The sequence below is a fragment of the Burkholderia latens genome, assembly GCF_001718795.1.
GTDB classification, from domain to species: domain Bacteria; phylum Pseudomonadota; class Gammaproteobacteria; order Burkholderiales; family Burkholderiaceae; genus Burkholderia; species Burkholderia latens_A.
The window spans coordinates 1,671,398-1,728,639 of sequence record NZ_CP013438.1 but is presented as its reverse complement, the minus strand read 5'-3'; the positions used below and the strand labels follow the sequence as shown (position 1 = coordinate 1,728,639).

Here is a 57,242-nt window from a genome sequence, read left to right as displayed (position 1 = left end):
ATCGTCGCAGCACTTCGGCAACGTCCGCTGGGTCGAGGTGCGCGCCAGCCACGCCGGAGACATCGTAGGCGAGCCCCAGCTGCATCAGGCGGCTGGTATCGCCCCTGAACTGGTTCATGTCCCATGTATGAAGCGCGATGTTGTCCCAAACCTTCTGCGCCCGATCCTCCGATAGCCCCCGCTCGACGAGGAACGTGCGCGCCGCCGTTGCCCCTTCGATCTCGAACCGATGCGGGCCCGCCGCGTGGTCGGTAAGGCCAAGGTCGTGCAGCACGGCTGACATGAACATCAACTCGCTGTCGACCTTCGCTCCCTCCTGTTGCGCGAACAGTTCCCCGAACCAGTAGCACCGCATCACGTGGTTGAAGAGCGTCTCGTTCGAAACCGAGCGTGCAAGTGCTTCGACCGCACGAGCAAGGCTGCTGTCCGGTACCTTGATATCCGATATCACGATAATGTCCTGTCGATATTGCCATTGAGAACGGCTGAATCAGTATAGGAAAACTGACAATTTGTCGACTGACATTCACGCCTCGCTTTCTGCCGGCACGCTCGTCCTTGCGCTGAGCAGCGCGCCGCTTTTCGTGCACCGCGACGTCGAAGCAGGACGCGCGCTGTCCCCGCTCGCTGCGTGCTGCAGCCCGGTGTTGGCAGAAAAAGAGGTATGGTTGTCATTGCGTGCCTGTGCCCAATACCTGTAGCTTGTCTTGTCGTCCACGGTTGGTCGCCATGGGCCAGTCCTGTTACGCGAGTGCCGGCGGACGTGACTGAGCTTGGCATCCCGCAAATGCCCGCACTTCGATACGTCAGCCTATGTCTAGAACCGACAGTCCGGATGGGCCCGCGCCGCGCAAGATTGTCATCGTCGCCTACGAGGGCGCCAAGCTCCTGGACATATCAGGCCCGCTGCAGGCCTTTAGCGACGCCTGTCTTGAAGACGGTCGTCCCGCGTATGAGATCGTTCTGACTTCCGAGGCGGGTGGCCCGGTGCCCACGGACACGCGCGTGAAGCTGGAAACAGTGCGCCTCGACGACGCGGCGATGGACTCCGTGGACACGCTGTTGGTCGCTGGCGCCGACTTGTTTATGCCAGCGGCTGCGACTGCATCGCTGCGCGCGAGGCTCGTGAGCTATCTCGACCGGCCGCGTCGGCTTGGCTCGATTTGCACCGGCGCATTCATCCTGGCGCAGCTCGGCGTGCTCGATCACCGCGATGCAACCACGCACTGGGCTGCCTGCAGCCGGCTCGAGCAGCAGCATCCGTCGGTCAACGTCAAGGGCGACGCGATTTTTGTGACGTCCGACCATATCTGGACATCGGCCGGCGTCTCCGCCGGAATCGACATGGCGCTCGCCATGATCGAGGACGATCTGGACCATCTGACAGCGCTCAACGTGGCCCGCGGCATGGTTCTCTTTCTCAAGCGACCCGGTGGCCAATCCCAGTTCAGCATCGAACTGCGTCAGCAGATGCGCGACGCGCGCGGCCGGTTCGACGATCTGCATGACTGGATGCGCGCCCATCTCCACGCGGACCTGTCGATTGCCGCATTGGCCGACGCGGCACGGATGAGCCCACGCAACTTCGCGCGGGTCTATCTTCGCGAAACGGGGGAAAGCCCCGGGAAAGCCGTCGAGCGGCTGCGCATAGAGGCAGCCAGACGTCTGCTTGAATCCGGGCAAGAGCCTATTCAGGTCATCGCACAGCGAACGGGTTTCGGCGATGACGAACGCATGCGCCGGGCCTTCTCGAAGGTGTATGGCATATCTCCGCACGACTATCGCCGCCGCTTTGGCCGGAAGGCATGATGCATATCGCGCCGGAAGCGTTCGCGACCGACGATAAAGAAACGTCCCGAAACGAGGGGTGATTGTCGTTGTCGACAATGACGCGTTGCACTATTTTTTCCGGATAGAGCAATAAAGGAGCGTCTATGAACCCGCCTATCACCGTCGCAGGCGTGACTGCGCCAGATTCGGAGCTTGCGCGCAAAGCAGCCGCGCTCGCCGAACGAGCCCATGCGAAGCCGCTTTTGAATCACGTGCACCGGACATGGTGGTTCGCGGAGTTCATCGGCAAAAGGCGGCAAATGAAATACGACCGCGAACTGGTTTATGTCGCGTCGCTCCTTCACGATCTGGGGTTGTCGAAGGACCACGGCGCGGATAAACGCTTCGAGGTCGATGGCGCGGACGCTGCAAGCAGGTTTCTGCAGGCGCACGGCTATCCGAAGACGAAAGTGGATCTTGTATGGGACGCGATTGCGCTGCACTCGGCTGCTGATATCGCCGATCGCAGGGAGCCGGAAGTCGCGCTCGTTCATTTTGGTGCTCACGTAGATGTGATGGGGCTCAGAATGAACGAGATCTCTCCGCAACTGATCGACGACACGCTCGCGCTTTATCCGCGGCTTGGCTTCAAAAAGGCATTCACCCAGGCGCTCGCCGAGGTCGCGAGACAGAAACCGCATACCGCCATCGGAACGGGCCTTGCCGACATTGGACGTCGCCTTGCGCCGGCAATCGAGATTCCGGACGTTTGCGATCTGCTCCTTGGAGCGCCTTTCGAAAGCTGATGTCACGCAGCCATGGTTACCCGTTCGGAGCGTCGTCTTTGCGAACAGGTTCATCTCGACTTCGAATATCGCTGGTTCTGTCGACTCGGACGTGCAGACTCAGTGCCGACTGGTTTGACGGTCCCCACAAACCCCCAGGGATGCCTCCGGGACAGAGAGGCTTTGCGGCACGTCTTCGAATCCGTTTTACGCCGCTGCATGAGCAAAGGATTCGTTGAAGGCAAAGGGTTCGCCGCAGACGCCGGCGCGGTCAAGACCGATGCGAATCGTGTGCGCGACGCACCTGGAGAAGAAATGAAGGTCCAACGTTGACCGGTGAACCGATGTTCGACCGAGGGGCCGGGAAGGCAGCTTCGGGTCGGGAGTACGCACTGCCAAGTGGCCGCTTACGGGCTGCGGAATTCAAGCGACCGCTTTCAAGCGATGAGTTTGAAAGGAGAACTGAAGCAGCTCGACCCGCTCCGGTCATACGATCCTCTCCACCGAACAGCAGTGCGTAGAGTGTGACCAACGCGTGCTAGCGCGGCCAAAAAGCGACTGTTTCCCCTGAGGTGCTATGCACGCCTCATGTACAAAGGTCCAGAAACTTGACGATTTCGGGCCGCCTGAAGAATAGCTGTCTGAAGGCGGCGAAGCCGACCCACCGGCAAACACGGCCGGGAGCGGCCCTTGTCGCGTGAAAGTCGCCTTTGGGTTCACCCGGAACCGAAGGACCGTTGTGGGCCGATTGCTGCCGATCGCCGAATTCCCCCGTCGAGCGTACCGGTGCGCGCCCGTATAAATCTGCCGCCGTCGCGCCGGACGAGGCGCGGCCGACTTTGACGCGTCAAAAAATCGACCGGCCGGAATACGTCGTCAACCACTCCAGCGCCAACGTCCCCGCCAGCGAATTCCCGTTCGCGTCGAGCCCCGGCGCCCACACGCACACGGCCATCTCGCCCGGCAGCACCGCGACGATCCCGCCGCCGACGCCGCTCTTGGCCGGCAGCCCGACGCGATAGACGAAGTCCCCGGCCGCATCGTAGGTGCCGCAAGTCAGCATCAGCGCCGACAGCCGCTTCGCCGAACTCCCGTCGACGATCCGCTCGCCGGTGACGGACGCGACGCCGCCGTTCGCGAGGAACAGTGCGGCCTGCGCGAGCTCGACGCAATTCATCTCGATCGCGCACTGGCGGCAATACGCGTCAACCACCGTGTCGGGCGGCATCTGCATGTTGCCGAAGCTCGCCATGAAATGCGCCATCGCGCGGTTACGCTCCGCGTGCTGAAGCTCCGACAGCGCGACGCGCGAATCGTAGTCGACGTCGTTCGAGCCGATCAGCCGCCGCACGAACTCGACGAGCGCGGTCTCGGCCTTCACGAAGCGGCGGCACAGCACGTCGGTGACGACGAGCGCGCCGGCGTTGATGAACGGGTTGCGCGGCTTGCCGCGCTCGCTTTCGAGCTGAACGAGCGAGTTGAACGCGGTGCCGGACGGCTCGCGGCCGACCCGCTCCCACAGCGCATCGCCGAGCAGCTGGAACGCGAGGGTGCACGCGAACAGCTTCGAGATGCTCTGGATCGAGAACCGCTCGCGCGCGTCGCCGACCGTGTAAACGTTTCCGTCGAGCGTCACGACGGCCATGCCGAACTTGTCGGCGGGCACTTTCGCGAGTTCGGGGATGTAGTCGGCGACGCGCCCCTGGCCAATCCAGGGGGCAAGTTCGGTGTGGATCCGCTCGAGGATCGGCTGATAGTTCATCACGTCATGCAGGGCGGGCGCGCCGCCCGGATTCCAGGGAGCCCGTATGGAACCGTTTTGCCGCCGGTTCGTCAAGCGCAACCCGAATCGCGCCCTTATTTTCGAGATAGGCAAACAGGCGAGCGACGGGCGCAGTATCATGCGGTACGTTTCGGCCGATGGCCGGCAGCCGGCGCGGGCCGGCCGCCGCCGCGGTCTCCCCGTATGTTTCGACCGTTGCCCATGTCTTTTCGCATCTTGCTCGTCGAAGACGACACCCGCCTTTCCACGCTGATTGCCGGCTATCTGCGCAAGAACGACTATGAAGTCGACACCGTGCTGCACGGCGACGCCGCCGTGCCGGCGATCCTGTCCACCCGTCCGGATCTCGTCATTCTCGACGTGAACCTGCCGGGCAAGGACGGCTTCGAGATCTGCCGCGAGGCGCGCAAGCAGTACGACGGCGTGATCATCATGGTGACGGCGCGCGACGAGCCGTTCGACGAACTGCTCGGCCTCGAATTCGGCGCGGACGACTACGTGCACAAGCCGGTCGAGCCGCGCATCCTGCTCGCGCGGATCAAGGCGCAACTGCGCCGCGCGCCCGCACGCTCGGCCGAAGGCGCCGCACCGCAGCCGGAGCGCTACACGTTCGGGCAGTTCTCGATCGACCGCACCGACCGCTCGGTCGTGCTGCCCGGCGGCGACTCGCCCGACCTGACTTCGGCCGAGTTCGACCTGCTGTGGGTGCTCGTTTGCCATGCCGGTGAAGTCGTCAGCCGCGACGACCTGATGCTGCAGTTGCGCGGCGTCGAATTCGACGGCCTCGACCGGACGATCGACGGCCGCATCTCGAAGCTGCGCCGCAAGCTGCACGACGATGCGGGCAACCCGCAGCGGATCAAGACGATCCGGAGCAAGGGTTACCAATTCAGCAAGCATGCGTGGGAATGACGCCGCACCGGCGCAGCGACGCCGCCCGCGGCCGCCCCGCATTGCACGATAGCCGGAAGCCGCGATGATCCGACACACCCGTTCGCACCCCGATGCACCGCCGCTGTCGACGCTGCGCTACGTCAGATGGCGCTGGCTGCATTTCCGCCGCGCGTGGACCGACACGCGCGCCGACCGCATTCCAAGCTGGTCGCGCCTGTACGTGCGCACCTATCTGCATCTGCTCGGCCTCGTGCTGCTGACCGCGCTCGTGCCGGCGCTCGCGCTGTGCGTCGTGTTGTCGCCGGAAGTCGTGTGGCATGCATTCGATGCGCTGCCGGGCGACATCTGGATTGTGCTCGCGTTCGTGTTCACCGCACCGGCGCTCGCGGCATACCGGTGGATGCGGCCGGTCTGGTCCGATCTCGTAATGGTGCGCGAGCGCGCGATCGACTTCACCGGCGGGCGTTTCAACACGCGCGCGCGCGAGTCGCACAGCGTGATCATCGGGCCGCTCGCGCGCACGCTCAATGCGCTCGCGATGCGCATGGAGCGGCTGATCGCCGCGCAGCGCGACCTGACGAACGGAATCTCGCACGAGTTGCGTACGCCGCTCGCGCGCGTGCGCTTCGCTCTCGAGATGTTGCGCGAGCCGGGTTCCTCGGCCGAATATCACGGCGCGCTCGAAAGCATCGCGCAGGACGTGACCGAGCTCGAGGAGCTGATCGACATGAGCCTCACGTATGCGCGGCTCGAATACAGCTCGCTGCAGTCGAACCTGGAGCTGACCGCGCCCGTCGCGTGGTTCGAGCACCAGATCAGCGACGCCCAACTGCTGTATCCGGAACGCGCGATCGAGTCGCGCATCGCGATCGAGTCGGACTTGCGCGTGAAGATGGATCGGCGGCTGATGTCGTACGCAATGCGCAACCTGTTGCGCAACGCGAGCAAATACGCGGCGTCGCGGATCGTCGTCGGGATCGCGGTCGAGCACGGCAACATCGCGATCTCCGTCGAGGACGACGGCCCCGGCGTGCCGGAGAGCGAACGCGAACGGATCTTCGATGCGTTCGTGCGGCTCGATCGCCGCACCGGCGGCTACGGGCTCGGCCTCGCGATCACGCGGCAGGTGCTGCACGCGCACAACGGCCGGATCGCGGTCGTCGATCCGGTCGAGCTCGGCGGCGCGCGCTTCGAGATCAGCTGGCCGATCTGAACGCCGTCAGTACGTACGGCCGAGCTGCAGGTAGATGTTGCGCCGCCCGCCCGGTGCGAGCGCGACACCCATGTACACCGGCCCGAATGCGGTCGACAGGCTCGTGAAGAACGTATAGCTCTGCTTGAGCGTGCCGCCGCCGACCTTCTCGCCGCTCGACCACACGTTGCCGAGTTCCGCGCTGGCGCCGATGGACAGCGCCTTGACCGGCGACGCGTTGAACGTCATCAACTGGTTCATGTACGTCACGTTGCCGTACGCGAGTTCGTTGCCGTTCAGCTGGTCGGCCGCATACGCGGCCAGATGCTGGAAGCCGCCGAGCGTGAAGTTGAACGCGTTGATCAGGTTGGTGCCGCCGATGCTCTTGCCGCCTTCGATCGTCGCGCTAATGCTGTGCCGGCCGAACCGCTGCGCGATCATCGCCTTGCCGTAGATGTCGGTAAACGGCGTATTCGAGATCGCGTCGTCGAATTGCTGCGCCGACTGGCTGTTGTGCGACAGCAGCGAGCGTTCGACGCGGAACTCGGTGTAATAGCCGCGGCGCGGGAACGTCGGATCGTCGAGCTGGTCGATGACGAGCCGCGCGCGCGCGGTCAGCGCCTGCGACGAGAAGCTCGGCCACAGCAGCGTCGAGCCGCTGCCGTCGTCGGTCGGGAACGGCAGGTTGTAGTTCGGCGAGCCGTGCCCGGTCGCATAGCCGATGCCGACCCGGAAGTCGCCGAGGCGTCCGATCGGCAAGCCGAAGTCGAGCCCGGCGCGCGCCGTCTGCATCAGGTACTGGTTCAGCTTCACGTCGCCGCTGTTGTCGTACAGATTCGCGTAGCGGCGCTGGTACTCGGCGTACGGCGCGATGTAGAAACCGTATGCGGACGCGAACGGCTGGCGCAATTCGACGCGGGCCGACTGCAGATCGCTGCCGATCGTCGTATCCGCGCGGAACTCCAGCCCCGACTCGGTGAGCCACGGCCGCCGGTAGCCCACGTGCAGGCGGAAGCCGCCTTCGTCGGTCGAACTGCTCGACATCCCGACGCCGAACAGCAGGAAATTCGGCCCCCAGTACTTTTCCCGCGCGTCGATCTCCAGCACGTTGTCGTCGCCGCGGCTCACGATCTGCTGCGTCACGCTCTCGAAGTTGCCGCCGGTCGTCAGCGCGAGCAGATCCTGACTGACGGTCGCGGGATCGTAGATGTCGCCCGGCTTCACGTGCAGCGCATTGCTGACGACACGCTTCGGCACACCGCCCGTCGTCTTGATTTCGATCCGCGTGATGCGGATCGGCGGCGGCAGCGGCTGCGCATGCGCGGACCGGTACGCCGCGTACTGTTCGGGCGTCAGTGCGAGGTGCCGCAGGCGCGGCAGCGCTGCGGTCGCGGCCGCAGCGCCGGCGGCGATCGCCTGCTTCGCGTTCTGGAAGTCGGTGAACGCGAGCGAGCCGAGGTCGGGCGTGAGCAGCACGTCCTGCGCGGCGAGCTGCTTGCGCTGCGCCGTCACGTTCTGGCGGATCAGGATGCCGACCATCTGCTGCATCACGTCGGCGGGCGACGCGAGCGCGTCGAGCGGGCGCAACTGCGAGCCGATGTCGACGGCGATCACGACTTTCGCGCCCATCTGCCGCGCGGTATCGACGGGCAGGTTGCTGACGAGCCCGCCGTCGACGAGCGCGCGGCCGTTGATCTCCGCCGGCGCGAACAGGCCGGGCATCGCCATGCTCGCGCGGATGGCGAGCGGCAGCGAGCCGTGGTCCAGCACGACCATCTGCCCGGTCTGCAGGTCGGTCGCGACCGCGCGATACGGAATCGGCAACTGGTCGAACGGCTGGTTGGTCGGCACGGCGGCCGTCCAGTCCGCGAGCAGCGCCTGCAGCCGGTTGCCCTGCACGAGGCCGACCGGCGCCTTCACGCCTTTCTTGCCGAAGCCGAGCGTCAGGCCGCCGATGTAAGAGCGTTCGTCCTCGCGGCTGCTTTGCGGCAGGTCCGCGCGGTCGGTCACGTCGAATGCGATGTCGGCGAGGTTCACTTCGGACAGCCGTTTCTGCATCTCGTCGGCGGCCATCCCGCTCGCATACAGGCCGCCGACCACGGCGCCCATGCTCGTGCCGGCGATGCAGTCGATCGGAATGCGGTTCGCCTCGAGCACCTTCAGCACGCCGAGATGCGCGTATCCGCGCGCACCGCCGCCGGACAGCACGAGGCCGACCGACGGTCGCCCCGCAGGGCCGCCGTCGGCGATGCACGTCGGTACGGCGGCCGCGGCGGAGGCCCCGCGAGTCGTCGCGGCATCAGTGGCGGCAGCGGCCGTCGTGGCGGAGCGGGTGGCGGTGTCGGTGGCCGGCAACGGCTGCGCGGCGACGGTGCAGCACCAGAGCGCAATGAGCGTTGCGCCGAGCTGGCGCACCGCGGGCCAGCAGAGAAAAGCGGGCGCTGTCATGGTGGAATACCTGGCGTGATCGGGCATCGGACGCCTGCCGGGAGCAGGCAAGACCGAGAGATTACCGTGTTTTACAAGCGCAACGCGAGCGGCCGACGCGTAGGCGCGTGGCGGCGAAAACGGGTTTTCGGCAATTTCGTCGCGAAAAAATCATCAGAATTGCCTAAAGTATCGGAACGATTTGCCGCTAAGCCCGTGATGGGGCGGCGAGGGCGCGTCCCGGGGGATGCGGCCCGGCCGTTTCGGCTTGTTTGTCAAAAGAAGGCTTGATATGTCGACACCGCTGTTCGGAAAGTTGTTTGCGCAACCCGTTGCGATCGACCCTGGAACGGCGAGTACGCGGATTTACACGCACGAGCGCGGCGTGGTGCTGAACGAGCCGTCGGTCGTCTGCTTTCGCAAGGGCGGCGCGTCCGACGCGCGGCCCATCCTCGAGGCGGTCGGCGAACTCGCGAAGGCACTGCTCGGGCGCGAACCGGGGCATCTGGAGTCCGTGCGGCCGATGCGGCACGGCGTGATTGCCGATGCGCACGCCGCCGAGCAGATGATTCGCCGCTTCATCGACATGTCGCGGACGCGCTCGCGCTTCGGCCGCCGCGTCGAGGTCACGCTGTGCGTGCCGTCGGATGCGACGCCGGTCGAGCGCCGCGCACTCCGCGACGCCGCGTTCGCGGCAGGCGTATCGGAGGTCGAACTGATCGAGGAGGCGCTGGCCGCCGGGCTCGGCGCCGGCTTGCCTGTGACCGAGCCGGTCGGCTCGATGGTGATCGATATCGGCGGCGGGACGACCGAAGTCGCGGTGATCGCGCTTGGCGGCATCGTCTACCGGGAGGCGATTCGCGTCGGCGGCAACCAGTTCGATGCGGCGATCGTCAACCATGTGCGCAATCTGTACGGGGTCCTGCTCGGCGAGCAGACGGCCGAGCGCGTGAAGAAGACGATCGGCTCGGCCACCCGCGCCGTGCCCCGGACATCGACGCGCGCGATCGGACGCGGCGTCGAGGATGGGCTGCCGCGCTCGATCGAACTGTCGAACCACGACGTGGCGGACGCGCTGGCCGCACCGCTCAAGCAGGTGATCGGCGCGGTGAAGTCCGTGCTGGAAAACGCGCCGGCCGAGCTCGTGACCGACATTGCGCATCGCGGCGTGGTGCTGACGGGCGGCGGCGCGCTGCTCGCCGACCTCCCGCGGCTGCTGCGCGACGAAACCGGGCTGAGCGCGCGCGTCGCGGACGAGCCGGCCACCTGCGCGGTGCGCGGCGCCGGCGAGGCGATGGGGCGGCTCGCGATGTGTCCGGCGGATTGAAGCCCCTGCCGGGCATGCCCGGCTCCATGCGTTGAAAGTCTTCGCTTGGGCCCGCTGCGCGCTCAAGCGCGCCGGTCTCGAACCGGCGAATATCCTTGCTGCGTACTCACGCGGCCTCCCGTTCCGCGATCACTGCTCGCGCCGCGCGACCGTGCCGGCGGACGCGTCGATGCGCTGTGCCGCTCGCGACATCCCGCTGCGCTATCCAGTCAGCGTGTTTTCATCACGCGACGTGCCGGCTCGCAACGGAACTGCGTTGCAACCTGTATTGCCAGGGTGGACGCGGTTTCGCATTTTCGCGATTCGAAAATATCCGGTGAACTGTTAAATATTCCGATTTTAAAATCGGATCCGGCGGAGTGGTTCTGCATTGTCCGGACCTGCAATTACTTTTGCTTCCCATATTGCGACGCAATAAATTCGGCCGCCCGGATCGGCATCGGGCGCCGTGTTTTGCGATCGGACCGTAACCATGGATTCAGTCGGCTTCTGCAGGGGGTGCGCGGAATGCGGGTGCGCACGTCCGTCGGGCAGGCGTGTGCAAGTAAAAAATGCGCATTCGATTAACGTTGATCAAATAACCACACATCGGCTGGAAAACGGCGCCCTTTTGATATAGCCTTGTCTGACAAAAAAGCAGCACGATATTTCAAACCAACCAGAAAATCACTGCAGAAAAACAAGGGGGCCGCCATCATGTCATTCGGCTAGTTTTGCGTTCGCAAACGAGAATCGACTAATCGCAGTTCATCCACAAATAAACCGACGTCGTGCCGCGACCGCCGGAAGGCATATTTTTGCCCGCGATTTTCTGCTGTCGCCGGTCCGATTCAGCGGCCATGCCGATGGAGAGGGGAAGCATGAACATTACGCAGCCGAATTCGAAGAAGAGCGGAGAGCCGTTTCCGAAATTCCTGTTGCCGACCGGCATTTTTCTGGCATTGTCCGGCGCGGGCATCGTTCCCGCGTACGCGAGCTGCAGCACGGCAGGCACCACGGTGACCTGCTCGGGCGTCGCGAATCCGCTGGCGCCCAGCTACGCGAACGGCGCCAACAACCTGAACGTCACCGTCAATCCGGGCGCGGCCATCGGCGTGCTGCTGGGCATCGGCGGCACGGCGCTGTCGCTGCCCGGCAGCAACAACACGCTGACCAACAACGGCACGATCGACCCGTCCTTGCTGGGCTCGGGGCTCGGCATACTTTCAAGCGGCGCGGTGGTCGGCAATGGGTCGGCGAGCACCACGACCGTCACCAACAACGGCACGATCAACGGCACGACCGGCGTGGCGATCAGTGGCTTGACCGGCATGGCGTTGTCGGTCGAGAACGGTACGGGCGGCGTCTCCACCATCACCAACACCGGGACGATCGGCTCGACTGCGCTGTCCGGCGCGGCGCTCGTCGGCGCCGACGCGCCCGTGGTTGCCGCGTACGGTGGCGGCCAGGTCAACATGACGAACAGCGGCACGATCACAGGCCGCGTGTCGCTCGGCGCGAACGGTACGTTCGGGCAAGGCAACACGTTCACCAACTCCGGCACGATCAACGGCGGCGTGTCGATGGGCGCGAACAGCAACAACACGTTCAACGCGGTGACGGGCTCGTCGGTCAACGCGGCGGGCGGTATCGGCGGCGCGTTCAACATCACCGTCGGTCCGCTTACGCTGGGCGTTGCGGCCACCGGCGTCGTCGACGGCGGCGCAGGCGGCGACAACACGCTCAACCTGCAGCAGGGCGCCTCGGCGAACGGGACGATCGCCGTCAACAACTACATCAACTTCAATCATCTCGACGTCGCGAGCGGCACCTGGACGATCAACGGTGCATCGACCGCGCAGGACGCGACGCTGTCGGGCGGGGTCGCGATCATCAACGACAACGCGTCGCTCGGCACGGGCACCATTACCGGCAACGGCGGCGCGCTGCAGGCGGGCACGGCCGGCCTCGACGTTTCCGGCAATGTGACGCTCGGTGCGGGCGGACTGGCGGTGCAGGGCGCAACCGGGCTCACGCTGTCGGGCACGGTGTCCGGCGGCGGCACGCTGACGAAGAACGACGGCGGCACGCTGACGCTGTCGGGCGCGAACAGCTACACGGGCGGCACGAACCTGAACGGCGGCGGGCTCGTGGTCGGCAACAATACGGCGCTGGGGCTGGGCGCGCTGAACGTCAATGCGGCGGCGTCGCTCGACACGAGTGCGAACGTGGTGCTCGGCAATACCGTCAACCTTGCCACCGGCACGACGCTGACCATCGGCGGCAGCAACAATCTCGAGCTGACCGGCGCGATCAACGGCGCCGGCGGTCTCGTGAAGAACGGCGTGGCGACCACGACGCTGAACGGCGTGAACACGTACACGGGCGACACGACGATCAACAGCGGCACGCTCGCGCTGAGCGGCGCGGGGAGCCTGTCGGCGAGCGGCACGGTCAACCTGACGGGCGCGGGTGCGACGTTCGACCTGAGCGGCGCCGCCGGAACGCGCACGATCGGCGCGCTGACCGGCGCGGCCGGCACGAACGTGAACCTGGGCGCGAATTCGCTGACGCTCGGCGGCACCGTCAATGCCACCTACGCCGGCACGATCGGCGGCTCGGGCAGCGTGACGCTGACGGGCACCGGCACGCAGTCGCTGACCGGCAACAACATCTATACGGGCGGGACGAACCTTAGCGGCGGCAATCTCGTCGTCGGCAGCAACGGGTCGCTGGGCCTGGGCGCCGTCAATGTGAACGGGTCGTCCACGCTCGACGCCAGCGCGAACGTATCGCTCGCGAACGCCGTCAACATCGCGACCGGCACGACGCTCACGATAGGCGGCAGTACGGATCTCGGGCTGGGCGGCACGGTCTCCGGCGGCGGCGGGCTCGTGAAGGACGGCGCGGCGGCGCTGACGTTGAGCGGTGCAAACAATTTCGCGGGCGGCACGACGCTGAACGCGGGCAGCCTCGTGCTCGGCAATGCCGCAGCGCTCGGCACGGGCGCACTGACCGTCGCGGGCGCGGCGACGCTCGACGCGAATACGAACCTGGCGATCGGCAACGCGATCGATGTCGGCGCGGGGACGGCGCTCACGCTTGGCGGCAGCAACGGGCTCGGGCTCGGCGGCGCGATCTCGGGCGCGGGCTCGCTGGTGAAGGACGGCGCGGCGACCACGACGCTGACGGGCGCGAACACGTACACCGGCGGCACGACGATCAACGCGGGCACGCTGGCGATCGGGGCGGGCGGCAGCCTCGCCGCAACCGGCACGATGAATCTCGCGAATGCCGGTGCGACGCTCGACGTGAGCGGCGCGACGGGGGCGCAGTCGATCGGCGCGCTGAACGGCGCGAGCGGCACGAACGTGAACCTTGGCGCCAATGCGCTGACGCTCGGCGGGGCAGGCAGCGGCACGTTCAGCGGCGCGATTGGCGGCACCGGCAGTCTGACGCTCGCCGGCACCGGTACGCAGACGCTGAACGGCGCGAGCACGTATTCGGGCGGCACGAACCTCAACAGTGGCACGTTGGTGCTGGGCAACGCGGCGGCTTTGGGCACCGGCGCGGTGACCGTCGGCGGCGCGGCCACACTCGATACCAATGCTGCGCTGTCGGTCGGCAATGCGATCGATGTCGGCACGGGCGCGACGCTCACGCTCGGCGGCAGCAATACGCTCGGGCTCGGCGGCGCGATTTCCGGTGCGGGTGCGCTGGTGAAGAACGGCACGGGGACCACGACGCTGACGGGCGCGAACACGTACACCGGCGGCACGACGATCAACGCGGGCACGCTGGCGATCGGCGCGGGCGGCAGCCTCGCCGGGACCGGCGCGATGAATCTCGCGAATGCCGGTGCGACACTCGACCTGAGCGGCGCGTCGGGCGCGCAGACGTTCGGCGCGCTGTCGGGCGTGGCCGGCAGCAACGTGAATCTCGGCGCCAACGCGCTGACATTGGGCGGAACCGCCAGCGGCACGTTCGACGGCGTCATCGGCGGCACCGGCAGCGTGACGCTGGCGGGCGCCGGTACGCAGACGCTCAACGGTGCGAACACCTACTCGGGCGGCACGACGCTGAACGGCGGTGCGGTGGTGCTGGGCAACGCGGCGGCTTTGGGCACCGGCGCGGTGACCGTCGGCGGCGCGGCCACACTCGATACGAATGCGGCGCTATCGGTCGGCAATGCGATCGATCTCGGCACGGGCGCGACGCTCACGCTCGGCGGCAGCAATGCGCTCGGGCTCGGCGGCGCGATTTCCGGCGCGGGCGCGCTCGTGAAGGACGGCGCGGCGACCACGACGCTGACGGGCGCGAACACCTATTCCGGCGGCACGACGATCAACGCCGGCACGCTTGCGCTGGGCGCCGGCGGCAGTCTCTCGTCGACCGGCACGGTGAATCTCGCCGGCACCGGCTCGACGCTCGACCTGAGCGGCGCGTCGGGCGCGCAGACGCTCGGCGCGCTGTCGGGCGTGGCCGGCAGCAACGTGAATCTCGGCGCCAACGCGCTGACATTGGGCGGAACCGCCAGCGGTATGTTCGGCGGCGTCATCGGCGGCACCGGCGGCCTGACCGTCGCCGGCACCGGCACACAGACGCTGACCGGCAGCAACACGTACACCGGCGGCACCACGATCGCGTCGGGCGGCACGCTGCAGCTCGGCAACGGCGGCACGTCGGGCAGCGTCGTCGGCAACATCGTCGACAACGGCGCGCTGATCTTCAACCAGTCGAGCAACGTGACGCTCGCAAACGTGCTGTCGGGTACCGGCTCGCTGACCCAGGCCGGCAGCGGGCAGCTGACGGTGACAGGCGTCAATACGCTGAGCGGCCCGACCAGCGTCGCCGCGGGCACGCTCGCGGTCGACGGCTCGCTTGGCCAGTCGGCCGTGACCGTGCAGAACGGCGCGACGCTGACGGGTACGGGCACGGTCGGCGGCGTCGTGGTCCAGGGCGGCGCATTCGCCGCCGCGTCGCAGCCGGGCGCGGCGTTGAACGTGGCCGGCAACGTCACGTTCCAGCCGGGTTCGACGCTGCAGGTCGCGGTCACGCCGCAGCAAAGCGGCAGTATCGCGGCCGGCGGCACGGCCACGCTGAACGGCGGCGCCGTGCAGGTGATCGCGAACCAGGCCAGCTACCAGCCGACCACGACGTACACGATCCTCAGCGCATCGGCCGGCGTGCAGGGCACGTTCAGCCAGGTGACGTCGAACTACGCGTTCCTGATGCCGACGCTCAGCTACGATCCGAACCACGTGTATCTGCAACTGGTTGCGAACGGGACGGCGCTGCCCGATGTCGCGACGACGCCGAACCAGCGCGCGGTCGCAACCGCGATCGGTGCGCTCGGCGCGGGCAATCCGCTGTATGACACGGTGCTGACGACCGATGCGGCCACCGCGCGCCGCGCTTACGGGCTGCTGGACGGAGAGCTGCACGCGAGCCTGAAGAGCATGCTGCTGCTCGACAGCCGCTACGTGCGCGACGCGGTGACCGACCGCGTGCGCCAGGGCCTCGCGCCCGGATCGGGGCCGCTTGCCGCGCTGTCGTCGGGCGGCGCCGCGCTGTGCGGCGACAACACGGCCGGCGCGACCGATCGGGCGCTGCCGCCGGAGCGCCGCCTCGGTTCGCGAGAAGGCTGCTACGGCGGCACGCCTTACCAGCCGGTGGTGTGGGGCCAGGCGTTCGGCGGCCGCAGCCGGCTTGCGGGCGACGACAACGCATCGACGATCAACCGCAGCATGACGGGCTTCATCGCCGGCGCCGACATGGCGTTCAACGACAACTGGCGCGGCGGCCTTGCGGCGGGTGTCACGCACAGCTCGCTCGACAACGACCAGAGCGCGTCGGCGGCGGTCAACAGCTATTACCTGTCGCTGTACGGCGGCGCGCAGTACGGTGCGCTCGGCGTGCGCGGCGGCGCGTCGTACACGTGGTACCGGATCAACAGCGACCGCAATCCGGGCTTCGCCGGCTTCTCCGATCACGATTCGGCCGGCTACAACGCGCATTCGGCGCAGGTGTTCGGCGAAGTCGGCTACGCGGCGCCGGTCGGTCCGGTCGCGCTCGAACCATTCGCCGGTCTCGCCTATGTGAACCTGCATACCGACGGCTATACGGAAACCGGCGGCGCGGCCGCGCTGCGAGCCGGCGGCCAGACCACGCACGTCGGCTTCTCGACGCTCGGGCTGCGCGCCGCATCGCAGCTCGGCGCGATCGCGAGCGGCACGTTCACCGCGCGCGGGACGGTCGGCTGGCGGCATGCGTTCGGCAACGTGCGGCCGTCGTCGGCATTCACGTTCGCAAACGGCGGCACGTCGTTCCAGGTGTCGGGCGTGCCGATTGCTCGCGACAGCGCGGTGCTCGAGGCCGGCATCGACGCGAACGTCACGAAACGCCTGACGCTCGGCGTCACGTTCAGCGGCCAGTACGGCAGCGGCGTGCGCGACAACGCGGTGCTGGGCAACATCCTGTGGAAGTTCTGACCGGCGCATGACCGGCGCGCAAGCGCTGCCCCGCGACGCCTGCCGTCGCGGGGCAGCGTTTCGTCGCTGCGCACGCTTCCCGTTCTGGCCTATCCTGTGCGAAACACGCGACGCGCGCCGCGCGTCGCGCGTCGACACAGGAGGATCGATGCCGAATCACGCCGAAGCCACCACGACGCAGGCGCCGCAAGTCGCGCCTGTCCCTCCCGCTCAAGCGTCGGGTCCCGCATTCATCGCGCCCGAAGCCGATCCGCAGGCGCTTGCGCGCAACAATCAGTACGTGCTGAAGTCCGGCGACGCGTTCGTGGTCAGCGACGCGCTCGGCGACATCGGCGGCCATGACGACGGCCTGTTCGTCGACGACATGCGCGTGCTGTCGACCTGGCGCCTGACGTTCGGCGGCCGCGCGCCGTCGCTGCTGTCCGGCGCGACGAGCGCCGACAACGCGTCGTTTACCGCGCACCTGACGAACCGCCCGCTGCCGCCGCTCGGCGGCCACGAGACGCCCGAGGGCGTGATCCACATCGAACGGACGCGCGTGCTCGCGGGCGACGTGCTGTACGAAGCGCTGACGCTGACGAACTACGGCGCGAGCGAGGCCGAAGTGCCGCTGTCGCTTTCCTTCGCGGCGGATTTCAAGGACATGTTCGAAGTGCGCGGCACGCAGCGGCCCAAGCGCGGCACGGTCGTTGCGCCGCGCGTCGACGCAGGCGCGGTGCGGCTGCGCTACGACGGCCTCGACAAGGTCGAGCGCAACGTGACCGTGCACTTCTCGCCGGCGCCCGACGCGCTGTCCGTCGATCGGGCCGACTACACGCTGACGATCGCTGCGCAGGCGTGCGTGTCGATCTACCTGACCGTCGATGCGACGCTCGGTGCCGCGCACGACGGCGAACGGCCGGGATGCGGCCGTGTCGCACTGCGCACCGCGCTCGTCGGCGTGCATCGCGAAATGCGTTCGCGGCGCGAGTCGATGGCGCGCGTGAAGACCGGCAATCCGCTGTTCGACGCGTGGCTCGACCGGTCGCTCGCGGATCTCGGCCTGCTCACGACGCAGCTCGAAACCGGCCCGTATCCGTACGCGGGCATTCCGTGGTTTTCGACGCCGTTCGGCCGCGACGCGATCATCACGTCGCTGCAGATGCTGTGGCTGCAACCGTCGCTCGCGCGCGGCGTGCTGCGTTTTCTCGCGGCGCACCAGGCGCGCGAGACGTCCGCGTTCCGCGATGCGGAGCCCGGCAAGATCATGCACGAATTCCGCCGCAGCGAGATGGCTGCGACCGGCGAGGTGCCGTTTGCGCTGTATTACGGCGGCGTCGACACGACGCCGCTGTTCATCGTGCTGGCCGGCGCATACGTCGAACATACCGGCGACGATGCGCTGGTCGACGAGCTGTGGCCCGCGCTCGAGCGGGCCGCGCAATGGGTGATCGGCAAGTGCGACCGCAACCCGTACGGGCTGCTCGATTACCAGCGGACGTCGGAGCGCGGCCTCGCGAACCAGGGCTGGAAGGACAGCCACGATTCGGTGTTCCACGCGGACGGCACGTTCCCCGACGGGCCGATCGCGCTCGTCGAAGTGCAAGCGTACGCGTGCGCGGCGTTCGAGGCGATGGCGACGTGCTCGCAACGGCGCGGCCACCCGGCCGATGCGGCGCGCTATGCGCTGCGCGCGAGGACGCTGCGCGACCAGGTCGAAGCGCTGTTCTGGATGCCCGACGGGCAGTTCTACGGGATCGCGCTCGACGGGCACGGCGATCTGTGCCGCGTGCTGGCATCGAATGCGGGCCATCTGCTCGCATTCGGGCTGCCCGACGCGCAGCGCGGCGCGGCCGTCGCCGGGGTGCTCGGCTCGACGCTGTTCCAGACCGGCTGGGGCGTGCGCACGCTCGCGGCCGGGCAGCCGCGCTTCAACCCGATGGCGTATCACAATGGCTCGGTGTGGCCGCACGACAACGCGCTGATCGCGCGCGGGCTCGCGCGCTACGGCGACAAGACGGCCGCGGTGAATCTGCTGAGCGCGTTGTTCGAGGCCGCGGTCAGCTTCGAAATGCGGCTGCCGGAGCTGTTCTGCGGCTTCCCGCGCCGGCGCGGCGAACCGCCGACCGCTTATCCGGTCGCGTGCCTGCCGCAGGCGTGGGCGGCCGGTGCGCCGTTCATGATGCTGCAGGCATGTCTCGGCGTGAGCATCGATGCGGCGTACCACGAAGTGCGCGTCGAGCGCCCGACACTCCCGGAGGGCGTCGACTGGCTTCGGGTCGAGGAACTGCGGGTGGGCGACGATACCGTCACGCTGACGTTCCGGCGCGTCGACGGCCAGGTCATCGCGGCGGCGGAGCAGCCGGGGCGCGTGAAGGTCGTCGCCGTGTTGTGACGCATTCGGCATGCGGCGCGCGCGGAGGTTGCGCGATGTCGCGCCACGTCCGCGCACGGCGGCATAGAATCGTGACATGACCCCTCGAACGATGGCGGAGGCACCTACGATGACGACCGACAACCGGCCCGACGACGGCGAGCACAAGCTCGAGAATCTCGAAGCGGCGGTCGACCACCTGCACAAGTCGATCGAATCGCAGAGCATCGCGGTTGGCGCGGCGAAGGGCATCCTGTTCAGCCTGATCGAAACACTCGGCGCGCTGATCGGCGATCCCGATCTGCCCGAACATGCACGCTCGGGCTACGAGGCGCTTCGCGACAAGGCGAGCGAACTGCGCGGCGGCCTCGACCGCCATTGACGCAGCCGCTTTGCCGGCGCGGCCGCCTCGCGTGCGCCGGCGCTGCCCGATTCTGCGCGGTGCGCGGAAAAGCCCGTGCGATCAACCACTTGGCAGCGTGGTGCGCAGGATATCCACACGCTTGCCAACACAATCTGTGGAGAACCGGCTCGCCACGCTGCGGCATGGCGCGCCGGGCGGCAATGCCGTCAATCGGTGCCGCATCGTTGACCTGCCCGCGCGGATCTACTGAATCCCCTTTTGTATCAGGATGTTACGTGTCACATTGAAGGAATATCCACAGGCTTGCCAACAAAATCTGTGGATAAGTCTGACGGGATTCCTTCTCGACGGTTGAGTATCCGGCGCGCGGGAGCGGCTGGGCCGGCCGCGCGCCCACCGGCTGCCCGCTGCGTGCACCGGCACGATAATTCGTGCTCGATCAAGGGGTTAGATGGTGGGTACCCAGGATATCCACATCGTTGCCAACACAATCTGTGGACAAGCGCGATCAGTCATTCGGCGGGTGTCGTCGCGGCCGCTTCCGCGGCGATCCAGTCGCGAAAGAGTGTCATCGCGGGCGTGAGCGGCTTCGATTTCAGCGACGTGAGCCAGTACGCGCCGCCGTGCACGTCGATGTCGAATGGCCGCGCAAGCTGGCCGAGTTGCACCTCGCGCGCGAACATGCACGCGGGTGCGAGCGCGACGCCCGCACCCTGCATCGCGGCCTCGACCATCAGCCGCGACGAATCGAACACGGGCCCGGCGACCGTCCACGGCTCCAGTTGAGCGGCGTCGAACCACGCGAGCCATTCGTCGGCCCGGTACGAACGCAGCAGCGTCTCGTTCGAGAGATCGGCCGGTTGCGCGAGACGCCGCGCGATTTCCGGCGCGCACAACACGGACAGCGGCGCGTCGAGCAGGCGCTCGTTGCGCGTCGCCGGCCAGTTCCCTTCGCCAAAGCGGATCGCGAAATCCAGCCCCTCGGCGGCGAGGTCGACGACGTTGTTGTTCGTCCGCAGCCGCAGCTCCACGAATGGATGCGTGTCGCCGAAGCGCTTCAGTCGTGGCATTAGCCAACCTATGGCAAAGGTGCCCACGGCGCCGAGCGTCAGCACCTCGCGGAAGCGTCCGCCCTCGAACTGCTTGAGCACGGTCTCGATCCGGCTGAACGCATCGCTCAATACCGGCAGCAGCGCGCGCCCTTCGTCGGTGAGCCCGAGACCGCGCGGCAGGCGCGTGAACAGCGTGCAGCCGAGGCGCTCCTCGAGCGCGCGCACCTGCTGGCTGACGGCCGCCTGCGTGACGCTCAGCTCCAGGCCGGCGCGCGTGAAGTTCAGGTGGCGTGCCGACGATTCGAACGCGCGCAACGCATTCAGCGGAAGATGAGGGCGGAGCTTGTTCATAAGATTTTCTTTTGTCAGCGCTCAATTATCGTTGCTTGTCGGACAATCGTAAAGTCACGATAGTGCTGTCTCGCCGGCCGGCCGTTTTGCATCCATTCCACCCCCGAGAGACACGACATGACTTACTCATCGCAACGCCGAACCCTGTTGCGGGCCGCCGCCACGGCGCCGCTCGTTCTGACCGTCACCGCGTGTGCGTCACCGCCGGCTCCGGCGCAGGACGTCGCGTCCGCGACGTCGTTTGCGGCGCTCGAGCGCGCGGCGGGCGGCCGCCTCGGCGTATGCGCGATCGACACTGCGAGCGGCCGGCGCGCGTTGCATCGCGCGGACGAGCGTTTCCCGTTCTGCAGCACGTTCAAGGCGATGCTGAGCGCGGCGGTGCTCGCGCAGAGCGTCGAGCGGCCGGGGTTGTTGCAGCAGCGCGTGATGTACGGGCAAGCCGATCTCGTCAACTATTCGCCGGTATCGGGCAAGCACGTCGGCACCGGAATGACCGTCGCGCAATTGTGCGAAGCGGCGATCCAGTACAGCGACAACTCGGCCGCGAACCTCGCGATGAAACTCATTGGTGGACCGGCGGCGGTGACCGCGTTCGCGCGCTCGATCGGCGACGATGCGTTCCGCCTCGATCGCTGGGAGACCGAACTGAACACCGCGTTGCCCGGCGACGTGCGCGACACGACGACGCCCGCCGCGATGGCCGCAAGCCTGCGGGCGCTCGTGCTCGGTGACGCGCTGCCGCCCGCGCAGCGTGCGCAACTCGTCGCATGGCTGCGCGGCAACAAGGTCGGCGACAAGCGGATTCGCGCGGGCGTGCCGCCCGGCTCGCAGGTGGCCGACAAGACCGGCACCGGCGACTACGGAACGACGAACGACGCGGGTGTGATCTGGCCCCCGTCGCGCGCGCCGATCGTGCTCGCCGTGTACTACACGCAAGCGCAGCCCGAAGCGAAGGCGCAGGAGGACGTGATCGCGGCTGCCGCGCGCATCGCGGTCGCGACGTTCGCTTGAGCGTGCGATGCGGCGCGTGTTCGTCGACGGTTGGCTGAAGCGATGGATGCATGCCGTGCCGCTGTCGTGATCGGCATGTCGAAACGTCGCGCGATCAACGACTTAGATCGCGCATGCTCAGGATATCCACACCGTTGCCAACAAAAATTGTGGACAAGCGAGGCGTGCACGCGCGGCACGCGCGCGTGCACGATCCGAAGCGTCGTCGACAAAGCCTTTCGGATCAAGCGCTTGGCCGCGGTATGCGCAGGCTATCCACATGCTTGCCAACAAAATCTGTGGACAAGCCCGGCGCGTTCGCTCGCGTGGCCGATCTTCAGCGCTGCCGATCGTCGAGCGCGGGCCAGCGCGCGAACGCGAACACCCACAGCATGATGAAGTTCAGTACCGGGACGAACATCGTCAGGATCCACCAGCCGGAATGTCCGGTACGCCGAACGATGCGGACGTACGGATAAACGACGATCGCGACGAGCACGAGCGACACGAGCAACTGCGCTGCGGTGAAATGTTCCATGGTCTTCCTCGGAGTGATGTGTCGTTGTCCGATGCGCGCGCAACGGTTCGTCCGTCGAGCGTCGCGTGACGCTGCCTCGATGCCCGCATGTGCCCGCATGCATGCGGCTCGTGCGATCGTGACGCGTCGCCGGGGCCGGCGTCAAGGCGCCGCCGCCGTGCCGGATCGTTCGTCCGCACCCGCATGTGGAAGGTACGGTGCCGCAACGGCGGCGCTGCAGATGAATCGTTGTCCGATCAACGGGTTAGACGATGCTTGCTCAGGATATCCACAAGCTTGCCAACAAAATCTGTGGGCAAGTTGCCGCGACGCTCGCATTGTGGCCCGGCGGTGCGCTGCCGGCCAGCGACGTGGCATCGTGACGCGAAGTGCGGCGATGCGGCGCATATGACGGCCCGGCCCGCGCCGTGTCTGCATCACGCGTGCCAAAGTCCGTCCGATCAAGGGCTTAGCGCTGCGATACGCAGGATATCCACAAGCTTGCCAACATTTTCTGTGGAGAAGTGCGCGTGGCGATCCGCTGGCGGTGCACAAGGTTCAAGCCCGTCGACGCGCCGGTTCGCGTCGGCGCATGCCGGATGCGCGGAGGCCGTTTGAAACGTGTCCATCGAGTGGGGCGCGCGTGCGACGCGAGCACGTGCCGCGCACGGCGCCGGCGCATTCGCTGCGCACGACCGCCAAATTCTTTCGGATCAAAGGTTTGCGAGCGTTAGCGGCAGGTTGTCCACAAGCTTGCCAACACAATCTGTGGAAAAGCGCGCGATCCGGCGTGCGTCAGGCCGGGGCGGGAAAGCGCACCGTCACGGTCAGCCCGCGCCCGCCATGCGTCGTGCCGAGCGCGACTGTCGCGCGATGCTGTTCTGCGATGCGTTTCACGATCGACAGCCCGAGCCCGCTTCCGGAAGACGTGGCCGCCTGCGCGCCTTCGCCGCGATAGAAACGCTCCCAGACGTTCGTGCGTTCGGCTTCGGGGATGCCGGGGCCGTCGTCGGCGACTTCGAGCACGGGCGTCGCACCGTCGATGCGCGCGGAAACGTCGACGCGCGCACCGTCGCCCGCATACCGAATCGCGTTGTCGACGAGGTTGTTCAGCAGTACGCGCAACGTATCGACGTTGCCGACGGCCATCACCGGCGATGCCACGATCGCGCCGAGGTCGATCCGGTGCGCATCCGCGACGCGTGTGCGGTCGGAGACCACCGAGCGGCACAGTGCCGCGAGATCGACTGGTACGGACGCCGACGCGGATGCCTGCGCATCGGGTTCCAGGCGCGCGAGCGTCAGAAGCTGCTCGGCGAGGTGGCCGAGGCGCGTCGTGCCCGCGTGGATCTGAGCGAGGATCTGCTCGCGTTCGGCGGGCGTCGACGCGCGCCGCAGCAATTGCGACTGAATCGACAGCCCCATGATCGGCGTGCGCAGCTCGTGCGCGGCATCGGCGATGAAGTGGCGCTGCAGCGTAAACGACCGATCGAGCCGCGCGAGCAGGTCGTTGATCGCTTCGGCGAGCGGGCGCACCTCGTTCGGCATCGACGCGACGTCGACCGGCTCCAGATTGTTCGCATTCCTGCGCTTGAGGCCGGATGCGATCGTGCGCAGCGGCCGCAGTCCGGCGCCGATGCCGAACCACAGCCCGATTGCGAGCACGGGCAGCATCGAGAACACCGGCCACAGCAGATGCACAGCGATGCCGGCGATCGCTTCCCAGCGTGCATGGCGCGCCTGCGCGACGCGGATCGTGGTGCCGCCGTGCTCGGTCACGTAGGTCCGCCACGGCTGGCCGCCGACGTCGACGCTCGCGATGCCGGTTCGCGTGGGCGGCGGCAGCGCCGATTCGCGATCGGTCGAATACACCAGCGTGCCGTTGCGCCAGACCTGCAGCAATACGGCGTCCGGGTCGCTTGCCTCGAAACCGTGCTTGCCGTCGTTGTTGCGGAACGACAGCTCGCCGTTGGGGCCGACGACGATCTGCTTCGACATGCTGCGCATCTGGTCGTCGAGCAGATCGTCGAGCTCGCGCAGCGCGCCCCAATAAGTGCCCGCGCTCGCGACGAGCCCGATCACGCACGCGGCGGGCAGCAGCCACGTCAGCAGGCGGCGCCGCAGCGATGCGCTGCGCCAGCGGGCGATCGCGCGCTGCAGGCGCGTCATGCGCCGTCACCGATCCGGTAGCCGACGCCGCGTACGGTGCGGATCATGTCGTGCCCGAGCTTCTTGCGCAGATTGTGGATATGCACCTGCACGGCGTTGCTTTCGATTTCCTCGCCCCAGCTGTACAGCCGTTCCTCGAACTGTTCGCGCGAGATCACCGCGCCGGGGTCGCGCATCAGTTCGTGCAGCAGCACGAATTCCTTCGGCGACAGCGTGACTTCGGCGTCGTTGAGCCACACCAGATGCTTGACCGGATCGAGCCGCAGCGGGCCGATCGCAAGCGTGGTTTGCGCGCGGCCCGCATGACGGCGAGTGACCGCGCGGATGCGCGCGAGCAGCTCCTCCAGCACGAACGGCTTTACGAGGTAGTCGTCGGCGCCGCAGTCGAGTCCGGCGATGCGCTCGGGCACGCCGTCGCGCGCGGTGATGATGATTGCCGGCAGCGTTTCGTCGCGGCGGCGCAGCGACGCGAGCACCGACAGGCCGTCGCGGTTCGGCAGCCCGAGATCAAGCAGCAGCAGCCCGTAACCGGTCGAGCGCAGCGCGAGCGCCGCGGCATCGCCGTCCTTCACCCAGTCGACCGCGAAGCCTTCCTGTTTGAGGCCCTGTTCGAGCCCGCTGCCGATCAGCGGATCGTCCTCGACGAGCAGTACGCGCATGGATTCATGTCTCTTCGTGCGGGCGTCCGCCCGGGCTTTCCATGATATGCGCACGTGCCTTAGGCGGAGCTTAAAGATCGTGGGCGTTCGTACTTTCGGACTTGTCCCATGCGGCTTCGTGTCACGTCCGCACGACCTTCAGGTTTGCTTAACCTTACGGTCCGTAATTTTGGGCCGTCGCGTTCAACGCGGTGCGGCACCCGATCCAATCCAAGCAAAGGAACATCATCATGAAACACCTGGCCAGAATCCTGACGATCGCACTCGCGGCACTGCCCGCCGCCGTCCATGCGCAATACACCGGGCCGTCGGCGCTGACGACCACCACCGTGAAGGAGCTTCTCGCGAACGGCAAGGACGATCAGCATGTGCAGTTGCAAGGGCGCATCGTCAAGCACCTCGGCGGCGAGGATTACGAGCTCGCCGATGCGACCGGAACGATCCGGGTCGAGATCGACGACAAGCTGTGGGCGGCCGGACAACCCGTCAGCGACAAGAACGAAGTGAAGGTGACCGGCGAATTCGAGCGCAAATGGTCGGGGCGCGTGCAAGTCGACGCCGATCGCGTCGAAGTCGTGCGCTGACGGGCGCACCGGTGCGGACGGGGCCGGTGATACCATGGGCGACCGGTTCCCGTTCTCACCAAGATGGCCGCCAATTTCGATGAACTCGCGTCCCGGATCCGGGCGCAATTTTCCGAACTGAGTCCGCAATTCCAGGCGGGCGCTGCATTTCTGCTCGATCATCCCGACGAGGTCGCCACTTCGTCGATGCGCAAGGTCGCGCAGCGCGCGCAGGTTCAACCTGCATCGCTCGTGCGGCTCGCGCAGCAATTCGGCTTTCCGGGCTGGAACGAGTTGCGCGACCTGTGCGTCGCGCGCGTGCGCACGCGTCCGGAGCCGCTCACGCAGCGTGCGCGTTCGCTGGTGCGCCCCGACGCAAAGGCGTCGCTCGCGCACGATCTGCTCGCCGCGCAGCAACACAATCTCGCCGCGACCGCCGCGCAGAACGCGCACGCGCTTGTCGACGCCGCGAAGCTGATCCGCAAGGCATCGCACGTGCACGTCGCGGGGTTCCGTTCATGCTACCCGGTCGCGTTCGGCTTCGTGTACGGCTACCGGCTGTTTCGGCCGACGGTCTCGCTGCTCAACGGCGTCGCGGGCTCGCTCGAGATGGAGTTGCGTGCGATCGCGAAGCAGAGCGTGACGGTGATCGTCAGTTTCGCGCCGTATTCGGCGGAAGCGACGCGCGTTGCGCAGGCGGCGAAAGCACAGGGCAGCAAGATCGTCGCGATCACCGACAGCGCGGTGTCGCCGATCGCGCTGCATGCCGACGCGCAACTGATTTTCACGCACGACAGCCCGTCGTTCTTTCCGTCGCTGGTCGCCGCGCATGCGATGGCCGAAGCGCTGGTCGCGCAGTTGCTCGCGCTCGAAGGCAGCGACGCGGTCGCGGCGCTCGAACGCACGGAAGCGGAGCTGCATGCGAAGGGCGCGTATGTCGTGTAGCCGCGCGTGCGGCTTTTCGAGTTTTCCGGGTTGCAGGTTCTTCCGCTCGGTGCGACGCAACCGGTGCATGCGCGTGCGCCGCGCACGTTCCCGCGTGGCTCACGGCGCCGCTCGTCCGGTTCGACGAAAACGCGCCGTGCGCCTGATCGGTAGCATCGGCGGCGTGCTACCGGCATCGATATTTCGCCTTCCGATGAACCGTCGCGGTATCGCGCGCGCGTATGCTGGCGTCTCCAGTCCCGAGGAGACCGCGATGACCGAATTCAGCCCGCAGTTCCGCCACGCCGAAGCCTTCCGCGCGCTGCACGCGCGCCCCGGCGCATTCATCATCCCGAACCCGTGGGATGCCGGTTCCGCGCGCCTGCTCGCGATGGCGGGCTTCGAATCGCTCGCGACGACGAGCGCAGGCTTCGCCTATTCGCGAGGACGGCCGGACAACGCGATCGGTCGTGACGAGATGCTCGACCACATCGCCGAGATCGTTGCCGCAGGCGGTCTGCCCGTCAGCGCCGATCTCGAGAACGGCTTCGGCGACGCGCCGGACGCGGTCGCGGAGACGATCCGCCTCGCGGCCGAAGCGGGCGCGGTCGGCGGCTCCATCGAAGACGCGACCGGCCGTGCCGACACGCCGATCTATCCGCACGACGCGGCGGTCGAGCGGATCGCCGCGGCAGTCGATGCAGCGCGCACGCTGCCGTTTCCGTTCACGCTGACCGCTCGCTGCGAGAACTACCTGCACGGCCGCCGCGACCTTGCCGATACGATCGCGCGGCTGGTCGCATATCGCGACGCAGGCGCCGACGTGCTGTACGCGCCCGGTCTGACCGATTCCGGCGACATCGCGGCGGTCACGCGCGCCGTCGGTGCACCGGTCAACGTCGTGATGGGGCTGCAAGGCGGGTTACTGAGCGTCGATGCGCTCGCGGCGCTCGGCGTGAAGCGCATTAGCGTCGGCGGCGCGCTGGCGCGGACCGCGTTCGGCGCGTTCCTGCGCGCCGCGACCGAGATGGCACGCGACGGCACGTTCACGTTCGCGCAAGCGGCGGTGCCCGGGCGCGACCTCGACCGATGGTTTTCGGCACCGGACAATTCGCCCGTAACGCTGGAGTTCGGACGATGAGTGCCGATAAAATATGGAAACGTTCCCGGTCGAAAATCGATTGACGATAATCAATGGAAGTCGCTGCCGATTTAAAGTCGGCTGACGGCGCGAAATACATCGTTTATTCTCCGCATTCCGGCGGATTGCCTGTGCCTGCGTGGAAACCGCGCCGGTTCTGGCCCTAATCACGCGCCAGCGTGCCGATGGCGCGGATTGTTGCGATTTTTTGGCCCGATGTATTTCCCGTGTTCGGGAGTTGCCGGTTGATTTTCGGATTGGTAATCTGCGGTAGATCCGAAAGACCGGTGTAGGGGCCGCCGGAAAATGAATATATATAAAATCGAGAGAGCGATGAAAATCCGAGAAAATCAACGCAGCGGCTTTCGCGTCGGCGATGTCGTCACGCTGAAAACCGGCGGGCCGCGCATGACCATCACTTACGCCGGGCCAGTCGCGTTCGACGATGCCGACTGGCTGATCTGCCAGTGGTTCGACGACAGCGGCCACTTCCGCCAGGAAATGTTCCGTCACGACGCGGTGACGCGGGAGCCGCGCGCAATTTCCGCCGGCCGCGCCTGCATGCGTATGCTCACGCATCGTTACCGGTCCGCGGCCTGAGCGCGCGCAACGCGATCACCACGACATTTCACGCAACCCCGAAACATCCGGCGGTCGGGAGCGCCGATACTGCACGCATGAACCCGACCGATCCGATTGCCGCGGTCACGCACCGCGATCCCTATCCCTACTACGCGACGCTCGTCGACGGGCCGCCGCTCGCGTTCGACGCTGCGCTCGGCCTCTGGGTCGCGAGCCGCGCGGCGAGCGTGACGGCCGTGCTCGGCCACCCGGCATGCCGCGTCAGGCCGCTCGATGCGCCGGTGCCGCCGGCATTGCGCGGCACGACGGCCGGCGCGCTGTTCGGCGATCTTGTACGCATGAACGACGGCGCGTTGCGGCACGACGTGCCGAAGCAGGCGCTGCGCGCGGCGTTCGCGCCGCTCGACGCGGATGCGCTGCGCGAGCGTGCCGCACGGCTTGCCGGCGACCGACTCCGTGCGCCACACGATGCGCATGCATTGAATGCGTGGTGCATGACGGTGCCGGTGTGCGCGGTCGCCGATCTGCTCGGTTTCGACGATGCACAACTGGACGACATCGCCGCGTGGGTCGTGGATTTCGTCGCCGCGCTGTCGCCCCTGTCGGACGCTGCGGCGCTCGCCCGAGCAAGCGAAGGCGCGCGGCACCTGCTCGACCGGATGACGGAACGCGTCGCGCACACCCGTGCGCAGGACGGCTCACTGGTCGCGGCGGTGCAGCAGGCGGCGCGCGCGGCGGGCTGGCACGCGAGCGGCGCGCTTGTCGCGAATCTCGTCGGATTGCTGTCGCAGACCTGCGAAGCGACGGCCGCATGGCTCGGCAACGTGCTGGTCGCGTGGGATACCACGAAGCCCGGCGGTGCACGCGCGATGCCGGACGCGGCGGCGCTCGATGCATTCGTGGCCGAGGTCGGCCGATTCGATGCGCCGGTGCAGAACACCCGCCGCTTCGTTGCATCGCGCACGACGATCGAAGGCGTGACCGTCGATGCCGGTGCGGCGATTCTGGTCGTGCTGGCGGCGGCGAACCGTGACCCGTCCGCGCATCGCGACCCGCATCGCTTGTTGCCGGCACGCGCGCCGGGGCCGAATTTCGGGTTCGGCACCGGGCCGCACGGGTGTCCTGGCGAACGGATCGCGCGGGCGGTCACGGCGGGGGCATTCGGTGCGTGGTTGCGCGCGGCAGGTCATGAACCCCGCGACAGGCTGGTATGGGACTACCGGGCGTCGGCCAACGTAAGAATGCCGAAGTTTATGCCGGCGAGGTAACCGCAACGACGGGAACGGTGCGATTCAGCGGCAACCCTGCTTCTCGGCCCATTGCTCCTGCGCTGCGACGCGTCGCTGTACGCGTTCGACCAGCCCGGCCGAGAAGGTGCGCATGCTGATGCCGCGGCGTTTCGCTAGGATCGTTTGCGCGACGTCGGTTTGCGGGTTCGGCTGGCAAGCCCAGTACAGCGTCATCAGCCAGCCGATGCCCGTCCACCCGAACAGCGCATTGAACATCGCGATCATCAGCTTGTCGTGCCGGCCGCGGCGGTCGGCAATGACGGCCGGCAGAAAATAGAGCGCGATCGCTGCGACCGAACCGGCCACCTGAATCAGGACTGCGTGTTGCATGTTGCTGCTCCGTCCGAACTGCAATGAGGCCGATTGTCGCGCTTTTTCCATTCGTGTGCCGGCAATTGATTGTTGCGTTTTTGGTGACGATCAGCGCGTAACGGCGCTCTGTGCGTGCACTTCGTTGCTCAGCGCGAAACCCTCGTCGAGCCAGCCGGCGATGCCGCCGATCATCAGCTTCACCGGGCGTCCGAGGCGCGCGAGCCGGATCGCCGCGCGTGCGGCGCCGTTGCAGTGCGGGCCCGCGCAGTAGACGACGAACAGCGTGTCGGCCGGGTACTCGGCAAGCTTGCCTGCGACGATCTTGCGGTGCGGCAGGTTGCGCGCGCCGGGCACGTGACCTGCGGCAAATTGCTCGGGACTGCGGACGTCCAGCAGCACGAAATCGGGCGCGCCGGACGCGAGCGCATCGTGCGTATCCCAGCAGTCGGTCTCGAAGCGCAGCGACGCTTCGAAATGCGCGAGGGCGGCGGCGCTGTCGGCGGCGGGGACGTCGGTTACATATGACATGAAAAGCGCTCCTTGAGGCCGGCGCGGAATGCGCCGGAATGAAGGGAAGTATCGCGGTTCGCCGGCTATCGCGGCAGTGGCGCGATCGACAAGTTCCGGTAACATCGCGCCATGCACAATCATCTCGTCGTCGCGCTCGCCTACGATCGCCTCTGCACATTCGAATTCGGCTGTGTGGTCGAACTGTTCGCGCTCGAACGCCCGGAACTCGGCGTCGACTGGTATCGCTTCGCGGTGTGCGCGAGCGAGCCGGGCCCGGTGCGCGCGGCGGGCGGCATCACGGTCGCCGCGCCGTACCGGCTCGCGATGCTCGATCGCGCCGATACCATCGTGATTCCCGGCTGGCGCGATCCGGATGAACTGCCGCCCGAGCCGTTGCTGAAGAAGCTGCGTGCCGCACATCGCCGCGGCGCGCGGCTCTGTTCGATCTGCTCGGGCGTGTTCGTGCTCGCGGCGACCGGCGTGCTCGACGGGCTGACCGTCACGACGCACTGGCGCTACGCGGAGCGCCTGCGGGCGCGCTATCCGGCGCTGACGGTGAATCCTGACGCGCTCTACGTCGACGAAGGGCAGATCGTCACGTCGGCCGGATCGGCGGCGGGGCTCGACATGCTGCTTCACCTCGTGCGTCGCGATCACGGCGGCGCGATCGCCAACCGTGTTGCGCAGCGCCTCGTGCTGCCGCCGCATCGCGACGGGGGCCAGGCGCAATTCGTGCCGCGCCCGGTCGCGCCGGGCGGCAGCGACCGGCTCGCGAAGCTCATCGACTGGATGCGCGCGCATGCGGCCGAACCGCACACGCTCGCGTCGCTCGCTGCGCAAGCGGCAATGAGCACGCGCACGCTGCAGCGGCAGTTCGCGGATGCGACGGGGATGTCGCCGCTTGCGTGGTTGATCCGCGAGCGCGTGAACGTCGCGAAGGACATGCTCGAAGCGCATCCCGCGCTGTCGCTCGCGCAGATCGCCGCGCGCTCGGGGTTCGGCTCGGAGGAATCGTTGCGCCGGCATTTCCGGCGCGTCGCGGCGACGAGCCCGGCCGCGTACCGGCGCGGGATGGACCGCGGGGTTCGCTCGCCGGACGCGTGAGGCCGTGTCCGCGCGTTCGGCGGCGGCGCGGCTCCGTGCTCGCGGCTTGCCGGCGCCAAGCGTGCGCACGTCGCGTGGTTGACTGCGTAACCGCCGTCATCGCGGCGCCGCAACGACGCCGCGCCGTTGCCGGCGATGGCGCGCGACACCGGCCGCGTACGGCCGGCGCGGCGTCGCGCAAGCGCGGTCAGCGCGAGTTGGCGGCGCGCACAGTTTTCTTGATGCACGCGATCCTGTACACGCCGTCCTCGACTTCTACGCCATGCGTATCGTGCGTGAAGCCGGGGAAACGCAAGTCGTACTGCTCGAGCGCCTTCAGATAGCCGAGCAGCGGACCGTCGGCCGGCCCGGCGTTCTCGCCGGGCATCAACAGCGGAATGCCCGGCGGATACGGCACGACGCCGGTTGCGACGGTGCGTCCGGCCATCTCCGACAACTCCAGCATCTCGATGTCGTTGTGCACCAGATGCTCGAACGCCTCGGCCGGGCTGAAGTCCGGTTGCGGCAGCGTCGAGAAGCCGCGCGACATCATCTCGGTCGTCTTCAGGTCGCTCATCGCGCTGAACATCAGGTCGCACAGCTCGCGCAGGCCGAGCTTGCCGTAGCGGTCCGGATAGCGCGCGACGAGATCCGGCAGCGCCTGTTCGAGCGGTGCGTTCGCGTCGTAGTCGCGCTTGAAGTCGAGCAGCGTGTTCACGAGCGTGCCCCACTTGCCCTTCGTCACACCGAGCGAGAACAGGAACAGGATCGTGAAGTCGGTCGTCTTCTCGACGACGATCCCGTGGCGGTCCAGATACGCGGTGACGACCGACGCCGGAATGCCGACCGGCATCAGGCCGCCGTGCGGCGCGACGCCCGGCGTCACGATCGACACCTTGATCGGATCGAGCATGCAGTAGTCGTCCTCGATGTCGCCGAAGCCGTGCCACGTGTCGCCCGGATGCAGCACCCAGCACGACGGATCGGTGGCGAGCAGCGTTTCGTCCGCTTCGTGGAAGCGCATGCGCCGGCCCGTCTTGCGATCGACGACCGTGTCCGGCTGCCAGCCGTTGAAGAACCAGTCGTCGTTCTCCTCGCATTCCGCATGCAGCCGCGCGAGCATCCGGCGGAACGACACCGCCTCGCGGATCGCGTCCGTCGTCAGCGCTTCGCCGCCGGGACCGTCCATCATCGCGGCGCTCACGTCGTTCGACGCGATGATCGCGTAGTTCGGCGACGTCGACGCGTGCATCATGTACGCCTCGTTGAAGCGCGCATGCTCGATCGGATTGCGGCCGTCGCGGACATGAATGAACGACGCCTGCGACAGCGCGGCGAGCAGCTTGTGCGTCGATTGCGTTGCGAACACGGTCGGCTTGCTCGCGTCGTGCTGCGCGGGATCGCCGTGCATTGCATAACGATCGCGGTAGATCGGGTTGAAGCGCGCGTAGCCGTACCACGCTTCGTCGAAATGCAGGCGGTCCACGCTCTGGCCGAGCAGTTCCTCGACGCGTGCGACGTTGTAGCAGAGTCCGTCGTACGTCGAGTTCGTGATCAGTGCATGCACGGGTGTCGGATCGATGCCGTCGCGGCCGCGCACGAGCGGGTTCGCATCGATCGCGAGACGCACGGCGGCCGCCGTGAGCCGCTCAGGCATGATCGGCCCGATGATTCCGTAATGGTTGCGCGACGGGATCAGGTAGGTCGGGATCGCGCCGGACATCGTCATCGCGTGCTCGGCCGACTTGTGGCAGTTGCGGTCGCACAGCGCGACCTGGTTGCGCGTGACGCTTGCCATCAGGATCACGCGGTTCGACATCGACGAGCCGTTCGTCACGTGATACGTGCGGTGCGCGCCGAACACGCGCGCCGCGTAACGTTCGCTTTCGCCGATCGGACCGGAGTGATCGAGCAGCGAGCCGAGTTCGCCGACCGAGATCGACAGGTCCGAGCGGAACAGCGCCTCGCCGAAGAATTCGAAGTACGCGCGGCCGACCGGCGATTTGAGGAATGCGGTGCCGCCCGTGTGGCCCGGCGTGTGCCACGAGTATTCGTACACGCGCGAAAACTGCGCGAGCGCGCGGAACATTGGCGGCAGCACGGTCTCGCGATAGCGTTCGATCGCGGCGACGATCCGGCCGCCGATGAACGCGGTCGTGTCCTCCAGCATCCAGATGAAGTCGTCGGCCTTGCGCATCGCGTCGACCGGAATCGCGGCCGCGCTCGCGCGGCTGGCGAGCAGGAACACCGGCACCGTCGCATTGCGCGCGCGCATCGCGTCGAGCACGGCCTGCGCGGGCGCGTGCCCGGGATCGTTGCCGAGTTCCCAGTTGAGCAGCAGGCACTGGATCGCGGGATCGGCGTTGACGACCGCGCGCGCGTCGTCGGCGGAGGTCGCAATCACGACGTCGACGAGCCGTGTGCGCAATTCTTCGGCGAGCGCGGTCGCCGCGCGGCCGGTCGCCGTGCGCTCGTCGATGTCGTGCTGTACGAGCAGCGCCTTCATGCCGAGGCGGCGGAATGCCGGTTGGGTCAAGGAAGCGGTCATGGGTGAGTCCCCCGTTTATTGGGTTGCCTGGGCGTTCGCGGCTGCGGCCGGCGAGCGTGCGTGAAGGGTGTCGAGCTTGTGGCGGCCCACTGAGATCCAGAACGTCGCGACGAGCGCGACGATGGTCACGCCGAGCGCGAAATAGCGCACCCAGCGCGGCGAGCGGCCGCCCGGATGAACGTGGGTTTCCTCGATCTCGCGCTGGCGGTTGATCGACAACTCGTAGAACACGATCGTCGCGATCACGAAGATCAGCGACCAGCGCGTCTGCTGGCCGTCGGATCCGACCATCGCCCACAGTGCGTAGACGGCGCCGATCAGGCCGACGATCGTGTAGAACGCGAACTGGTGCGACGGCATCTTGCCGTAACCGAGCACCTTGATTGCAATGCACGAATAGATGTACGGCAGCAGCGTCATGATCACGGCGATCGACGCGATCTTGCCGAACTGCTCGCTCGCGCTGGGCGACATCGTCGCCAGCACCTGCACCGACATGATCACCGCGACGATCGCGAGGCCGGCCGACGGCACGTTCTTCGAGTTCACGCGGGCGAACACGCCGGCGAAGAGGCCGTCGTCGGCCGCGGCTTTCGCGGTCTGGCCGACCAGCAGCGTCCAGCCCGCGAGCGAGCCGAGGCAACCGAGCGCCGCGCAGATCGCGACCGCATTCGCCGCGGTGTCGCCGAGCGCGAGACGTGCGGCATCCGCGAACGGCGCGCTCGACGCGAGCAGCGCCTTGTTCGGGATCATCCCCATGATCACGGTCGAGCTCAGCACGTAGCAGACGGCCGCGAGCACCACGCCGCCGACGGTCGCGATCGGCACGTTGCGCGACGGGTTTTCCACCACCCCGGCCGACACCGACGCGCTTTCGACGCCGATGAACGCCCACAGCGTGAAGTTCAGCGTCGCGCCGATCGCGCTGAAGCTGCTTGCCCCCGACACGTTCCAGCCGGCGAAATACACGTCCTTGCTGAACCAGAACCAGCCGAACACGGCCATCCCGAGGATCGGCACGAGCGCGAAGATCGTCGTGACCGACTGCACGCGACCGACGACGTTCGGCCCGAGGATGTTCGCGTACGTGAACAGCCAGATCACGAAGATCTGCGCGAGCGCGAACACGAGCGGGTCGCGCAGCATCGGAAAGAAATGCGTCAGATAGCCGAGGCCCGCGACCGCGAGGCCGACGTTGCCGAGCACGTTCGCGAGCCAGTAGATCAGATTGGTCTGGTAGCCGATGTACGGGCCGAACGACTTGCGCGCATATGCGTACGGGCCGCCGGCGGCCGGGTCGATCGCGGCGAGCTTCGCGAACACCAGCGCGAGCGACACCGCGCCGACGACGGTGATCAGCCAGCCGAAGATTGCGATGCCGCCGGTGGCGGCGAGGTTCGCGGGCAGCATGAACACGCCGGAGCCCATCATGTTGCCCGCGACCATCAGCGTGGCGGGGATGACGCCGATTTTCGGCGCGGAGGCCGCCGCCGGGGCGGCGGCGGCACGGGAAGGGGACGAGCTGGCATCGGACATGCGAGGCTCCTTGAAAAGACGTGATGCGGTTGAGGTGGCGCGGCCGGACGCCGGTCGGCGATTCCGGAATGGATCGCCGTTTTATTGAACGAGGTCATGTTATATCGGTAATCGGATAGTTAAATGAAAATTCGGAAATTAAATTGATTAAATATTGACGTGAATCATTGAGACTGGCGAAACGATGTGTCGGAGCGGCCACGGTGATATGGCCCGCTGGGCGTTGCGCGGGTGTGCGGCGGCGATGCCGGACGATCGAACGCGCTGGCTGATGGCGCGTCGATCGATAATCGATGTTTTTGTCGAACCGGTTAAATCAAGTCGTGATGTAAATAATCGTTCGGCTGGCAATGATTCCGGTTGACTGTCGTCAACGGAATGAAAACGCGCCGCCGGTGAATATGCGTCGCGTCCGATCGACGCGCGCGGCCCGTGAACACACCGGGAAAGGTATCCGAAAGGGGGCCCGCAAGCGGACGCGGAAACCACCCCGGCGCCAGGGCCATCGGCGTATCATCCGGATTTTCGTCAGCCCGATCCAGGCACCCCGCCATGACCTCCGTCGACACTACCCCCGTCCTCGACCATGACAAGCTCGTTACCTTCGTCGAGCGCAAGTGGAACGATGAAATCCTCCATGCCCTGACCGACTACATCGCGATTCCCGCGAAGAGTCCCGCATTCGACCCCGACTGGGCGAAACGCGGGTATCTCGAACGGGTCGTGACCGACGCCGCGCAGTGGGCCGAACGCCAGCCGGTGAAAGGCCTGAAGCTCGAGATCGTGCGCTTGCCCGGCCGCACGCCGGTGATCTTCTTCGAAACGCCCGCCACGCGCTCGGGTAGCACCGACACGATCCTGCTGTACGGCCATCTCGACAAGCAGCCCGAATTCGACGGCTGGCGCGCCGACCTCGGCCCGTGGACGCCGAAGTTCGAGAACGGCAAGCTGTACGGCCGCGGCGGAGCCGACGACGGCTACGCGATCTACGCGAGCCTCGCGGCGCTCGGCGCGCTCGACGAGCAGGGCGTCGAACGACCGCGCTGCGTCGGCCTGATCGAGACCTGCGAGGAGTCGGGCAGCTACGACTTGCTGCCGTACGTCGACGCGCTGCGCGACCGGCTTGGCCAGGTGTCGCTCGTCGTGTGCCTCGATTCGGGCGCCGGCAATTACGACCAGATGTGGCTGACGACGTCGCTGCGCGGGCTGGTGTCCGGCGACCTGCAGGTCGAAGTGCTCGAGGAAGGCGTTCATTCGGGCGTGTTCGGCGGCATCGCGCCGTCGAGCTTCCGCGTGATGCGGCAGCTGTTCGAACGCCTGGAAGACGCGAAGAACGGCAACCTGCTGCCGAGCGTGTTCCATTGCGAGATTCCCGACAGCCGCGTGCGCGAGGCCGATGCAGCCGCCGCGATTCTCGGCGACGCGGTGTGGAAGGGGCTGCCCTGGGCGTGCGGCGCGGACGGCAAGCCCGTGCTGCCAACCACGACCGACCCGCGCGAGGCGCTGCTGAATTCGACGTGGCGTCCGTCGCTGTCGGTGACGGGCGCGGCCGGCCTGCCCGCGCTCGCCGACGCGGGCAACGTGCTGCGTCCGCGCACCGCGTTCAAGCTGTCGCTGCGCCTGCCGCCGCTGGTCGACGCCGCGCAGGCCGTGCAGCAGCTGAAGGAACTGCTCGAACTCGACCCGCCGTACAACGCGAAGGTCACGTTCAAGCCGGACGCCGGCGCTGCGACCGGCTGGAGCGCGCCGGATCTCGCCCCGTGGCTTGCGTCGTCGCTAGACGCCGCGTCGCGCCGCCATTTCGGCGCGGACTGCGCTTACATGGGCCTCGGCGGCACGATCCCGCTGATGAACGTGCTGCAGGCCGGCTTTCCGTCCGCGCAGTTCATGGTGTGCGGCGTGCTCGGGCCGAAGTCGAATGCGCACGGTCCGAACGAGTTCCTGCACGTGTCGTACGCGAAGAAGCTGACCGCGGCCGTCGCGGACGTGATCGCGTCCGCACGCTGAGCGCTCGCGCCGCATGCTCGTCCCGCCCGATCCGAGCGGATTCAACCCGACTTGACGGAGCCTTGCCGATGACCGCACCGCCGACACCCGACACCGAAGCGCTGCACATGCGCGCCGAACCGCTGCATGCATTCGTCGCGGCGCTGTGGGAGCGGGCCGGCAGCAGCGAGCGCGAGGCGCGGCTCGTTGCCGATCATCTGATCGGCGCGAATCTCGCCGGGCACGATTCGCACGGGATCGGGATGCTGCCGAACTACGTCGCGTCATGGCAGGAAGGGCAGTTGAAACTGAACGGGCACGCGTCGATCGTCCGCGACGGCGGCGCGGTGCTGACTGTCGACGGCGGGCGCGGCTTCGGTCAGGTAATCGCGTTCGAGGCAATGGTGGAAGGAATCGAACGCGCGCGGCGCATGGGCATCTGCGCGATCGGGTTGCGCGACGTCCATCACCTCGGCCGCATCGGTCACTGGGCCGAGCAATGCGCGCGCTCAGGGCTCGTATCGTTCCATTTCGTCAGCGTGCCCGGCGACTTGCTTGTCGCACCGCTGCACGGCACCGATGCGCGTTTCGGCACGAATCCGTTCTGCGCCGCGTATCCGCGCGCGGGCCGGCCGCCGCTGCTGCTCGACTTCGCGACGAGCGCGATCGCGTACGGCAAGACGCGGGTCGCGTACAACCAGCGCAAGCGCGTGCCGGCCGGCTCGCTGATCGATCATCGCGGCCAGCCGACCGACGATCCGGCGGTGATGCACGAGCAGCCGTTCGGCTCGCTGCTGCCGTTCGGTCTGCACAAGGGTTATGCGCTTGCCGCGATGTGCGAGATCTTCGGCGGCGCGCTGGTGGGCGGGCATACGACGTACGGCGACACGCTGCAGAAGACGAGCGCGATCGTCAACGGGATGTTGTCGGTGCTGATCGATCCGAATGCGTTCGATGCCGCCGACGCGGAGCGCGAAGCCGACGCGTTCGTCGCATGGGCGAAGGCGTCGCCGCCGGCCGGCGGCGCGCCGGTGCAGATGCCTGGCGAGCCGGAAGAGGCGAGCCGCGCCACGCGCGGTGCGCACGGCATTCCGGTCGATCGTGCGACGTGGCGGCAGATTCGCGACAGCGCCGTGGCCGTCGGCTTCGGCGACGCGGAACTCGACGCATGGACGCAGCGCTGCACGGAGTCCGCATGAGCTGGCAATCGGAGAAGGCGCACGGCGAGGAGATCGCGTATCGGCTGGCGCCGCTCGGCAGGGTCGAGGTCGTGCGGTTTTTCAGTGGCGCCGCGATGCGGCTCGACGGCGTGATGTTCGGCTTCATGGCGCGCGGATCGCTGTTCCTGCGCGTCGACGACGTGAACCGCCCCGCGTTCGTGGCGGCGGGGATGGGGCCGTTCTCGTATGAGCGTCCGACGCGCACCGTCGCGCTCGAAGGTTATTACGAAACCCCGGCCGACGTGCTCGAGGATGCGGGCGCGCTGTTCGACTGGTGTCGCGGTGCGTATCGCGCCGCATTGATCGCGGGCGCGCCGAAGCGCAACGCGAAGGCGAGTGCGGCACCCGCGCGGCTTCCGGAGCCGAAGTTGGCCGCCGCGACGGCGCCAGCCGCGAAACGGAGCGCGAACCCGCGTGCGAAAGCGCCGCCGAAACCCGTTTCGAAACCGGCCGCGAAATCCGTTACGAAGCGCAAGCGGCCGTAGCGCCGGTTGCTCATCGTAGCCGCATGACGACTCACGTTCTCGTCAATTGGCGATGGACATCGCGCCGGCACCTGCGCGTGACGCCCGCCACCCGCACCGGAATGGACGAAAGCATCAACGTTGCCGAACCGCATGTGCGTCATGCTTCACAACGGCGGCCACGGCGTTTATGATCGGCGCGGACCGCGTCCGCGTCTGGCGCGGCCGCACCTGCCGTGACGCCGGCCCCGCGAACGGCGCACCGAAAGCCGCGCGAATGAATCCCCACTCACCGTTCCAGACGGAGACAACCGATGCTCGTCCTGATTCTCGGTTTAGCGATTTTCCTCGGTGTGCATTCGATTCGGCTCGTCGCGGACGGCTGGCGATCCGCGACCATCGAGCGAATCGGCGAGAAGCGCTGGAAGGGCCCCTACGCAATCGCGTCGATCGTCGGATTCGTGCTGATCGTCTGGGGTTACGGAATCGCGCGGCAGGGCGGGACGCTGCTGTGGGTGTCGCCCGTCGGCGTTCGTCATCTCACCGGCATGCTGACCGCGATCGCATTCGTGCTGATCGCAGCGTCGTACGTGCCGCGCAACCGCATCAAGACGCTCGTCGGCCATCCGATGGTGGCCGGCGTGATGGTATGGGCGATCGCGCACCTGCTCGCGAACGGCACGCTGCATGCGGTCGTGCTGTTCGGCGCTTTCTTCGTGTGGGCGCTGGTCGATTTCGTCGTGTGGCGCGCGCGCGATCGCGGCAACGGCGTCCGTTACCCGGCCGGCAGATTGTCGGGCGATGCCGTGACGATCATAGCCGGACTCGTCGGATGGGCTGTTTTTGCGATGTTCTTGCACGGCCCGCTGATCGGCGTGCGGCCCTTCGGTTGAACGCGCACGCGACGTCGGCGCGGGCGCATTGCACGCGGGCGTTCGGCGCACGTGGCGCTTGACCATCGACGCCGAGTTCGTCGCGGCCGACGGCATGCGCGCAATCCGCGCAATCGGCGCGCGTGGGTCAGATCGGCTTGACGAACAGGCCGACTGTCAGCGCGGCGCCGATGCACACGATTGCGATACGCAGCACGCGCTCGTTTACGCGGTGGAGCGCCCAGGCGCCCAGCAGCCCGCCGACGATCGCGCCGCCGCCGAGCGCGATGGCCTCGCGCCAGTGCAGATCCGGCGAGCTCAGGAACAGCACGACTGCGGACGCGTTCATCACGCCCGCGAGCGCGTTCTTGGTCGACATCGCATGGCGCGGCGACAGGCCGGCCATCGTCAACGCCGCCATCATCAGGAAGCCGATGCCGCCGCCGAAGTAGCCGCCGTAGATTGCGATCAGAAACTGCGAGACGCCAGCCGCGACGGGGCCGAGATGCCGGGTATCCGCACCCGGCTTGCGGAAGAAACTGCCCCACGCGAACACGACCGTCGCGAACAGCACGAGCCACGGCACCAGGTGCGAGAAGATCGATGACGGGGTTTTCAGCAGCAGCAGGCCGCCGAGCGCGCCGCCGGCCACGCTGATCGCGAACAGTGCGCGAAACGGCAGCTTCCCGACGCCGCTCACCATGCTGCGACTCGCCCAGCCCGTCGTCACCTGACCGGGGAACAGCGCGACCGTCGACGTGATGTTTGCCGCGAGCGGCGACATTCCGGACACGATCAGGGCCGGCAGCGTGACGAACGAGCCGCCGCCGGCGAGGGCGTTCTGCAGGCCGGCCCACAGGCCGGCAACGATGATGAGGACGAGCATTGGCGCGGGAGTAACGAAAAGAAGTGAGGGGCACGTGCGATGGTCGCCAGATGGTAATGGAGAGTCGCGGCGGCGCAAAGCTTGTCGAACTGATCGCGGTGTCGGGCGCCGCGGAGCGCAGGCCGACCTCCGGTGTTGCATCGGGCATCGGGCGTTTCATGCCGTCACACCGTTGCGTGGCCGGACCTCCGGCGCGTGTTGCTTCACGCGTGCGGCCGCACGGTCGTTTCTTCCGCTGCCGGATCGCCGCGGACGTCCGGGTAGACGATCGTGCCGTCATCGCGAATCACCGCGCCGGCCGTGAGCTGCGCGAGTTCCGTGCGATTCTTGCCCATGATGTGCAGAACCGTTTCGCCCCGTGCGATCAGGTAATCGGACACGATCCGCCGATGACAGCGCCACCACACGGCTTCCGAGCACATGATCGCGCAGCGCTGTCGGTGCCCTTGCGCGATCAACGCGTCGAGGCCAGCTCGAAACTCGGGCGACAGCGCGTAGTCGGCATAGCGATGGAAGCTGCGGTTCGTCCAGAAGCCGTTGACGCCGATGCGCACGTCGCGGGACTTGCCGCGCAGCCCGCCGAGTTCCGCGATGTGCGCGTACCGGATGCCGGCTCTGGCCAGCGCGTCGGGCAGCGTCGCTTCGTTGAACTGCGGATTTGTGCGCGAGCGCGTCATTTTCCGGATGTCGACGAGCAGCGCGACGTCGACTGCATCGAGCATCTCGATGAACTGGTCGAGCGTGCGGCTCGAGTGACCGATGGTATGGAACGGAAGCGTCACGCGTCGTCCTTGCCGGTGAGGTGTTCGAGCACACGGCCGCGATGCGGGGCGGCATGGTCGGTGCGGTCGCCCTCGATCTCGTCTTGCGGATCTTCCGGCGACGCTCGGCGGCGATGGCCTTTGTCATCGAAATCCTGCGTGTAGACCGCGATGATCGTGCCGGTTGCGGAACCGGCTTCGAAATTCCAGCGAACGCAGTCGCCCAGCTTGAACGGCGTCGTCATGCGGAAATCCTCCTTGCATCGATGCGGTGTCGTCCGGATGTGCACGAAAAGCGTCCCGGCCGACGGCGCAACGTGTTGCCGGTCGCGCAAGCGCCGTGCCGGACCCGCCGGGCTTTCATTCTTCCAACAACGTGGCCCACCGTCGTTTTGCTTGCCGCCGTGAAATTGCCATGCTAATTTTTCATGAAATTTGCCGGTGAAAATTTCACGGGAGTCCGCATGTTCGTGCAGTCCGACCGTCACGTCGCGAGTTACTACGCTGCTGCATATCCGGCGCCGATCCCGCGTCGGCCGGAACTGGACGAATGCATCGACGCCGACGTGCTGATCGTCGGCGCCGGCTTCAGCGGATTGCACACGGCGTTGCGTCTCGCGCTCGCGGGCAAGCGCGTGGTCGTGCTCGAAGCCAGCCGCGTCGCATGGGCCGCATCGGGCCGCAACGGCGGACAGGCGTTGCTCGGCTGGTCGTGCGACATGCAGCCGCTCGAGGATTCGCTCGGCCGCGACGGCGCGCGGATGCTGTGGGACAGCATGCGCTGGGCGGCGGTCGAAGTGCGCGAACTTCCCGCCCGTCACGGCTTCGACATCGACTATCGGCCCGGCAGCCTGTGGGCCGCGGTGCGCCCGCGCCGCATTGCGATGCTGACGCAGGCGCGCGACGAAGCCGGGCAGCGGTGGGGCTACGACCGGCTGCGCATGATCGGGCGCGACGAGATGCCGGAATGGATCGGCAGCGCGCGCTACCTTGCCGCCCTTTACGACCCGGAGGCCGGTCATCTGAATCCGCTGAAGCTCGCGCTCGGGCTCGCGCAGACGATCGAACGGGCCGGCGGCCGCATCTTCGAGCAAAGCCGCGCGCTCGACTGTCGCGAGACCGCTGGTGGCTACGTCGCGCGCACCGCGCGCGGCGAAGTGCGCGCGGACGTGCTGGTGCTCGCGTGCAACGCGTATGTCGACCGGCTCGATCCCGACCTGTCGCGCCGGCTGCTGCCGGTCGGCACCTACCAGGTCGCGACCGCGCCGCTGGCGCCGGACGTCGCGCGTTCGCTGTTGCCGCGCGACAGCTGCGTGATCGACAACCAGTTCGTGCCTGACTATTTCCGTCTAAGTCCGGACAACCGCCTGCTGTTCGGCGGCGGCTGCACGTATCTCGGCGGAATTCCGGCCGACATCGCGGCCGCGACGCGCCCGCACCTCGAGCGCGTGTTTCCGCAACTGACCGGCGTGCCGCTCGACTACGCATGGGGCGGCCACATCGACATCAGCATGCGGCGTACGCCGGACATCGGCCGCCGCGGCCAGCGTTTCTGGCTGCAGGGTTTCTCGGGCCACGGCGTGTTGCCGACGCTCGCCGGCGCACGCGCGGTGGCGGACGCCGTGCTCGGCGACGATCGCCTGCTCGCGCAATACCAGCGCATCCGCAATCCGCGCTTTCCAGGCGGCGCTCGCTTCGCCGCGCCGATGGAGGCGATCGGCAAGGCCTGGTACCGTTTGCGCGATACCGTCTGACGCATCGGAATTCAACATGAACGAACAGGAAGAGATAGAAAGTCTGGCGATTCTGATCCGCGATCTGCGCAAGCATCGCAAGGTCACGCTCAACGAGCTTGCGGAGCGCATCGGTCGCTCGGTCGGCTTTCTGTCGCAGGTGGAACGTGGGCTGTCGCGGCCGACGGTCGCCGATCTCACCGCGATCGGCGAGGCGCTCGGCGTGCCGACCACCTATTTCTACAGCCTGAGCAAACCGCGCAGCGTGCCGTGGGTCACGCGGCCCGACGAACGCCGCACCGTCTATTACGCGGCGGGCATCACCGACATACTCGTGTCGCCGAACATGCGTTCGCGCTTCTCGATCCTGGAAAGCCATCTCGCGCCAGGCGCGAGCAGCGGTGAGCGCGCCGTCGACGACAGCGACGAGCAGGGTGGTTTCGTGCTCGAAGGCGAGCTGACGATCTGGCTCGACGGCGACGATACACCGGTCACGCTCGGGCCGAACGACGCGTTCCAGTTGCCCGCGCACAAGCGGTTTCGCTATGCGAACCTGACCGACGCACCCACGCGCGTGATCTGGGTATTCACCTGAGCGGTCCGCGGGCAGGCGGTGTCGAACGGCCGCCAAGCTGCATCGAATATTTGGCGTACTGATTGGGATGCGGCGGGTTCCGTGCGGGATCCGAAAGACATGGAAAGGATGAGACATGACTGCTGACGTCGTTCCGATGCTGGTCGATGAAGTGCGCGCATTCCGGCACGCGCATCCCGAGATCCGCTATGTCGACCTGATCTGTCTCGATCTGCCCGGCCACTTCTACGGCAAGCGCTATCCGATCGATGCGCTCGAGAAGGTCGCGTCGGGTTCGCTGCTGAAGCTGCCGCAGAACTGCGTGCTGCTCGGCACGCAGGGCGGCCTCTACAAGATCGGCGATTACTGCTTCAACGACGGCGATCCCGATGCGCCGCGCCGTCTGATCCCCGGCACGCTGAAGCCGGTGCGCTGGGAACGGCAGCCGCTCGCGCAGATGCTGATCAGCTCCGACGGCACGGAGGCGCCGATCGAGTTCGAGCCGCGCGAGGTGCTCGCGCGCGTGCTGCGGCGCTTCGCGGCACGGGGGATCAGACCGGTGGTCGCATTCGAGCTGGAGTTCTACCTGTTCGCCGCTCAGCTCGCCGACGGGATGCCGCAGTACCCGCGCGATCGGCTGAGCGACGACCGCGACGATCAGCCGAACATGCATATCGAGCGGCTGTCGCGGTTTGCCGACGTGCTGCACGAGATGGTCGACGCCGCATGCGAGCAGGGCGTCGATGCGACGGTGATCACGGCCGAACTCGGGCCCGGCCAGTTCGAGATCAATTTCGGCCATACCGACGATGCGTTGCGCGCGGCCGACTGGTCGGCGCTGTTCTGCCGCAGCACGCGCGGCGTCGCGTTGAAGCACGGCTATCGCGCGAGCTTCATGGGCAAGCCGTACCTGCACGCGCCGGGCAGCGGGATGCACGTGCACGTGAGCCTGTACGACGACGCGGGTCGCAACCTGCTCGCGGCCGACGGTCAGCGGCCACTGCGGCACGCGGTGGCCGGGTGTCTCGCGCTGCTGCCGCATTGCATGCCGGTATTCGCGCCGAATCACAATGCATTCCGTCGCTACGGATCGATGGTGAACGCGGCGAGCCGCGCGAGCTGGGGCTTCGAGGATCGCGACGCGTGCATCCGGATTCCGGAGTCGGATGCGCGCAATCTGCGGATCGAACACCGGCTCGCGAGCGCCGACGCGAATCCGTATCTGGTGCTTGCGGCGATTCTCGCCGGGATCGAGCACGGGCTCGATGCGAGGCTCGAGCCGATCGCACCGCTCAACGACGATCGCGGCAGCGGAGTCGACTTCCCGAAGGAGATGTTGTCGGCCGTCGCGGCGATGCAGGATCACGCTGCCGTGCGACAGCGGCTCGGCAGCGAGTTCGTGATGGTCTATTGCGAGAACAAGCGGCAGGAGGAACTGGATTTTCGCAACGAGATCGGCGCACGCGAGTATCGGTGGTTTCTTTGACGCGCCGCGTCGACCGGCGCGGACTAGCGAAGTGCGCGCCAGTAGCGCACTTCGTCGATCGGCGTGCCTTCGATGTCGAATGTCTTGATGTCGCTTTCGGCGACGAAGCCTTCACGCTCGTAGAAAGCCCGCGCCCGGCGGTTCCGGACGATCGCCCAGAGCGACACCCAGGCATGGCCCGCGTCGCGCAGCGACCGGCAGGCATGATCGACCAGCACCGCACCGATGCCTTTGCCGCAATGCGCCGGATGCAGATAAATCGCGCCGATTTCGCCCCACGAGCGATCCTTGTCGGTGTCGCGCGTCGGGCCGTACGCGACCCAGCCGGTCACGCCGTCGGCGCCGCATGCGATCGTGACGTTCGCGTCGCCTGCTGTCAGCGCGCGATACCAGAAGCCGGTGCGTTGTTCGACCGATAAAGCCGCAAGGAACGAAGCCGGCATGATGCCGGCGTACGTTGCGCGCCACGATGCGACGTGAATGGCGGCGATGGCGGCGGCATCGGCCGGCGTGGCCGCGCGAAGGGCGATCGTTGTCGTGTTCGATGGCATGCGTGCGTGGTGTTGCCGCTGGCGGGACACAACGCAGACGTCGCCGCATTCAATCCCGGGCGCCGGGCGTGCATGCGGGTGCGGTCGTGAGCCGCACCCGCACTGTCCTTACTCGCCGAGCTTGGCCGTCACACAGCCCGTGCTCGCGCACTCGCGCTCGCGTTCGCGCAGGAACGACAGGCGCGATTGCGTGAAGTCGATCGCGCACTGCAGGTTCACGAGATAGCCGTCGTCCCGGGTTTCGCTGCAGCGGTCGTCGCGCTGCTTCATCCAGGCGAGCTGCCCCGTCTTCAGCTTCGCCTGCTGGTCGCCGCTCAACAGCTTGCGCACACGGCCGTATTCGTCATTCAGTTCGCGGTCGACCTGCGAAAACTCGTTGCTGCTGCAATACACCTGATCGAACGCGCTGCGCGGCTTCCCGCACCCGGCCGCGTGCGCGGCGAACGGCACGGCAAGCGCGAGCAGTGCACAGGATGCAAGCAGATTCTTCTTCTTCATGATGGTGCTCCTCACTGGGTGAAAACCGTTGAAACGAACGGGCGCGGCCGTTACCGGGCGGGCGTACACGCGTCGATCCCGCCCGCGATCGCGGCCGCCAGACGCTGGATCGTCTCGCGCTGCGCGAGCCGCTTTTCCTCGTCGGGATTGACGATCACGCCGGCTTCGACGAGCACGGCCGGGATCGGCGCGGTACGCAGCACGACGAGATCGTCGAAGCGGTGAATGCCGAGTTGCGGATCGATCAGCGGACGGTTCTCGCCCTTGATCGGTTGCGCGTGATACAGCGACGGCCGCTCACCTGCCGCGACCAGCCGCTCGGCGATCGACCTTGCGCAGCGCAGGCTTTCGGCGTGTTGCGGATTGCGCTCCGACACGAATATGGCGAAGCCGCGGAATTCGCGTTGCCGGCCGGCGTCGATGAACTGCTGCTGCATCGAATCGTGATGGATCGACACGAACAGGTTTGCATCGGGCGCCTGCGTCGAACGCTGGTCGAGCGCGATCTCGCGGCCATCGGCCGACGTGCGCAGCACGCGATCGCCGTGCGCGACGAGCTTGTCTGCAACGGCGGTGGACAGATCGAGGTTGTACCGGTATTCGACACGGCCGCTCGCGCCGGTTGCACCGGGATGGGCCGGTGTATGGCCGGTGTCGACGACGATGTAGCGGCCAGGCGCCGGCTGCGCATCGGGGCTTGCGGCGTCGGCCGCGTGCAGCGCGAGCGGAGCGCCGAGCAGCGGTGCACATGCGAGCACGCGCGCGGCGGCACGCGCGAACGGGCGAAGGCGTCGAACGGTTCGGTTCATCATTGTTGTTGTCGAGAACGGCATACGGCGCGTCGCATGGCGCGGCGCCATCGGCCTGCTCAATGCAGTCGGAATGTGGCGCGATTATAGCCGGTGCCGGCGGCGCCGCAATGACGAAACCGGCGCCGGCGAGCGTAATGGATGCCGCTGCTCACGCGAGTACGCGCCGCGCCGCGAGCATGCCCCAGTACGATGCTTCCTCGAACAGCGAAAGCCCGGACAAGTCCGCGTGCGCGAACACGACGGGGCCGTCGGCGTCGCGCAGCGCGAGCAGCCCCGGCCGGCTCAGGAAGCCGACGTTGGGCGTCGCCATCGCATGGCCGCGCACGGTGATCTCGAGCGCGGTCGCATGCTTCCACAGCTCGCGTCCGTACACGGCATGCAGATCGATCGCCGCCTGCTCGCGCAACGCATCGGGCTTTGCCTGCGTGAGCCAGCGGCGCGTGTCGTCCGGTGTGTGCGTGCTCAGCGCCTGATATGCGGAGAACACCGACCGTGTCGGCGGCGACATGCGGATCAGCTGATGCGTCGACACCACATAGCCGAGCCCCGCGCCGTCATAGACGACGTTGTCCCACGCGAGCGGCACGCCGGCTTGCTCGGCCGGCATCCCGTCGAGCAGGAAGTTGGACACGAGCCACGGCGCGCGCGGCGGCAAGTCGCGCGCGGGATCGAAGCCGTATGCGCGCAGGTGCGGAAACACGCGCGCCGCGACGAACAGCGGCATCGCGCTGACGACACGGCGCGCTTTCAGCGTGAACGTCGACACCGCACCATCGGCGGCAATGCGCGCGCACAGCACGTCGACGCTGCCCGCACGCTCGTTCGCGCGAACGGCGAAACCGTCGCGCGACCAGGCGCTCGAACCGGTGCGCGCCGTGATCGATTCGCACAGCTTCGTCACCATCGAGTGCAGCCCGTCGGGCCAGGTCAGTACCGCGCCGTCGCTGGCGTCGCTCGCATGGCCGCCGCGCGACGAGAAATAGTGCAGACCGGCCCACGCGGACACCCGTTCGTAGCCGGCGCCGTAGTCGTCGCGGCAGCAGTAGTTCAGGTACCAGTGCAGCGCGGCGGCGGTGTAGCCCTCGTCGAGCAGCCACTGTCTGAACGAGCGTCGATCGAGCGCGCGCCAGCGCGGGTCGCGCGACGACTCCGCGATCGGGATGCAGAACACCTTGCGGCCGTCGGCACCGCGCGCGGCGCGCAGGTTGTCTGTGTACGCGAAGAAGCGGGCTTGCTGAGCGAGTGCATCGGCGTCGAGGCCGGCCGTCGGGACGATGCCGTCCTGCCACTGCCCGGCGATGAACAGGCGCTCGTCGGGTGCGTGCACGAGCGCGCGTTCGTCGTACGCGGGGTGCGCGGTGAGCGCGCCGGATTCGATCACGCCGAGATCGGCGAGCATGTCGCGCAGATGCGCGGATTCGAGCGACGGCAGCGGCAGGTAGTGCGCGCCCTTCGGATAGCCAAGCTCGCCGAAGCGGCCGCCGGCCGCATTGCCGCCGAATTCCGGCCCTGCGAGCACCATGAAGCGCCGATGACCGGCACGCGCGAGTTGCCACGCACACGACAACCCGGCGGCGCCGGCGCCGAGGATCGCGACGTCGGTCTCGATTGTGCCGGACGGCGGCGGCAACGCTGCGTGGTCGCGCAGCGCATGGCCTTCGCGCATGCCGGGATAGTCGACGCGCGGCGTCGTCTCGATCCAGCCGGAGCGGCCGCACGCGGCGAGCGACGCGGCGGCGGACGCGACGAGGAACGTGCGGCGGTCCATCAGCGCAGCACGTGTTTCCAGTCGTCGTCGAAGCGGCGCACGAGCGGCTGGTCGTTGAGTTCGTTCGGCGACATCGGCAGCGCGGGCATGTCGGCCGGGAAGTGGAACATTTCGGCGGCCGTTTGCGCATCGAGCCAGCGCGTCGGCACCGAATAATGCGTCGGCACGGCGAAGTCGCGGCGCTTGCCGGCGATCACGAAACCCCAGTCGCCGAACGACGGCACGTAGCAGTGATACGGCCATGTATTGAGGCCCGCCTCGTGCAGCGTCGCGATGATCGTCCAGTACGCGTGCGGCGCGAAATACGGCGACGTGGACTGGATCACCGCATAGCCGTTCTCCGACAGGTGACGCGCGAGCAGACGGAACACGGGCACCGAATACAGCCGGCCGAGCCCGAAGTTGGTCGGGTCGGGGAAGTCGACGACGATTGCGTCGTACACGTCGGCGTTCGATTCGAGCCAGCGCACCGCATCGTCGTTGATCACCTGCACGCGCGGGTCCTTCAGCGAGCCCTGGTTCAACTTCACGAGCGATGCCGAAGTCGAAAAGAGTCTCGTCATCGCCGGGTCGAGATCGACGAGCGTGATGCGTTCGAGGTTGCGGTGCTTCAGCAGTTCGCGAACCGCGAGGCCGTCGCCGCCGCCGAGCACGAGCACGCGCTTCGCCCACGGCAGCGCTTCGATCGCCGGATGGATCAGCGCCTCGTGATAGCGATGCTCGTCGCGCGACGAGAACTGCAGGTTGCCGTTCAGGTACAGGCGCATGTCGTCGTGCCATTGCGTGAGCACGATCCGCTGGTACGGCGTGGTTTCCGAATAGATGGTCTCGTCGCCGTACACGCCGTGCTCGGCCCAGTGCGTGATGCGGTCCGACAGCGCGAAACCGGCGACGAGCAGCCCGATTACGAGTGATGCGCGCATCAGCTTGCCGCGCACGTTGCGGATCTCGTCACGGAACAAGTGCGTGGTCCACAGCGCGACGAGCGCGTTCAGCAAGCCGAACAAAAAGCTCGTGCGCAGCAACCCGAGGCGCGGCGCGAGCACGAGCGGGAAGATCAGCGACACCGCGAGCGAGCCGAGGTAGTCGAACGTCAGCACTTCGCTGACGGTATGGCGGAACGCCTGGCGGCGCTGCTGGAACGCGCGCATCACGAGCGGAATCTCCATCCCGATCAACAGGCCGAGCGCGAGCACGAGCGCGTAGAGCGCCGCGCGGAACGGCGCGGCAAGCCACGCGAACACCGCGAACAGGAGCGCTGCCGACACGCCGCCGAGCAGGCCGACGAGCAGCTCGATGTCGACGAAGCGGTCGAGCACGTCGTCGTCCTCGACGAACTTCGCGAGCCACGAGCCGATCCCCATCGCGAACAGGTAGCAGCCGATCACCGACGAGAACTGCAGGATCGAATCGCCGAGCAGGTAGCTCGACAGCGCGCTGCTGATCAGTTCGTAGCCGAGCCCGCACGACGCGAGTACGAGAATCGACAGGACGAGCGCGCGCTTATGAAGCATGGCGCGTCCGTTGTGCAGTGTTCGTCAATGTGGATATACTGGCGCGGATTTTCGAGGGGCCGCCTGCGATGGGCCGGCCTCCGACGGGGCGGCGAACCGAGCACAAAATCCGAGGAAAAGAATGAATAGTGCCTATCTTTATGCGGTTCATTTGCTGTCGGCGTTCGTGCTGCTTTTCGTGTTCGCGGCAGTGTACCTGAAGGTCACGCCGTTCGACGAACTGGCGCTGATTCGTGACGGCAACGCGGCTGCGACGCTGTCGTTCGGCGGCGCGCTGATCGGCTTCTGCCTGACCCTCGCGTCCAGCATCGCGCACAACTCGACGCTCGGCGAAGTCGTGCTGTGGGCTGTCGGCGCGATGGCCGTGCAGCTGGTCACCTATGCCGTGCTCACCCGCCTGATTCCCGGCATGAACCATGCAATCGAGGATCGCAACATCGCGATGGGCGGCCTGATGGGCACCGCGTCGCTCGTCGTCGGCATCATCAATGCCGCCTGCCTGACCTGACGCGCGATACGCGCGAGGAGACCGACATGAGTCTGGGTTCGTTTATCCGCAAGCAGTTCATCGACGTCCTGCAATGGACGGAAGATGCCGACGGCGTGCTGGCCTGGCGCTATGCGATGCAAGACCAGGAGATTCAGTACGGCGGCCAGCTGACCGTGCGCGAATCGCAGGTCGCCGTGTTCGTCAACGAAGGCAAGGTCGCCGACGTATTCCAGCCCGGGCTGTACAAGCTGGAGACGCGCACGCTGCCGGTGCTGACCAACCTGAAGAACTGGGACAAGTTCTTTCAATCGCCTTTCAAGTCGGACGTCTATTTCTTCAGCACGCGGCTGCAACTCGGCCGGCGCTGGGGCACCGCGCAGCCGGTGACGATTCGCGATCGCGAATTCGGCTTCGTGCAGTTGCGTGCGTTCGGCATCTACTCGTACCGGATCGTCGATGCGGCCGCGTTCCATCGCGAGGTCAGCGGCACGCGCGCGCAATACACGGTCGACGATCTCGAACAGCAGTTGCGCAATCTGGTCGTCACCGCGATGAGCACGACGTTCGGCTCGGCCGACGTGCCGTTCGTCGACATGGCCGCGAATCAGACGCTGCTGTCGCAACGCGTTGCCGAGGCGCTGGTGCCGGTGTTCACGCGCTACGGGCTCGCGCTCGATGCATTCGCGGTCGAGAGCGTATCGTTGCCGGCCGAATTGCAGAAGGCGCTCGACCTGCGGATCGGCGCCGGGATGGCCGGGGATCTCGCACGCGCGACGCAATACCAGACCGCGCAGGCGATCCCGCTGGCCGCGCAGAATCCGGGCGGCATCGCGGGTGTCGGCGCGGGGCTGGCCGCCGGCGCGGCGATCGGGCAGGCGATGGCCGGCCAGATCGCGGGCGCGCAACCGGCAGCGGCTGCAGCGCCTGCGCCCGTCGCGGCGCCGGTCGCCGCTGCGCAACCGGCCGCACCGGCAGAAGGCGCCGATTACGTGCAACGCCTCGAACAGCTGAAGGCGCTGCTCGACAAGGGGCTCGTGACAGAAGAGGACTACTCGCGCGCGAAGGCGGAAATCCTCGCGAAACTCACCCGGTAAGCGTTGCGCATGTTCAGTACTTCGTGCCCCCAGTGCGGCGCGCCTGTCGAGTTTCGCTCGGCGGCAGCGGTGATGGCCGTCTGCGCGTTCTGCCGCAGCACGCTGCTCAAGCGCGACGCGGACGTCGAGCGCATCGGCGAGCTGGCGACGGTGCTCGACGACGCATCGCCGATCCAGATCGGCACGGCCGGCCGCTACGGCGCCCGCACGTTCACCGTGCTCGGCCGCATCCAGATGACGTACGACGCCGGCGCATGGAGCGAGTGGTACGTCGTGTTCGACGACGGCGCATTCGGCTGGCTGTCCGACGCGTCGGGCCAGTACGCGATCACGGTGCGCGAGCCTGACGATACGATCGGCGCGACGTGGCCGGCGTTCAATGCGCTCGAGCCCGGCATGCGAATCGACCATGGCGGGCGCGCGTATCTCGTGTCGGACGTGCGTACCGCGCGCTGCACGGGCGGCGACGGCGAACTGCCGTTCCGCGTCGATGCGGGGTGGGAAGCGCGCGTAGCCGACATGCGCACCGGCAATGCGTTCGCGACGTACGACTATTCGGATGCCGCCGCGAATGGAGGGCGCCCGGCCGTCTACGCGGGCGAGGCGCTCCAGTTCGATGCGCTCGCGTTCACGGGGCTGCGCGATGCCGCGAGCGATACGCGCGAGAAGCGCGGTGCGGAGATGGTGCCGTTCGCGTGTCCGAGCTGCGGCGCCCCGCTGTCGTATGCGCCGAACGTGGCCGACTATGTCGTGTGCGGCAGTTGTCACGCGGGCGTGCAGTGCACGGCCGAGCAGCAGACCGTGTTCGCCGCGCAGCGCAAGCTCGATACGGTGAAGGGCGCGCTCGAACTCGGCGCGGCCGGCACGTTCGACGGCGTGAAGTACACGGTGATCGGCATGATGCGTTGCCGCGTGCCGGGCGATGACGACACGTGGGATGAATACCTGCTGCTGAATCCGACGCGCGGTTTTCTGTGGCTCGTGCACAGCGAAGGGCGCTGGGAGCGCGTGCAGGTACTCGATCACTGGCCGACGATCGGCGGCGAGTCCGATGTGACCGACGGCGGCAAGACCTATCGGCTGCGCGAAGCATACGACGCGGAAGTCGTGTACGTGGTCGGCGCGTTCAACTGGCGCGTGCAGGTCGGCGACCGCACGTCGATCGTCGATTATGGCTGGCAGAAGGACAAACTTACGCGCGAGCGCAGCGCAGCCGAGATCGTGTGGTCGCGCGCGCAGCCGTTGTCGGCGGGCGCGCTCGCGGAACGCTTCGGCACGCCGGCGCTTGCGGCCGCATCAGTTGCGCCCGCAACGGGCTCGGCCGGGACGGCGACCGGCCTGTTCGACGCGAAATACCCGAACAGTTTCGCGCCGCTGCCGCTCGTGTTCAGCGCGATGCTGGTGATTTTCAACATCGGGTCGCTGTTCTCGTTCAGCGGCCGCTCCGTCTACGTGCTGATCGGCCTGCTCGTGCTGTGGCTGCCCGAGTGGCTGTGGAAGCGCTTCGCCTCGGACGGGGGTAACGCGTAATGCGCCACATCCTGTACGGACTCTACGGGCTGATCGTCGTCACGCTGTTCAGTTGCACGTCGCTCGGCGGCAGCGGCTCGGGCGGCGCCGGGTGGGGCAGTTCATCCGCGCGCAGCGGCTACTCGTCGTACGGGTCGCACAAATGACCGCGCGTGACAGTCTCGCTCCGCCGCGCACGACGCTCGGCTCGCACGTGCTGGCCGATCTCGCCGGCATCGCCGCGGCATTGCTGCGCGATGCCGCCCGGCTCGAGGCGATCGTCGCCGGCGCCGCGCAGCGGGCCGGCGCGCATGTGATCGGCGCACATTTCCACCACTTCGGCGGCGAACACGGAGTAACGGGCGTCGTGCTGCTCGCGGAGTCGCACATTACGATTCACACGTGGCCCGAGCACGGTTTCGCGGCTGTCGACGCGTTCATGTGCGGCGCCGCGCGCGCGGCCGATGCGGTCGACGCGATCGCGGCCGCGCTCGGCGCGCACGCGCAGGTCCGGCAGCAGGTCGCGCGCGGCTTCGCGTGAGCGGCGCTCAGTGCGGCAGCGCTTCGGATTCGGCCCAGCGCTTGAACGAATCCAGACGCCGGCGCGTGTGCACAAGGTAGAACGCGCCGATCAGCGGTTCGAGCAGCCAGCGCAGCCATGCCGGCTGCGCGCGGAACTGATAGGTGAACTTGACTTCGGTCGTGCCCGGCGCGCGTTCGGTGAAATTCCAGCAGCCGCTGAAGCGTTCGAGCACCCTCGGCCCGTCGACCATTTCCACGGCCGCGACCTGCGGCGGGCGATACGCGATGTAGCGCGACACCATCGTCGCGCCCGACTGGCTGCGGCAGAACGCATCGACGCCGACGTCGGCGGCCATTCCGTCGAGCAGATAGGCGTCGGTGAGGAAGCTGTCCCACACGAGCCGCCGCGCGTAGTCTTGCGACCACGTGAAGAGGCGTCTTCGATCGACGCCGACGATCCGGCTGGCTGAGATCCTCATGATGGCGCGCGCGACGGCCTGGATTGGGATGGAATCGAGTGTAACGCGCCAAAATCCGGTATTCCGTCAGACTTCGTCAAGTCGAGTACATGCTCGATTGACCTTCTCCGGGAATTCCCCTACGATCGGTTCCATGCCTTCGGGAAAGACCCGAAGCGTTTCAATCTCTTGAGGGAGCCTCATGAGTACGCAACAGAACCGGCGCTTCGACGCGCTCGTCTTCATCGGTCGTTTCCAGCCTCCGCATCGTGGCCACCTGAATGTGCTGAAGTCCGCACTGAGCCGCGCCGATCGCGTGTGCGTGCTGATCGGTTCGACCGACAAGCCCCGCACCATCAAGGACCCGTTCTCGTTCGACGAACGTCGCCAGATGCTGGCTTCGCTGCTCGAGCCGTCCGAGCGCGAGCGCGTGACGGTCGCCCCCGTGCAGGATTCGACGTACAACGACGGCGACTGGGTGCGCTGGGTGCAGGATGCCGTGGCCGCCGCGCTCGGCGACGTCGCGCAGCGCAAGGTGGGGCTGATCGGCCACGAGAAGGACGCAACGTCGTACTACCTGCGGATGTTTCCGCAATGGGAACTCGTCGACGTCGATGCGACGGAAGACATTTCCGCCACCGAAATCCGCGATCAATACTTCGCCGAACGCCCCAACAGCTTCGTGCAATGGGCAGTGCCCGAACCCGTGTTCGGCTGGCTCGAACGCTTTCGCACGCAGCCGGAGTTCGCGCAGCTGAAGGCCGAAGCCGAGTTCATCGCGGGCTATCGCAAGGCCTGGTCGGCCGCGCCGTATCCGGTCACGTTCGTGACGGTCGATGCGGTGGTCGTGCACTCTGGCCATATCCTGCTCGTGCGCCGGCGCAGCGAACCCGGTCGCGGGCTGTGGGCGCTGCCGGGCGGCTTCGTGAACCAGGACGAACGACTCGACGCGGCGTGCATCCGCGAGCTGCGCGAGGAAACCGGCCTGAAGTTGCCGGAGCCCGTGCTGCGCGGCTCGATCAAGGATCGCCAGGTGTTCGATCACCCGGCCCGCTCGCTGCGCGGCCGCACGATCACGCACGCGTGCCTGTTCAATTTCCCCACCGGCGAGTTGCCGCGCGTGAAGGGCAGCGACGACGCCGACAAGGCGCGCTGGGTGCCGCTCAATGAATTCGCGCAGATGCGCAACGTGATGTTCGAAGATCACTTCGAGATCGCGTATCACTTCCTGGGGAAGCTGTGATCCGCTGATTCCCCGGATTCCGGTCCGCCGCGACAGACGCGGCGGCGCGTCAACGGCCTAGAGGAGCTCTAGCCATGCAAAACGATCCCGGCGGCTTTGCCGCGGTTCTCGCCAATCCGATCCTCAACACGGATTCGTACAAGGCGTCCCACTTCCTTCAATATCCGCCCGACGCGCAGGCGATGTTCTCGTACGTCGAATCGCGCGGCGGACGCTACGACCGCACGCTGTTCTTCGGCCTGCAGATGCTGCTGAAAGAGTACCTGTGCCGGCCCATCACGCACGCGATGATCGATGAAGCGCGCGATTTCTTCGCGGTGCACGGCGAGCCGTTCCACGAGGACGGCTGGCGCCATATCGTCGACCGTTACGACGGCTACCTGCCCGTGAAGATTCGCGCGGTGCCCGAAGGTTCGGTGGTGCCCGTGCACAACGTGCTGATGACCGTCGAATGCGACGATCCGAAGGTGTTCTGGCTCGCGTCGTATCTGGAGACGATGCTGCTGCGCGTGTGGTACCCGGTGACAGTTGCGACGCGCAGCTGGCACCTGCGGCAGACGATTCGCCGCTTCCTCGAAAAGACCGACGACGATCTCGCGCAGTTGCCGTTCAAGCTGCACGACTTCGGCGCGCGCGGCGTGTCGAGCGCGGAGTCGGCTGCGATCGGCGGCGCGGCACACCTCGTGAGCTTCATGGGTTCGGACACGGTGCTCGGCGTGCTCGCCGCGAACCGCTTCTATCGCGAGCCGATGGCCGCGTATTCGGTGCCGGCGGCCGAGCACAGCACGATCACGTCGTGGGGGCGCGAGCACGAAGCCGATGCGTATCGGAACATGATCGGCCGTTTCGGTCTGCCCGGTGCGATCGTGTCTGTCGTGTCGGATTCCTACGATTTGCTCGCCGCGCTCGACATGTGGGGCGGCCCGCTGCGTCAGGCGGTGATCGATTCCGGTGCGACGCTCGTCGTGCGTCCGGATTCGGGCGACCCGGTGACGATCGTGCTGCAGACCATCCGTGCGCTCGACGCGTCGTTCGGCTCCACCGTGAACGGGAAGGGGCGCCGCGTATTGAACCACGTGCGCGTGATCCAGGGCGACGGTGTCGACGAGCAGTCGATCGAGGCGATTCTCGTCGCGCTCGACGACGCGGGCTATGCGGCGGGCAACGTCGTGTTCGGAATGGGCGGCGCGCTGCTGCAGCGGGTCAATCG

The 57,242-nt window shown here is 67.2% G+C and carries 50 protein-coding genes (2 of these 50 running past the window's edge); 30 read left to right on the top strand and 20 right to left on the bottom strand.

The features are described from left to right. Positions 1-451, bottom strand: partial view of an HD domain-containing protein gene (locus WK25_RS26950; protein WP_059544410.1) — the 5' portion only. It extends 173 nt beyond the left edge of the window; the window shows 451 of its 624 coding nt (coding positions 1-451); the start codon lies at positions 449-451; its stop codon lies beyond the left edge, outside the window. 362 nt (positions 452-813) lie between these two features. Between WK25_RS26950 and WK25_RS26945 the strand changes: the two genes are divergently transcribed. From WK25_RS26945 to WK25_RS32445, 3 genes are all read left to right on the top strand, one after another. Further along, positions 814-1,809: a GlxA family transcriptional regulator gene (locus WK25_RS26945; protein WP_069243224.1), complete on the top strand. Its 996-nt coding sequence runs from the start codon at positions 814-816 to the stop codon at positions 1,807-1,809. Positions 1,810-1,934: 125 nt separating this feature from the next. Further along, the gene (locus WK25_RS26940; RefSeq protein WP_069243223.1) at positions 1,935-2,576 is read left to right on the top strand and encodes an HD domain-containing protein; all 642 of its coding nucleotides are present in this window, start codon (positions 1,935-1,937) and stop codon (positions 2,574-2,576) included. Between the two features lie 12 nt (positions 2,577-2,588). After that, positions 2,589-2,888: a transposase gene (locus WK25_RS32445; RefSeq protein WP_156789114.1), complete on the top strand. Its 300-nt coding sequence runs from the start codon at positions 2,589-2,591 to the stop codon at positions 2,886-2,888. 514 nt (positions 2,889-3,402) lie between these two features. Here the strand turns inward: WK25_RS32445 and WK25_RS26935 are convergent. Continuing rightward, entirely contained in the window at positions 3,403-4,317 is a 915-nt protein-coding gene (locus WK25_RS26935) for a glutaminase (RefSeq protein ID WP_069243222.1), read from the bottom strand. A gap of 222 nt (positions 4,318-4,539) precedes the next feature. Between WK25_RS26935 and WK25_RS26930 the strand changes: the two genes are divergently transcribed. Both WK25_RS26930 and WK25_RS26925 read left to right on the top strand, forming a co-directional pair. After that, entirely contained in the window at positions 4,540-5,250 is a 711-nt protein-coding gene (locus WK25_RS26930; protein WP_040140571.1) for a response regulator, read from the top strand. Positions 5,251-5,314: 64 nt separating this feature from the next. Further along, the gene (locus WK25_RS26925) at positions 5,315-6,445 is read left to right on the top strand and encodes an ATP-binding protein (protein WP_040140570.1); all 1,131 of its coding nucleotides are present in this window, start codon (positions 5,315-5,317) and stop codon (positions 6,443-6,445) included. Between the two features lie 6 nt (positions 6,446-6,451). Here WK25_RS26925 and WK25_RS26920 read toward each other — a convergent pair whose 3' ends face one another. Continuing rightward, the gene (locus WK25_RS26920; RefSeq protein WP_040140568.1) at positions 6,452-8,872 is read right to left on the bottom strand and encodes a patatin-like phospholipase family protein; all 2,421 of its coding nucleotides are present in this window, start codon (positions 8,870-8,872) and stop codon (positions 6,452-6,454) included. Between the two features lie 271 nt (positions 8,873-9,143). Between WK25_RS26920 and WK25_RS26915 the strand changes: the two genes are divergently transcribed. The 4 genes from WK25_RS26915 (at position 9,144) to WK25_RS26900 (ending at position 19,383) form a co-directional block, all read left to right on the top strand. Continuing rightward, positions 9,144-10,178, top strand: a complete 1,035-nt coding sequence (locus tag WK25_RS26915) for a rod shape-determining protein (RefSeq protein WP_040140566.1) — start codon at positions 9,144-9,146, stop codon at positions 10,176-10,178. A gap of 860 nt (positions 10,179-11,038) precedes the next feature. Continuing rightward, positions 11,039-16,648 carry an autotransporter domain-containing protein gene (locus WK25_RS26910; RefSeq protein ID WP_069243221.1) on the top strand — a complete coding sequence of 1,870 codons (5,610 nt, stop codon included), beginning with the start codon at positions 11,039-11,041 and terminating at the stop codon, positions 16,646-16,648. 148 nt (positions 16,649-16,796) lie between these two features. Further along, entirely contained in the window at positions 16,797-19,022 is a 2,226-nt protein-coding gene (locus WK25_RS26905) for an amylo-alpha-1,6-glucosidase (RefSeq protein ID WP_059544575.1), read from the top strand. A 109-nt stretch (positions 19,023-19,131) separates the two neighbouring features. Then, positions 19,132-19,383 carry a hypothetical protein gene (locus tag WK25_RS26900; protein ID WP_006482135.1) on the top strand — a complete coding sequence of 84 codons (252 nt, stop codon included), beginning with the start codon at positions 19,132-19,134 and terminating at the stop codon, positions 19,381-19,383. A 494-nt stretch (positions 19,384-19,877) separates the two neighbouring features. Here the strand turns inward: WK25_RS26900 and penR are convergent, their stop codons facing one another. Next, positions 19,878-20,768, bottom strand: coding sequence for a beta-lactamase transcriptional regulator PenR (gene penR, locus WK25_RS26895; protein ID WP_069243220.1), 891 nt, complete (start codon positions 20,766-20,768; stop codon positions 19,878-19,880). A 117-nt stretch (positions 20,769-20,885) separates the two neighbouring features. Between penR and blaPEN-bcc the strand changes: the two genes are divergently transcribed. Then, the gene (gene blaPEN-bcc / locus WK25_RS26890) at positions 20,886-21,779 is read left to right on the top strand and encodes a PEN family class A beta-lactamase, Bcc-type (RefSeq protein WP_069243219.1); all 894 of its coding nucleotides are present in this window, start codon (positions 20,886-20,888) and stop codon (positions 21,777-21,779) included. A 316-nt stretch (positions 21,780-22,095) separates the two neighbouring features. Here blaPEN-bcc and WK25_RS26885 read toward each other — a convergent pair whose 3' ends face one another. The 3 genes from WK25_RS26885 to WK25_RS26875 form a co-directional block, all read right to left on the bottom strand. Continuing rightward, on the bottom strand, positions 22,096-22,296 hold the full coding sequence (locus WK25_RS26885) for a membrane protein (protein ID WP_040140558.1): 201 nt from the start codon (positions 22,294-22,296) through the stop codon (positions 22,096-22,098). Between the two features lie 774 nt (positions 22,297-23,070). Next, positions 23,071-24,444, bottom strand: coding sequence for an ATP-binding protein (locus WK25_RS26880; RefSeq protein WP_069243218.1), 1,374 nt, complete (start codon positions 24,442-24,444; stop codon positions 23,071-23,073). Continuing rightward, on the bottom strand, positions 24,441-25,103 hold the full coding sequence (locus tag WK25_RS26875; protein ID WP_040140553.1) for a response regulator: 663 nt from the start codon (positions 25,101-25,103) through the stop codon (positions 24,441-24,443). Before WK25_RS26875 ends, WK25_RS26880 begins: the two co-directional genes overlap by 4 nt. A 230-nt stretch (positions 25,104-25,333) precedes the next feature. Here WK25_RS26875 and WK25_RS26870 point away from each other — a divergent pair, with 230 nt between their 5' ends. The 5 genes from WK25_RS26870 (at position 25,334) to WK25_RS26850 (ending at position 29,581) form a co-directional block, all read left to right on the top strand. Further along, complete coding sequence (locus WK25_RS26870) at positions 25,334-25,687, top strand: NirD/YgiW/YdeI family stress tolerance protein (RefSeq protein WP_040140551.1); 354 nt, start codon at positions 25,334-25,336, stop codon at positions 25,685-25,687. Between the two features lie 63 nt (positions 25,688-25,750). Continuing rightward, positions 25,751-26,611 (top strand): MurR/RpiR family transcriptional regulator, encoded by an 861-nt coding sequence (locus WK25_RS26865; protein WP_069243217.1) that lies wholly within the window; start codon positions 25,751-25,753, stop codon positions 26,609-26,611. Positions 26,612-26,864: 253 nt separating this feature from the next. Continuing rightward, entirely contained in the window at positions 26,865-27,731 is an 867-nt protein-coding gene (locus WK25_RS26860) for an isocitrate lyase/PEP mutase family protein (protein WP_069243561.1), read from the top strand. 333 nt (positions 27,732-28,064) lie between these two features. Further along, positions 28,065-28,331, top strand: coding sequence for a YodC family protein (locus WK25_RS26855; RefSeq protein ID WP_040140547.1), 267 nt, complete (start codon positions 28,065-28,067; stop codon positions 28,329-28,331). Between the two features lie 77 nt (positions 28,332-28,408). Further along, positions 28,409-29,581 carry a cytochrome P450 gene (locus WK25_RS26850; protein ID WP_069243216.1) on the top strand — a complete coding sequence of 391 codons (1,173 nt, stop codon included), beginning with the start codon at positions 28,409-28,411 and terminating at the stop codon, positions 29,579-29,581. Positions 29,582-29,605: 24 nt separating this feature from the next. On the opposite strand, the gene WK25_RS26845 is transcribed toward WK25_RS26850, so the two are convergent. Both WK25_RS26845 and WK25_RS26840 read right to left on the bottom strand, forming a co-directional pair. Next, on the bottom strand, positions 29,606-29,932 hold the full coding sequence (locus WK25_RS26845; protein WP_040141250.1) for a superinfection immunity protein: 327 nt from the start codon (positions 29,930-29,932) through the stop codon (positions 29,606-29,608). Positions 29,933-30,022: 90 nt separating this feature from the next. Then, positions 30,023-30,442, bottom strand: coding sequence for a rhodanese-like domain-containing protein (locus tag WK25_RS26840; protein WP_040140543.1), 420 nt, complete (start codon positions 30,440-30,442; stop codon positions 30,023-30,025). Between the two features lie 111 nt (positions 30,443-30,553). Here WK25_RS26840 and ftrA point away from each other — a divergent pair, with 111 nt between their 5' ends. Then, the gene (ftrA, locus tag WK25_RS26835) at positions 30,554-31,528 is read left to right on the top strand and encodes a transcriptional regulator FtrA (RefSeq protein ID WP_069243215.1); all 975 of its coding nucleotides are present in this window, start codon (positions 30,554-30,556) and stop codon (positions 31,526-31,528) included. Positions 31,529-31,715: 187 nt separating this feature from the next. Here ftrA and WK25_RS26830 read toward each other — a convergent pair whose 3' ends face one another. Both WK25_RS26830 and adiC read right to left on the bottom strand, forming a co-directional pair. Then, complete coding sequence (locus WK25_RS26830) at positions 31,716-34,055, bottom strand: Orn/Lys/Arg decarboxylase N-terminal domain-containing protein (protein ID WP_069243214.1); 2,340 nt, start codon at positions 34,053-34,055, stop codon at positions 31,716-31,718. Positions 34,056-34,070: 15 nt separating this feature from the next. Then, on the bottom strand, positions 34,071-35,591 hold the full coding sequence (gene adiC, locus WK25_RS26825; RefSeq protein WP_069243213.1) for an arginine/agmatine antiporter: 1,521 nt from the start codon (positions 35,589-35,591) through the stop codon (positions 34,071-34,073). A gap of 552 nt (positions 35,592-36,143) precedes the next feature. Between adiC and WK25_RS26820 the strand changes: the two genes are divergently transcribed. From WK25_RS26820 to WK25_RS26805, 4 genes are all read left to right on the top strand, one after another. After that, the gene (locus WK25_RS26820) at positions 36,144-37,598 is read left to right on the top strand and encodes a M20 family metallopeptidase (protein ID WP_069243212.1); all 1,455 of its coding nucleotides are present in this window, start codon (positions 36,144-36,146) and stop codon (positions 37,596-37,598) included. A gap of 68 nt (positions 37,599-37,666) precedes the next feature. Continuing rightward, positions 37,667-38,776, top strand: a complete 1,110-nt coding sequence (locus tag WK25_RS26815; RefSeq protein WP_069243211.1) for a malate/lactate/ureidoglycolate dehydrogenase — start codon at positions 37,667-37,669, stop codon at positions 38,774-38,776. After that, positions 38,773-39,282, top strand: a complete 510-nt coding sequence (locus WK25_RS26810) for a TfoX/Sxy family protein (RefSeq protein WP_069243560.1) — start codon at positions 38,773-38,775, stop codon at positions 39,280-39,282. Before WK25_RS26815 ends, WK25_RS26810 begins: the two co-directional genes overlap by 4 nt. Before the next feature lie 293 nt (positions 39,283-39,575). Continuing rightward, positions 39,576-40,154 carry an NnrU family protein gene (locus WK25_RS26805; protein ID WP_069243210.1) on the top strand — a complete coding sequence of 193 codons (579 nt, stop codon included), beginning with the start codon at positions 39,576-39,578 and terminating at the stop codon, positions 40,152-40,154. Between the two features lie 127 nt (positions 40,155-40,281). Here WK25_RS26805 and WK25_RS26800 read toward each other — a convergent pair whose 3' ends face one another. The 3 genes from WK25_RS26800 to WK25_RS26790 form a co-directional block, all read right to left on the bottom strand. Next, positions 40,282-41,019 carry a sulfite exporter TauE/SafE family protein gene (locus tag WK25_RS26800; RefSeq protein WP_069243209.1) on the bottom strand — a complete coding sequence of 246 codons (738 nt, stop codon included), beginning with the start codon at positions 41,017-41,019 and terminating at the stop codon, positions 40,282-40,284. A 203-nt stretch (positions 41,020-41,222) separates the two neighbouring features. Further along, positions 41,223-41,801 (bottom strand): DUF488 family protein, encoded by a 579-nt coding sequence (locus WK25_RS26795; RefSeq protein ID WP_069243208.1) that lies wholly within the window; start codon positions 41,799-41,801, stop codon positions 41,223-41,225. After that, complete coding sequence (locus tag WK25_RS26790) at positions 41,798-42,025, bottom strand: DUF2945 domain-containing protein (RefSeq protein ID WP_040140524.1); 228 nt, start codon at positions 42,023-42,025, stop codon at positions 41,798-41,800. Before WK25_RS26790 ends, WK25_RS26795 begins: the two co-directional genes overlap by 4 nt. Before the next feature lie 219 nt (positions 42,026-42,244). Here WK25_RS26790 and WK25_RS26785 point away from each other — a divergent pair, with 219 nt between their 5' ends. From WK25_RS26785 to WK25_RS26775, 3 genes are all read left to right on the top strand, one after another. After that, entirely contained in the window at positions 42,245-43,534 is a 1,290-nt protein-coding gene (locus WK25_RS26785; protein ID WP_069243207.1) for an NAD(P)/FAD-dependent oxidoreductase, read from the top strand. A 16-nt stretch (positions 43,535-43,550) separates the two neighbouring features. Continuing rightward, positions 43,551-44,108 (top strand): helix-turn-helix domain-containing protein, encoded by a 558-nt coding sequence (locus tag WK25_RS26780; protein WP_059544391.1) that lies wholly within the window; start codon positions 43,551-43,553, stop codon positions 44,106-44,108. Positions 44,109-44,223: 115 nt separating this feature from the next. After that, on the top strand, positions 44,224-45,573 hold the full coding sequence (locus tag WK25_RS26775) for a glutamine synthetase family protein (RefSeq protein WP_069243206.1): 1,350 nt from the start codon (positions 44,224-44,226) through the stop codon (positions 45,571-45,573). 23 nt (positions 45,574-45,596) lie between these two features. Here WK25_RS26775 and WK25_RS26770 read toward each other — a convergent pair whose 3' ends face one another. The 5 genes from WK25_RS26770 to WK25_RS26750 form a co-directional block, all read right to left on the bottom strand. Then, the gene (locus WK25_RS26770; RefSeq protein ID WP_069243205.1) at positions 45,597-46,124 is read right to left on the bottom strand and encodes a GNAT family N-acetyltransferase; all 528 of its coding nucleotides are present in this window, start codon (positions 46,122-46,124) and stop codon (positions 45,597-45,599) included. Positions 46,125-46,232: 108 nt separating this feature from the next. Beyond that, entirely contained in the window at positions 46,233-46,622 is a 390-nt protein-coding gene (locus WK25_RS26765) for a lysozyme inhibitor LprI family protein (RefSeq protein WP_040140514.1), read from the bottom strand. Positions 46,623-46,672: 50 nt separating this feature from the next. Beyond that, positions 46,673-47,434, bottom strand: coding sequence for an N-acetylmuramoyl-L-alanine amidase family protein (locus WK25_RS26760; RefSeq protein ID WP_069243559.1), 762 nt, complete (start codon positions 47,432-47,434; stop codon positions 46,673-46,675). Positions 47,435-47,582: 148 nt separating this feature from the next. Next, a complete protein-coding gene (locus WK25_RS26755; protein WP_069243204.1) occupies positions 47,583-49,202 on the bottom strand; it encodes an FAD-dependent oxidoreductase in 1,620 nt (539 codons plus the stop codon). Next, positions 49,202-50,716 (bottom strand): polyamine aminopropyltransferase, encoded by a 1,515-nt coding sequence (locus WK25_RS26750; protein WP_059544386.1) that lies wholly within the window; start codon positions 50,714-50,716, stop codon positions 49,202-49,204. The genes WK25_RS26755 and WK25_RS26750 overlap by 1 nt, the downstream gene beginning before the upstream one ends. A gap of 121 nt (positions 50,717-50,837) precedes the next feature. Here WK25_RS26750 and WK25_RS26745 point away from each other — a divergent pair, with 121 nt between their 5' ends. The 5 genes from WK25_RS26745 to speD are packed head-to-tail and all read left to right on the top strand — an operon-like array spanning position 50,838 to position 54,350. After that, the gene (locus WK25_RS26745) at positions 50,838-51,224 is read left to right on the top strand and encodes a DUF350 domain-containing protein (protein ID WP_040140507.1); all 387 of its coding nucleotides are present in this window, start codon (positions 50,838-50,840) and stop codon (positions 51,222-51,224) included. A gap of 26 nt (positions 51,225-51,250) precedes the next feature. Next, positions 51,251-52,300, top strand: a complete 1,050-nt coding sequence (locus WK25_RS26740; protein ID WP_069243203.1) for an SPFH domain-containing protein — start codon at positions 51,251-51,253, stop codon at positions 52,298-52,300. A 9-nt stretch (positions 52,301-52,309) separates the two neighbouring features. Next, positions 52,310-53,830, top strand: a complete 1,521-nt coding sequence (locus tag WK25_RS26735) for a DUF4178 domain-containing protein (RefSeq protein ID WP_069243202.1) — start codon at positions 52,310-52,312, stop codon at positions 53,828-53,830. Further along, positions 53,830-53,976: a hypothetical protein gene (locus tag WK25_RS31885; RefSeq protein WP_167432680.1), complete on the top strand. Its 147-nt coding sequence runs from the start codon at positions 53,830-53,832 to the stop codon at positions 53,974-53,976. The genes WK25_RS26735 and WK25_RS31885 overlap by 1 nt, the downstream gene beginning before the upstream one ends. Then, the gene (gene speD / locus WK25_RS26730; RefSeq protein WP_069243201.1) at positions 53,973-54,350 is read left to right on the top strand and encodes an adenosylmethionine decarboxylase; all 378 of its coding nucleotides are present in this window, start codon (positions 53,973-53,975) and stop codon (positions 54,348-54,350) included. Before WK25_RS31885 ends, speD begins: the two co-directional genes overlap by 4 nt. A gap of 7 nt (positions 54,351-54,357) precedes the next feature. Here the strand turns inward: speD and WK25_RS26725 are convergent, their stop codons facing one another. Continuing rightward, entirely contained in the window at positions 54,358-54,810 is a 453-nt protein-coding gene (locus WK25_RS26725) for an SRPBCC family protein (protein ID WP_069243200.1), read from the bottom strand. 181 nt (positions 54,811-54,991) lie between these two features. Between WK25_RS26725 and WK25_RS26720 the strand changes: the two genes are divergently transcribed. Both WK25_RS26720 and WK25_RS26715 read left to right on the top strand, forming a co-directional pair. Next, positions 54,992-56,032 carry a bifunctional nicotinamide-nucleotide adenylyltransferase/Nudix hydroxylase gene (locus WK25_RS26720; protein WP_040140498.1) on the top strand — a complete coding sequence of 347 codons (1,041 nt, stop codon included), beginning with the start codon at positions 54,992-54,994 and terminating at the stop codon, positions 56,030-56,032. 74 nt (positions 56,033-56,106) lie between these two features. Next, positions 56,107-57,242: the 5' portion of a nicotinate phosphoribosyltransferase gene (locus WK25_RS26715; protein WP_059544382.1), read on the top strand. Its footprint extends 298 nt past the window's final position; the window shows 1,136 of its 1,434 coding nt (coding positions 1-1,136); it begins with the start codon at positions 56,107-56,109; its stop codon lies off the right edge, out of view.

Coding starts and splice junctions, on each gene's coding strand:
- WK25_RS26785 (WP_069243207.1), top strand. CDS start 42,245: ATGTTCGTGCAGTCCGACCGTCACGTCGCGAGTTACTACGCTGCTGCA.
- WK25_RS26790 (WP_040140524.1), bottom strand. CDS start 42,025: ATGACGACGCCGTTCAAGCTGGGCGACTGCGTTCGCTGGAATTTCGAA.
- WK25_RS26840 (WP_040140543.1), bottom strand. CDS start 30,442: ATGTCATATGTAACCGACGTCCCCGCCGCCGACAGCGCCGCCGCCCTC.
- WK25_RS26865 (WP_069243217.1), top strand. CDS start 25,751: ATGGCCGCCAATTTCGATGAACTCGCGTCCCGGATCCGGGCGCAATTT.
- WK25_RS26830 (WP_069243214.1), bottom strand. CDS start 34,055: ATGACCGCTTCCTTGACCCAACCGGCATTCCGCCGCCTCGGCATGAAG.
- WK25_RS26760 (WP_069243559.1), bottom strand. CDS start 47,434: ATGATGAACCGAACCGTTCGACGCCTTCGCCCGTTCGCGCGTGCCGCC.
- ftrA (WP_069243215.1), top strand. CDS start 30,554: ATGCACAATCATCTCGTCGTCGCGCTCGCCTACGATCGCCTCTGCACA.
- WK25_RS26720 (WP_040140498.1), top strand. CDS start 54,992: ATGAGTACGCAACAGAACCGGCGCTTCGACGCGCTCGTCTTCATCGGT.
- WK25_RS26755 (WP_069243204.1), bottom strand. CDS start 49,202: ATGGACCGCCGCACGTTCCTCGTCGCGTCCGCCGCCGCGTCGCTCGCC.
- WK25_RS32445 (WP_156789114.1), top strand. CDS start 2,589: ATGGTTACCCGTTCGGAGCGTCGTCTTTGCGAACAGGTTCATCTCGAC.
- WK25_RS26880 (WP_069243218.1), bottom strand. CDS start 24,444: ATGACGCGCCTGCAGCGCGCGATCGCCCGCTGGCGCAGCGCATCGCTG.
- WK25_RS26860 (WP_069243561.1), top strand. CDS start 26,865: ATGACCGAATTCAGCCCGCAGTTCCGCCACGCCGAAGCCTTCCGCGCG.
- WK25_RS26805 (WP_069243210.1), top strand. CDS start 39,576: ATGCTCGTCCTGATTCTCGGTTTAGCGATTTTCCTCGGTGTGCATTCG.
- WK25_RS31885 (WP_167432680.1), top strand. CDS start 53,830: ATGCGCCACATCCTGTACGGACTCTACGGGCTGATCGTCGTCACGCTG.
- WK25_RS26885 (WP_040140558.1), bottom strand. CDS start 22,296: ATGGAACATTTCACCGCAGCGCAGTTGCTCGTGTCGCTCGTGCTCGTC.
- WK25_RS26810 (WP_069243560.1), top strand. CDS start 38,773: ATGAGCTGGCAATCGGAGAAGGCGCACGGCGAGGAGATCGCGTATCGG.
- WK25_RS26740 (WP_069243203.1), top strand. CDS start 51,251: ATGAGTCTGGGTTCGTTTATCCGCAAGCAGTTCATCGACGTCCTGCAA.
- WK25_RS26855 (WP_040140547.1), top strand. CDS start 28,065: ATGAAAATCCGAGAAAATCAACGCAGCGGCTTTCGCGTCGGCGATGTC.
- WK25_RS26845 (WP_040141250.1), bottom strand. CDS start 29,932: ATGCAACACGCAGTCCTGATTCAGGTGGCCGGTTCGGTCGCAGCGATC.
- WK25_RS26935 (WP_069243222.1), bottom strand. CDS start 4,317: ATGAACTATCAGCCGATCCTCGAGCGGATCCACACCGAACTTGCCCCC.
- WK25_RS26900 (WP_006482135.1), top strand. CDS start 19,132: ATGACGACCGACAACCGGCCCGACGACGGCGAGCACAAGCTCGAGAAT.
- WK25_RS26750 (WP_059544386.1), bottom strand. CDS start 50,716: ATGCTTCATAAGCGCGCGCTCGTCCTGTCGATTCTCGTACTCGCGTCG.
- blaPEN-bcc (WP_069243219.1), top strand. CDS start 20,886: ATGACTTACTCATCGCAACGCCGAACCCTGTTGCGGGCCGCCGCCACG.
- WK25_RS26775 (WP_069243206.1), top strand. CDS start 44,224: ATGACTGCTGACGTCGTTCCGATGCTGGTCGATGAAGTGCGCGCATTC.
- WK25_RS26875 (WP_040140553.1), bottom strand. CDS start 25,103: ATGCGCGTACTGCTCGTCGAGGACGATCCGCTGATCGGCAGCGGGCTC.
- WK25_RS26920 (WP_040140568.1), bottom strand. CDS start 8,872: ATGACAGCGCCCGCTTTTCTCTGCTGGCCCGCGGTGCGCCAGCTCGGC.
- WK25_RS26800 (WP_069243209.1), bottom strand. CDS start 41,019: ATGCTCGTCCTCATCATCGTTGCCGGCCTGTGGGCCGGCCTGCAGAAC.
- speD (WP_069243201.1), top strand. CDS start 53,973: ATGACCGCGCGTGACAGTCTCGCTCCGCCGCGCACGACGCTCGGCTCG.
- WK25_RS26915 (WP_040140566.1), top strand. CDS start 9,144: ATGTCGACACCGCTGTTCGGAAAGTTGTTTGCGCAACCCGTTGCGATC.
- penR (WP_069243220.1), bottom strand. CDS start 20,768: ATGAACAAGCTCCGCCCTCATCTTCCGCTGAATGCGTTGCGCGCGTTC.
- WK25_RS26725 (WP_069243200.1), bottom strand. CDS start 54,810: ATGAGGATCTCAGCCAGCCGGATCGTCGGCGTCGATCGAAGACGCCTC.
- WK25_RS26910 (WP_069243221.1), top strand. CDS start 11,039: ATGAACATTACGCAGCCGAATTCGAAGAAGAGCGGAGAGCCGTTTCCG.
- WK25_RS26780 (WP_059544391.1), top strand. CDS start 43,551: ATGAACGAACAGGAAGAGATAGAAAGTCTGGCGATTCTGATCCGCGAT.
- WK25_RS26745 (WP_040140507.1), top strand. CDS start 50,838: ATGAATAGTGCCTATCTTTATGCGGTTCATTTGCTGTCGGCGTTCGTG.
- WK25_RS26820 (WP_069243212.1), top strand. CDS start 36,144: ATGACCTCCGTCGACACTACCCCCGTCCTCGACCATGACAAGCTCGTT.
- WK25_RS26850 (WP_069243216.1), top strand. CDS start 28,409: ATGAACCCGACCGATCCGATTGCCGCGGTCACGCACCGCGATCCCTAT.
- WK25_RS26870 (WP_040140551.1), top strand. CDS start 25,334: ATGAAACACCTGGCCAGAATCCTGACGATCGCACTCGCGGCACTGCCC.
- WK25_RS26905 (WP_059544575.1), top strand. CDS start 16,797: ATGCCGAATCACGCCGAAGCCACCACGACGCAGGCGCCGCAAGTCGCG.
- WK25_RS26815 (WP_069243211.1), top strand. CDS start 37,667: ATGACCGCACCGCCGACACCCGACACCGAAGCGCTGCACATGCGCGCC.
- WK25_RS26940 (WP_069243223.1), top strand. CDS start 1,935: ATGAACCCGCCTATCACCGTCGCAGGCGTGACTGCGCCAGATTCGGAG.
- WK25_RS26765 (WP_040140514.1), bottom strand. CDS start 46,622: ATGAAGAAGAAGAATCTGCTTGCATCCTGTGCACTGCTCGCGCTTGCC.
- WK25_RS26925 (WP_040140570.1), top strand. CDS start 5,315: ATGATCCGACACACCCGTTCGCACCCCGATGCACCGCCGCTGTCGACG.
- WK25_RS26770 (WP_069243205.1), bottom strand. CDS start 46,124: ATGCCATCGAACACGACAACGATCGCCCTTCGCGCGGCCACGCCGGCC.
- adiC (WP_069243213.1), bottom strand. CDS start 35,591: ATGTCCGATGCCAGCTCGTCCCCTTCCCGTGCCGCCGCCGCCCCGGCG.
- WK25_RS26735 (WP_069243202.1), top strand. CDS start 52,310: ATGTTCAGTACTTCGTGCCCCCAGTGCGGCGCGCCTGTCGAGTTTCGC.
- WK25_RS26930 (WP_040140571.1), top strand. CDS start 4,540: ATGTCTTTTCGCATCTTGCTCGTCGAAGACGACACCCGCCTTTCCACG.
- WK25_RS26945 (WP_069243224.1), top strand. CDS start 814: ATGTCTAGAACCGACAGTCCGGATGGGCCCGCGCCGCGCAAGATTGTC.